The organism is Gluconobacter sp. Dm-62, assembly GCF_018256155.1.
Lineage (GTDB): Bacteria > Pseudomonadota > Alphaproteobacteria > Acetobacterales > Acetobacteraceae > Gluconobacter.
On the sequence record NZ_JAERLY010000001.1, the window covers coordinates 1 to 57,671 of the forward strand.

Annotated in this window: 42 protein-coding genes (1 of these 42 running past the window's edge); 18 read left to right on the plus strand and 24 right to left on the minus strand. The window is 57.9% G+C overall.

Annotated elements, in window-relative coordinates; genetic code table 11:
- From JK202_RS00005 to zigA, 13 genes are all read right to left on the minus strand, one after another.
- A partial coding sequence (locus JK202_RS00005) for a dihydroxyacetone kinase subunit DhaK (RefSeq protein WP_211556814.1) occupies positions 1-218 on the minus strand: 218 nt, incomplete at its 3' end.
- Between the two features lie 23 nt (positions 219-241).
- The gene (locus tag JK202_RS00010) at positions 242-1,264 is read right to left on the minus strand and encodes an ABC transporter permease (RefSeq protein ID WP_211556815.1); all 1,023 of its coding nucleotides are present in this window, start codon (positions 1,262-1,264) and stop codon (positions 242-244) included.
- A complete protein-coding gene (locus tag JK202_RS00015) occupies positions 1,254-2,759 on the minus strand; it encodes a sugar ABC transporter ATP-binding protein (protein ID WP_211556818.1) in 1,506 nt (501 codons plus the stop codon). Before JK202_RS00015 ends, JK202_RS00010 begins: the two co-directional genes overlap by 11 nt.
- A gap of 25 nt (positions 2,760-2,784) precedes the next feature.
- Complete coding sequence (locus JK202_RS00020) at positions 2,785-3,726, minus strand: substrate-binding domain-containing protein (protein WP_249199473.1); 942 nt, start codon at positions 3,724-3,726, stop codon at positions 2,785-2,787.
- Positions 3,727-3,780: 54 nt separating this feature from the next.
- A complete protein-coding gene (locus tag JK202_RS00025) occupies positions 3,781-4,263 on the minus strand; it encodes an RpiB/LacA/LacB family sugar-phosphate isomerase (RefSeq protein ID WP_211556819.1) in 483 nt (160 codons plus the stop codon).
- A gap of 81 nt (positions 4,264-4,344) precedes the next feature.
- Positions 4,345-5,172, minus strand: coding sequence for a triose-phosphate isomerase (locus JK202_RS00030; RefSeq protein ID WP_211556821.1), 828 nt, complete (start codon positions 5,170-5,172; stop codon positions 4,345-4,347).
- A 119-nt stretch (positions 5,173-5,291) separates the two neighbouring features.
- Positions 5,292-6,284, minus strand: a complete 993-nt coding sequence (locus JK202_RS00035) for a hypothetical protein (RefSeq protein WP_211556823.1) — start codon at positions 6,282-6,284, stop codon at positions 5,292-5,294.
- A gap of 3 nt (positions 6,285-6,287) precedes the next feature.
- Positions 6,288-7,997: a glycerol-3-phosphate dehydrogenase/oxidase gene (locus tag JK202_RS00040; RefSeq protein WP_211556825.1), complete on the minus strand. Its 1,710-nt coding sequence runs from the start codon at positions 7,995-7,997 to the stop codon at positions 6,288-6,290.
- On the minus strand, positions 7,994-9,598 hold the full coding sequence (locus JK202_RS00045) for an FGGY-family carbohydrate kinase (RefSeq protein WP_211556827.1): 1,605 nt from the start codon (positions 9,596-9,598) through the stop codon (positions 7,994-7,996). Before JK202_RS00045 ends, JK202_RS00040 begins: the two co-directional genes overlap by 4 nt.
- 334 nt (positions 9,599-9,932) lie before the next feature.
- Positions 9,933-11,360, minus strand: a complete 1,428-nt coding sequence (locus JK202_RS00050; protein ID WP_211557381.1) for a sugar porter family MFS transporter — start codon at positions 11,358-11,360, stop codon at positions 9,933-9,935.
- Between the two features lie 141 nt (positions 11,361-11,501).
- Entirely contained in the window at positions 11,502-12,359 is an 858-nt protein-coding gene (gene aroE / locus JK202_RS00055) for a shikimate dehydrogenase (protein WP_211556831.1), read from the minus strand.
- 88 nt (positions 12,360-12,447) lie between these two features.
- On the minus strand, positions 12,448-13,476 hold the full coding sequence (locus tag JK202_RS00060; protein ID WP_211556833.1) for a LacI family DNA-binding transcriptional regulator: 1,029 nt from the start codon (positions 13,474-13,476) through the stop codon (positions 12,448-12,450).
- A 100-nt stretch (positions 13,477-13,576) separates the two neighbouring features.
- Entirely contained in the window at positions 13,577-14,779 is a 1,203-nt protein-coding gene (zigA, locus tag JK202_RS00065) for a zinc metallochaperone GTPase ZigA (protein WP_211556836.1), read from the minus strand.
- A 377-nt stretch (positions 14,780-15,156) separates the two neighbouring features.
- On the opposite strand from zigA, the gene JK202_RS00070 reads away from it, so the two are divergent.
- The 7 genes from JK202_RS00070 to eat all read left to right on the plus strand — a co-directional run bounded on the left by JK202_RS00070 (position 15,157) and on the right by eat (position 25,739).
- Entirely contained in the window at positions 15,157-17,559 is a 2,403-nt protein-coding gene (locus tag JK202_RS00070) for a TonB-dependent receptor (RefSeq protein WP_211556838.1), read from the plus strand.
- A 38-nt stretch (positions 17,560-17,597) separates the two neighbouring features.
- Positions 17,598-19,682: a phosphocholine-specific phospholipase C gene (locus tag JK202_RS00075; protein WP_211556843.1), complete on the plus strand. Its 2,085-nt coding sequence runs from the start codon at positions 17,598-17,600 to the stop codon at positions 19,680-19,682.
- Positions 19,679-20,926 carry a haloacid dehalogenase-like hydrolase gene (locus tag JK202_RS00080; RefSeq protein ID WP_211556846.1) on the plus strand — a complete coding sequence of 416 codons (1,248 nt, stop codon included), beginning with the start codon at positions 19,679-19,681 and terminating at the stop codon, positions 20,924-20,926. The genes JK202_RS00075 and JK202_RS00080 overlap by 4 nt, the downstream gene beginning before the upstream one ends.
- 113 nt (positions 20,927-21,039) lie before the next feature.
- Positions 21,040-22,119, plus strand: coding sequence for an AraC family transcriptional regulator (locus JK202_RS00085; protein ID WP_211556848.1), 1,080 nt, complete (start codon positions 21,040-21,042; stop codon positions 22,117-22,119).
- Positions 22,120-22,225: 106 nt separating this feature from the next.
- Positions 22,226-23,602 carry an ethanolamine ammonia-lyase subunit EutB gene (locus JK202_RS00090; protein ID WP_211556850.1) on the plus strand — a complete coding sequence of 459 codons (1,377 nt, stop codon included), beginning with the start codon at positions 22,226-22,228 and terminating at the stop codon, positions 23,600-23,602.
- The gene (eutC, locus tag JK202_RS00095) at positions 23,599-24,357 is read left to right on the plus strand and encodes an ethanolamine ammonia-lyase subunit EutC (RefSeq protein WP_211556851.1); all 759 of its coding nucleotides are present in this window, start codon (positions 23,599-23,601) and stop codon (positions 24,355-24,357) included. The genes JK202_RS00090 and eutC overlap by 4 nt, the downstream gene beginning before the upstream one ends.
- Entirely contained in the window at positions 24,354-25,739 is a 1,386-nt protein-coding gene (gene eat / locus JK202_RS00100; protein ID WP_211556853.1) for an ethanolamine permease, read from the plus strand. The genes eutC and eat overlap by 4 nt, the downstream gene beginning before the upstream one ends.
- An 88-nt stretch (positions 25,740-25,827) precedes the next feature.
- Here eat and JK202_RS00105 read toward each other — a convergent pair whose 3' ends face one another.
- Genes JK202_RS00105 through JK202_RS00115 form a run of 3 tightly spaced genes read right to left on the minus strand, consistent with a single transcriptional unit; the run spans position 25,828 to position 28,441 of the window.
- Entirely contained in the window at positions 25,828-26,739 is a 912-nt protein-coding gene (locus JK202_RS00105) for a TauD/TfdA family dioxygenase (protein WP_211556855.1), read from the minus strand.
- Positions 26,740-26,789: 50 nt separating this feature from the next.
- The gene (locus tag JK202_RS00110; protein ID WP_211556857.1) at positions 26,790-27,638 is read right to left on the minus strand and encodes an ABC transporter permease; all 849 of its coding nucleotides are present in this window, start codon (positions 27,636-27,638) and stop codon (positions 26,790-26,792) included.
- A 2-nt stretch (positions 27,639-27,640) separates the two neighbouring features.
- Positions 27,641-28,441: an ABC transporter ATP-binding protein gene (locus JK202_RS00115; protein ID WP_211556859.1), complete on the minus strand. Its 801-nt coding sequence runs from the start codon at positions 28,439-28,441 to the stop codon at positions 27,641-27,643.
- Between the two features lie 118 nt (positions 28,442-28,559).
- Between JK202_RS00115 and JK202_RS00120 the strand changes: the two genes are divergently transcribed.
- On the plus strand, positions 28,560-29,606 hold the full coding sequence (locus JK202_RS00120) for an ABC transporter substrate-binding protein (protein ID WP_211556861.1): 1,047 nt from the start codon (positions 28,560-28,562) through the stop codon (positions 29,604-29,606).
- 31 nt (positions 29,607-29,637) lie between these two features.
- Here JK202_RS00120 and JK202_RS00125 read toward each other — a convergent pair whose 3' ends face one another.
- From JK202_RS00125 to JK202_RS00135, 3 genes are read right to left on the minus strand one after another with little or no spacing between them, the layout of a single operon-like run.
- Positions 29,638-31,059, minus strand: coding sequence for an arylsulfatase (locus tag JK202_RS00125; protein WP_249199474.1), 1,422 nt, complete (start codon positions 31,057-31,059; stop codon positions 29,638-29,640).
- A 29-nt stretch (positions 31,060-31,088) separates the two neighbouring features.
- Complete coding sequence (locus tag JK202_RS00130) at positions 31,089-33,437, minus strand: arylsulfatase (protein WP_211556866.1); 2,349 nt, start codon at positions 33,435-33,437, stop codon at positions 31,089-31,091.
- A 59-nt stretch (positions 33,438-33,496) separates the two neighbouring features.
- Complete coding sequence (locus JK202_RS00135) at positions 33,497-36,016, minus strand: TonB-dependent receptor (protein ID WP_211556867.1); 2,520 nt, start codon at positions 36,014-36,016, stop codon at positions 33,497-33,499.
- A gap of 225 nt (positions 36,017-36,241) precedes the next feature.
- Here JK202_RS00135 and JK202_RS00140 point away from each other — a divergent pair, with 225 nt between their 5' ends.
- The gene (locus tag JK202_RS00140) at positions 36,242-36,598 is read left to right on the plus strand and encodes a sulfatase-like hydrolase/transferase (protein ID WP_249199475.1); all 357 of its coding nucleotides are present in this window, start codon (positions 36,242-36,244) and stop codon (positions 36,596-36,598) included.
- 51 nt (positions 36,599-36,649) lie between these two features.
- Here JK202_RS00140 and JK202_RS00145 read toward each other — a convergent pair whose 3' ends face one another.
- A complete protein-coding gene (locus JK202_RS00145; RefSeq protein ID WP_211556868.1) occupies positions 36,650-38,089 on the minus strand; it encodes a sulfatase in 1,440 nt (479 codons plus the stop codon).
- A gap of 175 nt (positions 38,090-38,264) precedes the next feature.
- On the opposite strand from JK202_RS00145, the gene JK202_RS00150 reads away from it, so the two are divergent.
- Positions 38,265-39,629 (plus strand): aryl-sulfate sulfotransferase, encoded by a 1,365-nt coding sequence (locus JK202_RS00150; protein ID WP_211556870.1) that lies wholly within the window; start codon positions 38,265-38,267, stop codon positions 39,627-39,629.
- A 50-nt stretch (positions 39,630-39,679) separates the two neighbouring features.
- Here JK202_RS00150 and JK202_RS00155 read toward each other — a convergent pair whose 3' ends face one another.
- The 3 genes from JK202_RS00155 to JK202_RS00165 form a co-directional block, all read right to left on the minus strand.
- Positions 39,680-41,077 carry a sulfatase gene (locus tag JK202_RS00155; RefSeq protein WP_211556876.1) on the minus strand — a complete coding sequence of 466 codons (1,398 nt, stop codon included), beginning with the start codon at positions 41,075-41,077 and terminating at the stop codon, positions 39,680-39,682.
- A gap of 84 nt (positions 41,078-41,161) precedes the next feature.
- On the minus strand, positions 41,162-43,177 hold the full coding sequence (locus JK202_RS00160; RefSeq protein WP_211556880.1) for a sulfatase: 2,016 nt from the start codon (positions 43,175-43,177) through the stop codon (positions 41,162-41,164).
- 2 nt (positions 43,178-43,179) lie between these two features.
- A complete protein-coding gene (locus JK202_RS00165) occupies positions 43,180-44,184 on the minus strand; it encodes a formylglycine-generating enzyme family protein (RefSeq protein WP_211556882.1) in 1,005 nt (334 codons plus the stop codon).
- A 269-nt stretch (positions 44,185-44,453) separates the two neighbouring features.
- Here JK202_RS00165 and JK202_RS00170 point away from each other — a divergent pair, with 269 nt between their 5' ends.
- From JK202_RS00170 to JK202_RS00185, 4 genes are read left to right on the plus strand one after another with little or no spacing between them, the layout of a single operon-like run.
- Positions 44,454-45,482, plus strand: coding sequence for a sulfate ABC transporter substrate-binding protein (locus tag JK202_RS00170; protein ID WP_249199476.1), 1,029 nt, complete (start codon positions 44,454-44,456; stop codon positions 45,480-45,482).
- A gap of 17 nt (positions 45,483-45,499) precedes the next feature.
- Entirely contained in the window at positions 45,500-46,348 is an 849-nt protein-coding gene (cysT, locus tag JK202_RS00175) for a sulfate ABC transporter permease subunit CysT (RefSeq protein WP_408872122.1), read from the plus strand.
- Positions 46,345-47,163, plus strand: coding sequence for a sulfate ABC transporter permease (locus tag JK202_RS00180; protein ID WP_211556884.1), 819 nt, complete (start codon positions 46,345-46,347; stop codon positions 47,161-47,163). Before cysT ends, JK202_RS00180 begins: the two co-directional genes overlap by 4 nt.
- Entirely contained in the window at positions 47,160-48,194 is a 1,035-nt protein-coding gene (locus JK202_RS00185; protein WP_249199477.1) for a sulfate/molybdate ABC transporter ATP-binding protein, read from the plus strand. The genes JK202_RS00180 and JK202_RS00185 overlap by 4 nt, the downstream gene beginning before the upstream one ends.
- Positions 48,195-48,394: 200 nt before the next feature.
- Here the strand turns inward: JK202_RS00185 and JK202_RS00190 are convergent, their stop codons facing one another.
- The gene (locus JK202_RS00190) at positions 48,395-51,589 is read right to left on the minus strand and encodes a TonB-dependent receptor domain-containing protein (protein ID WP_349291809.1); all 3,195 of its coding nucleotides are present in this window, start codon (positions 51,587-51,589) and stop codon (positions 48,395-48,397) included.
- Between the two features lie 724 nt (positions 51,590-52,313).
- Here JK202_RS00190 and JK202_RS00195 point away from each other — a divergent pair.
- The 4 genes in view from JK202_RS00195 to JK202_RS00210 are tightly spaced (each overlapping or abutting the next) and all read left to right on the plus strand, a layout consistent with a single transcriptional unit that may run on beyond the window.
- On the plus strand, positions 52,314-53,561 hold the full coding sequence (locus JK202_RS00195; RefSeq protein WP_211556888.1) for a LysR family transcriptional regulator: 1,248 nt from the start codon (positions 52,314-52,316) through the stop codon (positions 53,559-53,561).
- Positions 53,558-54,856 (plus strand): MFS transporter, encoded by a 1,299-nt coding sequence (locus tag JK202_RS00200; protein WP_211556890.1) that lies wholly within the window; start codon positions 53,558-53,560, stop codon positions 54,854-54,856. Before JK202_RS00195 ends, JK202_RS00200 begins: the two co-directional genes overlap by 4 nt.
- Positions 54,853-57,246 (plus strand): TonB-dependent receptor, encoded by a 2,394-nt coding sequence (locus tag JK202_RS00205; RefSeq protein ID WP_211556896.1) that lies wholly within the window; start codon positions 54,853-54,855, stop codon positions 57,244-57,246. Before JK202_RS00200 ends, JK202_RS00205 begins: the two co-directional genes overlap by 4 nt.
- Positions 57,233-57,671, plus strand: partial view of an MFS transporter gene (locus tag JK202_RS00210; RefSeq protein ID WP_211556898.1) — the start only. 932 nt of this gene lie beyond the right edge of the window; 439 of the gene's 1,371 nt are visible here — the first part of the coding sequence; it begins with the start codon at positions 57,233-57,235; the stop codon falls past the right edge of the window. Before JK202_RS00205 ends, JK202_RS00210 begins: the two co-directional genes overlap by 14 nt.

The following is a 57,671-nucleotide window of genomic DNA, read 5'->3' on the forward strand; positions in this document are numbered from 1 at the left end:
GCCACCGCCGCGTCCCCGAACCCCGGCCCGACATAACCACCAAAGGCCGGATAATGCCCCGAGCCACCGCCCAGCACGACGGCAACCTTGCCACGACGGCCCGGCGTGGCCCGAAGCACGCCGCCACGCACATGCCGCACGAGATCGGGATGAAGAAGGCTGAACCCCCGCAGGGCGGACGCCGCGAAAGTCGATGCGTCACCGCAGATCTTGGTCATGGAACGTCTCCCTTTTTCAGATTTCAGACGGCATCACGGTTGAGGTAACGGCGGGCCAGCGCATCGAAGGAAATCGCCAGCACGACAATTCCTCCACTGACCACCGACTGCCAGTACGGCGAGATGCCAAACAGAACGATGATGTCTTCGATAATGCCGATGATAACGGCGCCCAGAACCGCACCAATCGGACTGCCAATGCCCCCCGTCGTCGCCACGCCACCAATAACGGCCGCGGCAATCGGCCCGAGCACCCAGGTGTCACCAATGGAAGGCTGGGCCGTGCCCAGACGCGCCACCATCAGAATACCCGCCAGCGCCGAAAGGAACCCGGCCAGCGCAAACGCCCCCATCCGGATCGCATTCACCCGGATCCCCAGCATCCGCGCCGCATCAGGATTGCTGCCAATGGCATAAATGTAACGCCCGACCGGCGTGCGCAGCATGACGAACGCCACAATCGCCAGACAGACCAGCAGCACCACGAACGGCACTGGCACGCCCATAACGAGGCCACGGCCAAGGAACGTGATGTCCCGCGGCACACCCGTAATCGCGACACCCTTGGTCGCCACCAGATTGGCGCCGCCATACACGCCCGCCATACCGATCGTCAGCACCAGCGAATGCAAACGAAGCTGCGTAATCAGCGCCCCGTTCAGCAACCCGCAACCCGCCCCCATCAACAGGCACAGCACCAGCGACAGCCAGGGATTCAGCCCGAGCTGCACCATCAGGATGCCGCCCACCACACCCGCAAGCCCGCCAATCGCGCCGACGGACAGATCAAGCTCGCCCAGGATCATCAGAACGGACTGCCCGATCGTCACCAGCCCGATAAAGGCCAGCGCACGGGCAATAATCATCATGTTGAACGTCGTCAGGAAGTGCGGCGACAACGCACAGGACGCGCCGAAAATAATGACGAGCGCCGCAATCACGCCCCCCAGCGGATTTCCCGCCAGACGGGAGACAAGCGCCTTGAGCGGCGGCAGCTTCGGCGGCTGTTGCGAAGGGGCTGCCGGAACAGTGGTTTCAAGCGACATGACGGGTCTCCGGGGCGCCGATGATCGCGCCGACAAGTGTGTTGACGTCAGTAGTGGCCTGATCGAACGCCCCCGTGATCCGGCCAGAATACATGGTGATGATCCGCGAAGCGCAACGCTGGAGCTCGGTCATTTCGGACGAGACGAGAATGATCCCCACGCCCTCTTCCGCGAGCTGCTGCATGATGCGGTAGATCTGGAACTTCGTGCCGATATCGATGCCCTTGGTCGGCTCGTCGAAAATCAGCACACGAGGCCGCCGCGCCATCGCCCGGCCAATAATCGCCTTCTGCTGGTTCCCGCCCGACAGATGCGCGATCTTCTTGCCCGCCGAAGACGTCCGCACATCGAACTGCCGGATCGTATCGGCCACGACCTCATTCTCACGCGCGGAGGAAATGATCCCCCCACGCTTCATGCGGTCCAGAACCGAAAGGCTGATATTCTCCCGCACACTCAGCAGCGGAAAAATCCCGTGATGCTTGCGCTCTTCGGACAGGTAAACCATCCCCAGAGCCACAGCCCGGTCGGTGCGGCCCTTCGGGATTTCCTCACCCTCAAGAAACGCATGCCCCCCCGTCGAGCGCAGATATCCAAAGATCGTCTGCATCAGCTCCGAGCGCCCGGCCCCCACAAGTCCCGCGAACCCGAGAATTTCCCCACGCCGCAGAACAAAGGACGCATCCGAGAACCCCGGCCCCGACATATCTTTAACGCTCAAGATAACGTCAGACTCAGACGCAACCACGCGCGGCTGGAACTTCTCCTCCAGCGAAACCGAACTGCCGGACATCAGCCGGATCAGATGCCCCTCCGTCATCTCCGCCATCGGATAGGTGCCCACGCTGCGACCATTGCGCAGCACCGTCACCGTATCTCCCAGCGCAAAAATCTCTTCCATCTTGTGCGACACGAACACGATCGCGCATCCCTCATCGCGCAGCCGGAAAATGATGCGGAACAGATGCTCCGTCTCTTTGGCCGTCAGCGAAGACGTCGGCTCATCAAGGATCAGCACCTTGAATTCCTCACGACACGCCGCCCGCGCAATCTGAAGGAGCTGCTGGTCCGGCACGCTGATCCGGTTCACAAGCTGCCCCGGCTTCGCATGAATGCCAAACCGCGCGATCAGCTCCGCGGCCGCCTTTTCCATCGCCCCGCGCGACACCGTCAGATGCCCGAACCCGGAACGGTTGAACGGCATGAACATGTTCTCGGCCACCGTCATCGGCCCGAACAGATTCAGCTCCTGCGGCACATACGCAACCTTCTCGAACAGCGTCCGGTCATGCAGCGCATCCTGCCCTTCAATCAGGACAGTCCCCTCATCCGGCACGACCAGCCCGGTCAGCGTCTTGATGAGCGTGGACTTGCCGGCGCCATTCTCCCCGGCGAGAATATGGATCTTCCCCGGCTCCAGCGTCAGATCAACATGATCCAGCGCCACCACACCGGGATAGGTCTTGCGGATGCCTTCAATCTGAAGAACTGTCATGACCGTTACTCCCTCTCCTGCCGCGTCAGAGGCTCTTGGCCGTCAGAAGGTCAATTCCGGTATCGATATATTTGGGCGTCTTCTGCCCCATCGCCCGCTGCCAGGCCGACACGACCGCCCAGTATCCCTGCATTTCCGGCCGGCTCGACGCAGAGGACTCAGCAACGCCCTCCTTGATGAGCTGGATCATGTCATTGAGGTTATCGAGCCCCACTTCCTTCACCTTGCCCGTCTTGCCGCTCTCACGGATCGCCTGCCCCACGCCCACCGGCCCGGACGCATCACACTCAACCCACCCGACCAGATCCGGATGTGCCTGCATGATGGCGGACGCCTGCTTCTGCGCGGTCTCGATGCTGTCATTATCCACACCGGTCGCCACGACCTTCATGTCCGGATATTTCGCAAAGACCTTCTTCTCGCATTCGGCCCGCAGCGTATGGTTCGGCGCCGTCGGCACCCCCATCATGATCGCCACTTCGCCCTTCCTGCCCACAAGGTTCGCCAGCCGCTCGGCCGCCATCGTCCCCTGCTCGCAGAAATCCGCACCCACGGCCGTGATGTCCATGCCTTCAGGCGGCAGGGAATCAAACACCGTCATGGGGATCTTCTCGTCCACGGCTTCGTCCATGGTCGCGCGATTGCCTTTCTCGTCCAGAAGATCGAGGATCAGCCCGTCAGGATGCGTCGCGATGGCGCGCTCGATAATGTCGTTCTGCGACGACACATCCGCCGTCTGCGGCGCACGGTATTCAATCTCAACCTTCCGCCCCGTCGTCTGCGTGATCATCGCCGCAGCCGCCTGCGCCCCGTTATTCGCCTTGTCGAACCACGGATGCACCGTCTTGGGAATCAGCACGAACCGCAAAGGTGCGCCGGTATCCGCAGCCTGGGCCTGACCCGCTGCCAGCGGCGCCAGAAAGGGCGCAGCCGTCAGCATTGCGGCAAAAGCAAATGCCGTTTTCATAAGTGTCTTCTTTCAAAGAACCAGCCGGATCAGCTCCGGACGGAAAGTTTTACTTCAGCAACTTGCGCCGACAGGACTCTGCTGGCGGTATTTCTTTCCCAGCGCATCAATGCCCGCGACATTCTTCGCCGACGCACTGCGCGGATCAAACGTGCAGGCCAGCCAGGCCTCCACAATGGATTTCGCAACCTCCGGCCCAATGACCCGCGATCCCATCGTGATGATATGCGCATTATTCGACAGCGCCGCCCGCTCCGCGGAATACGTATCGTGGGTGAGCGCCGCCCGGATGCCGGGAATTTTATTGGCGGAAATGCACACGCCAATCCCCGTCCCACAGCACAGAATGCCCCGGTCGAACTCCCCATGCAGAACCGCCAGCGCCACGCGCTCACTCAGTTCGGAATACAGCTCGCCCCGCTCGTGCTCGGGATGGGACATGTCAACGACGACATGCCGCCCCAGTGTCGAGAGATGCTGAACCAGAAGCCGCGCCAGACCTTCCCCGGCACTGTCTCCACCAATCGCAATACGCATGACCGTTCTCCGTTTCCATAACGTTCAGTCAAACTGTTCCGACATCGGAACAGGCTACGTGACACCCTCTCCGGGTCGCCCTCAGGCCGCGGCCTTGCGGGACACCAGGCCACCCACGCTGTCCACCAGCTTCATGAAATCCGCAGGATCCCAGGCGGCCCGCCCGACAAACACACCATCCACATCCGGCAACGCGACGTAATCACGGATATTCGCCTGCGAAACACTGCCGCCATAAAGCAGCGGTATGCGCACACCACCCTCACCCGCCAGCTCCCGCACCACACCCCGCAGCCGGGTATGAATGCCGGAAACAAACCCCGCCTCGGCCGGACGCCCCGCCGATCCGATGGCCCAGACCGGCTCATACGCAATCAGCACCTGCCCCAGATCCTTCTGGGACACGCCATGCAGCGCAATTTTCACCTGCCGCGCCAGCGTCTCCTGCGAAACACCAAACTCGAATTCATCAGACGTATCCCCAATGCAGATCAGCGGACGCAGACCATGCCGCAGCGCCGCATGAACCTTCCTGTTCACCGTCCAGTCCGTCTCGCCAAAATACTGCCGGCGCTCCGAATGCCCGATCTCCACAATGGAGGCCCCACATTCCGCAATCATCGGTGCGGAAACCTCCCCGGTCCAGGCGCCGCTGTCCTCCCAGTGCATGTTCTGCGCACCCACCAGAAGCGCACCGTCCTCCAGCACCGAGCACACATCCCGCAGGGACGTGAACGGCGGAATCACAAACGACCGCACCCCCTCAGGCGGCTGAAAAGCCTCAAGCGCCCGCGCCGCAGCAATCGCCTCGGCCGGCCCCTTGTTCATCTTCCAGCTCGTCCCGATCCAGACGCTCTTCTGATCCACAACCGCCCTCCCGAAAGACTGCCCAACTGGCTGAATGCTCATGCCACTTCTCCCAACCCCTGACACCCGAATCACTTTAGCGCTAAACCATAACATATTTAATGTTATTAAAGACAATAATAACGATATGAACCGAAGGTTCCAAACCCCTCACACAAACGTCACGCCGCCCGCTCCAACAGGACAGTTTCCGTCACCACACTGTCCACCTCCACCCCCCGCCCGGCGATCAGACCGCGCTTGCCCATTTTCTCGTGATAGAGATGGGTCGCTTCCATGGGCGACAGGGCGCCATCCGTGACGCTGCGCATGGCTTCAATCAGCAGGACAGGGTCATCCGCATCCACGATTTTGCGACCGAACAGGGCAGCGCGGGCGCCACAGCACTGGGCCTGATGGAGGAGTTCCAGACAGTCGCGGGTCGTGCCGCTCCCGCCCCCCATGATGCCGACGATTACCGACGGGTCGAACTCGCAGAGCTCCGTCAGTGCTTCCGCGCCATTAAACGGAACCTTGAGGAAAACCGGCCGCTCTGCGCGTCTCAGTCCTGCCAGACAACGGACGATCATGTCGTTGAGGAAGAAGCCGTGATCCGCGCGGGAAATCCGTCCTTCATTAGGATTGAAAACTTCCAGAAAATACGAAAAACGCCGCTCTGCCGCTTCTTCGCGAAAGCGGGCGAATTCCTCAAGCGCGAAGCTGTCCTGTTCGGCATCCCCATTGAACGTCATGGAATACAGACCGAGGTTGGTCTGTGCTTTCCTCAGGGAGGCCGAACGGAAAGGAACAGATTTCTGCGTCTGGTAGCTGCCTCCGCGGCCCCGCCACAGATCGGTCGTGTCATTGGCGCGGATTGCTGACTGGATGCGTGTGCCGGCAAAGGCATCGTCCTCAATCAGAGTTTCCAGGATCGAAGCCGAAGTCAGCATAATGTCCACGATATCCTGATCGAGGATCGTTTTGATCACATCCACATAGTCACGCCGGGTCCGAAAGCGGGATCGGCCCTCATGCAGCGGGGACGGATGACGATGCAGGCCTGTGGCGCTGATCCCGGCCGCCATGTCGGAATCCTTGGCATCCGCAAGGATGAAATCGGTCCGGCTGTCCTGACCGGAGACCATGCGGGCAATCTTTTCTTCATAACGGTTCATGGCTTATGCCCTCAGGGCTGTGTGTGAAAATGATGCGGCGGGCAGTTCACCCTTCAGCTGGTGACGCTCCTGCCCCTCCTTCCAGGTCAGCAGGCACTGCTCTTCCGTCTCCTGCGCACTCCAGCTGAGCGCTTCCCCGACAATGCTTCCGGCTTCGCGCACGACGTCCGGCGTCAGAAGGCCACTCAGGGCAATCGGTGTGCGGCGGAACAGAACGTCCGACAGCGTCCGCACCAGCTCATCGGTGGCGATGAATGCCAGTTCGCGACGCGTGTAGGAGGGCAGGCTGCGCAGTGGCGCATCCGGCTCTTCCTGACAGAAAACCGCAAATGCCCGTGCACGGGAGCCATAGCGTTCCAGCAGCAGAGCCGCACGGGTTCTTGGCAGACCATGCGTGACAAAAAACTCGTCCAGATAGGCGGAATATCGTTCAGGCGCAGGATAATCGCGTCCGCCGCCGATAGGAAATTCCTTTGTGGACAGGTGCCTTTGCACATTCAGCATATCCAGCACCCTGTCTGCCGTTTCTTCAGCAAGGCCCCGGAACGTCGTCCATTTCCCACCGACCAGCGACAGGAGCGGTATGCCGTCCAGATCGTCTTCCTGGATGATATGATCGCGACTGATGGCGCCCGGATCAGCCGCGTCGGTTGCAGGAAGGGGCCGCACGCCGCTGTAGCGGTAAATCACATCTTCCGTGCCGAACCGGAATCCCGGAAACAGGCCGCCGAGCATCCGCAGCATGTAATCCTGTTCTTCATCCGTGCAGACGGCACTGTCAGGATCTTCAATCCGCAGATCCGTCGAGCCCACGAGCACATGATTATAAAACGGGTAGGCCAGGCAGATGCGTCCATCCGGTGTTCCGAAATACATCATGCGGCCACGCAGTTCCCGCAAAAGCCCTTCATGGCGCAGTAGAAGATGGCTGCCCTTTGTCCCGCCGATATAGCGGGTCGGGCGGCCCAGAACGGTGTTGATCCGGTCGATCCATGCGCCCCCGGCGTTGACGACGATCCGCGGGCGGACATGGCGCGTCTCGCCGCTTCGTTCATCCCGAAGGGCCAGAACGCCATCCTTAAAGGACAGCGGCACCGTATAGGTCGAGACTGCGCAATCCGTCCCGACATCAAGCCCATCGCGCGCGCATTCATAACCGAGGCGCTCGGGCTGGGTGATGGCGGCATCGTAATACTGTGCCGTTGCCATCACATCCGCCGCCATATGCGGCCACTCCTCCCGTGTCCTGCGTTTCAGGAACAGGCTGTGACGGGGCATCACACGGGCACGCCGCCCGAGGAAATCGTATATCTGGAGACCGGCCTCCAGAACGAGTGCGCCCCGATCGGTCATTTTGCCACCCAGCCCCAGAAACTTCCGGAAAGAGGGTATAATTCCCCCGAACCAGGAGCGGATCGGCAGGACGGTCGGAAGCGGCTTCACCACATGGGGCGCATTGCGCAGCAGCAGGTTCCGCTCCAGCGTGGACTGCGCCACAAGCCGGAATTCGCCGGTTTCAAGATATTTGATGCCACCATGGATCAGACGCGATGGTGCGGATGATGCGCCGGAGCAGAAGTCGTTTCGGTCCACCAGAAGAACGCGCAGGCCCTGCAGGGTCAGTTCCCGGAAGAGGCCTGCCCCGTTAATCCCGGCCCCGATGATTGCGACATCAAACGTGGCATTTTGCGGTATTGCATTAAGCCCCTTCATGGCCGGGCCTCCTGTGGCAGGAAACCGACTGCCGCATAATTCAGAACGGGGCCTGCCTCCACAGGGACAGGGGCTGTGACGGGTTCTGCCTGTACTGCGCCGCCATCATAAAGATCCGACCAGAAGGGGCGCATGGCCTGGGTCAGAGCAACATAGCGCCGGTAGATCCCTTCGTAGACATGCCGTCGCTCAGTCTGGGGCCGATATGTCTGCATCGGGATGGTCTGGGCGGACACGGCTTCTTCCAGATCGGCATATCGACCGATGGCGACACTGGCGGTCAGGGCCGCACCAAGCGCGCCAGCTTCCCGGACTTCAGGGATCTCTACATCTGCACCCAGAATATCGGCAAACATCTGTGCAATCACCGGCTGTCCGCTGCCCCCGCCCGACACGCCAATCCTGCGGACTGGCCCTGTCTGACGCAGGGCATCGACATGTTCGCGATGATTGAAGATCGTGCCTTCCACCATCGCCTGAAACAGATCTGCCCGATCATGCCAGGACTGCACGCCGAACAGGGAAGCGCTGGCTGGCACTTCATAGGGCGAGCCGAACAGGAACGGATGATACAGCGGAACCTGATGACGTCCGCCCGGCTTTAAGAGGCGGCTTTCCATTTCCGCCGAAAGCTGCCGGGCCGCATCCTGTTCTTCAGGGCGCAGCAGCTTTGCCAGCCATTCGAGATTGCTGGACGATGCTGGGGAAATGGCCATGCAGTTCCAAAGACCGCGACGGTATCCGGCGCGACAGGCCCAGCCTTCCCCGACGACCGGCCGATCCCGGAACACCTCATTGATCGAAAATGTTCCGGCCGTAATGGAAAGATCATCGGCCTGGGTATATCCCATCCCGACTGCCGCAGCCGTGACGTCATGCAGCCCAACCGAAACAGGCGTTCCAGCTTTCAGGCCCGTCAGGGCAGCGGCCTCAGGCGTCAGGGCACCACCGCTTTCGCAGGACAGGCGCATTTCCGGCAATGCCTTGCGGATTTCCTGCAATCCCAGGATTTCCAACAGATCATCGCTGTAGTCCTGTGTCTGTAAATCCGTGAACGACGTGCTGGCTTCTGTCAGATCCGTGGCGATCTCACCCGTCAGACAGTATCGGATCCAGTCCTTCGCAAAAATAACGGAGCCGATTGCGGCATAACGATCCGGCTCATTATCCCGTATCCAGGCAAGGAGCGTATTGGCCGAATAGGTATAAGGACGCTGTCCTGCCACAGGCAGAACCAGATCGGACAGACCAGTGCGGTGCCACTGCTCATGTAGCGCCGTTGCGCGGCTGTCGAGGGACATAATTCCCCGGCCCAGCGGCTTACTTGATCGGTCAAGTAGAAAAACGCCGTCCCCGTGTGCCGTCAGGCCAACTGCAGCGATGGCAGACCCATCAAGCCCGGCATCTGCCAGCGCATCCTGCACGGAAGCGGTCACAGCCTCCCAAGCCTCGTACATATCTCGCTCAACATGGTGCGGGCGGTCCATATGCTGTGCCACCCGGCGACGTCCCGTTCCCATAATCGCGCCGGTTGGCGAGAACACGACAGCTTTTGTCGTCGTGGAACCGCTATCGATTCCAATGGTGAAATCCTGGCGCATTGAACACCCTCCAGACAGCGTGACCGATTATCGAGCGATAGGAATGATGGGTACTCATAACATCATTCATGATATTTAAAACACATATACCTGTGACTTATCACGAATAAATGTGACATATCATGTGATCGTCTCGAACGCTTATCTGCTGTCGAGAGGTGCTTGTGACGCTATTTTCTGATTTGATCGCGAGGATAGCTGACATGGTGCGGCTGTATGCCCGGATGGATTACTGCACAAAGCCGCGGGAGAGGCGATATTTTCGCATCGTGATGTGTCCGCCCGGCGCTACCTGACACGACCCGAGTTCAAACGCGACGCTGTCCCATACAATTTACCGCTTGTGTGTTCCGAAGAAGTTTCCCTGGTGCAAGCGCGTCTCGATTTCTTCCAGCGTCGTCCCAGCAGTTTCCGGCACGAACGCCCAGACGAAAACAAATGCCAGAACATTGACCAGGCCAAACAGCCAGAAGGTTCCGGTCGATCCCAGCGCGTTGACCAACGTGAGCGTGACCAGAGAAACAAGGGTATCGGAAAGCCAGACGGTGGCACTGGCCAGGCCCATTGCCTTGCTGCGTATTTCCAGTGGAAAGACTTCCGAAGCGATCAGCCAGACCGCCACTGAAAGCGAACCGAAATTAAAAAAGATATATCCAAGAAGAGCGGCGACCATAGCGGCCATGCGCATGCCCGCAATTGGCGCATTACTGAGAAAGATGCTGCCCAGAACGAACAATGACAATGCTGCAAAAGGCAGCATGACAAGCAACATCCTGCGGCGACCAACCCGATCGATCAGAGCGATCCCCATACCCGTTGTAATCGTCGAGGTGATCCCGACACCCACCGATGTCAGCAATGCGGCAGAATGACCGAGGCCTGTCTTCGCGAGAATAATGGGGGCGTAGTAAACAATCACATTTGGCCCGGAAAGCTGCGATAGGGCAGCAACCCCCAAAGCGGCAATGAGAGCTGGGCGCACCCATCTCTGCCGGAGTGCTTTCCACCCGCTTTCCTCAACCGTTTCGTCGTTTGTCGCCAGCAGATCGTTCAGTTCGCGATGAACGGGCTCATGATGCCCTCGCAGGCGATAAAGGATCGAGATTGCCCGCCTTTCCTGTTGATGATGGAGAAGCCAGCGCGGACTTTCCGGAAGGAAAAACATCCCGACTGCCAGGAGAACTGCCGGAATGACACCGAGCATGAACATCATTCGCCAGCAGTCACGTGGCCCAGCCAGTTCGTATCCGACGAAAAAAGCCAGTAGCAACCCGAGGGAGAACACCATCTGAAACAGCGAAACAAGGCCGCCCCGCCGCTCCGCCGGTGCCAGTTCCGCGACATAGACAGGTACAATTTGTGTCGTGGCCCCAATGGCACATCCAAGGAACAGCCGCGCAACAATGAGCGTCCCCTGATTTGGCGCCAGACCGCAGCCTATTGAGCCCGCGATGAACACAAGCGCAGCGAATATGACTGCCGGCCGACGCCCATATCGATCGGAAACCGGCCCACTCAGCAGGGCTCCGGCCACGGCTCCTAGATTGAGCGCAGCTGCAATCCACTCCTGACCAGCCGTCGAGAGGGAAAAGCTCCGCGTTACATAGATCAGTGCTGAAGCAATGATGCCCGTATCATATCCAAACAGAAGCCCGCCGATCGCAGCGACAGCGGCCGCCATCGCAACATATCGCTTTGCTTCCTTTCGACGATCTTCAAGATGAGAGAACTCCGGCAGCAGTTCCGACACGCGCGATTGCATATGCTCCCGACGTTGCGTGCGCTTCTGAGATCCATGGAGGGTAGCGGACATGAGGCGTCTCCTTCTGGCCTGGCCCAGGCCCGGCAGACATTCCGTATCTGGTTCAGACCTGGGCAGTAGTGCCGTTTCCGGTGTGCTTGCTCAGTCGGTGACGCCGAAAATATCTTCCAGAGTCCGCTTCATGATGTCCGCAGAAAGTTTGCGTTCAAACCACAACTCCGCCCCTATGATGCCCTGATTTACCAGCATGCCGAGACCGTCGAGCGTTGTGCAGCCACGCGATTTGGCCTCCCTCAGAAGTCTGGTCATCGGGGGATTAGGAATGACGTCAGCGATGATCATTTTTTCGGTCAGTGACTGAAGTGCGATGGGCGGGAGCGCCTCTTTTTCTCCAAATCCGATCGAAGTGGCATTGATGACAATGTCCACGCCCTCAGGCACATGGAGGTCAGCCTCCCAGCCAACAGCTTCTGCCGCGCAGTCTGTATTCTTGCGGAGCAAATCCGCAATGGCCTCCGCCTTTTCCAGCTTCCGATTGGCGATCATTATGCTCTTTGCACCCGCAAGGCCCAGTTCCACGGCGATCGCACGCGCTGCCCCCCCGGCACCAAGCAGCAGAACCTTCTGGCCCGCAGGGTCCGTTGCTTGTTTGAGGGATGCAAGGAATCCCTTGCCATCCGTATTATCTCCAATGAGCCGGCCATCGCGGATACTGACGCAGTTCACCGCGCCTATAATCTTTGCAGATTGCGCGATCTCATTCAGATGCTCCATGACGGCCACCTTATGAGGCAACGAACAGTTGAAGCCGACCCACTCCATGGCCACAGCGCCTCTAACGGCTTCTTTCAGATTATCGGCGCTGACATCGCAATTGATATAACGGGCATCAATGCCATCGTGGGCATAGGCAGCCTCCATCATGGCCACGGTTGGATTGTCGGCACATGGGCTGGAGAAAGAGCCCGTCAAAATGGCGCGGAAATTTCTGTTTGTCATGATATCGCTCCTGAAGGATTGTTAGCCCGGTTTTGTTGCATAGCTATGCAAAGCATCTCCATGACGAATGGTTGCCATCAATTCCGACTTATCTGGAAACGGGAGCTTTTCGCATTGTGCTGCCGCGCACGAGAAGTTCTGCATCGATCATTCGTTTTTGCGAAATCGCGACGTCCGGAGATGAGAGAACTTCTGTCAGAATCTCAATCGCGACTTCAGCAAATGCTCCAAGATTTTGGCTGAACGTTGTGAGTTGGTAGGCCTGCCAGGCCCCTTGCGGAATATTATCATATCCAATCACCACCACATCTTCCGGACAGGACAGAATTCCGTGATCACGGAAGGCATCCAATGCGCCACATGCCATGAGATCATTGCTGCAGAAGAGGCCATCCGGTCGATGCCCCTGCCTGAGATACTCACGAACAGCGGTGAAGCCGCTTTCGTAAGTGTCATCGCCTTGCAGTTCAGTAACGCTTTTCCCGGTGCCATTATCGGTGGCAAGCGCTCCAAGAAAGCCCCGGCGGCGCTCTCGTGACGCCGCATTCCGGACCGGTCCCCCCAGCCAGACAGGACGCACGACACCACATTCCTGCATGATGCGAGCCGCCCGAAAGCCGGATGCGCTGTTATTCGACCGGATCGTGGAAATACCTGGACCGACAATGCGGGAATTGAAACAGATTGCCGGGATATTGAGTTCGCTCAGGCAACGGGCTGCCTCAGGGGTGCCCACGGCCAGCGCAGTAATGATTGCATCCACGCGATAGCTGGCCAACTGATCCAAAGCAGCATCAAGGATCAAGGCATCATCGACGTGCACCAGCATAATCTGGAAACCGGCAGCACGCAGAGATACAGTGAGGCATTCAAGGGCGAAAGCATAAAACGGGTTCGACAGCCCACCAACGACCACGCCGATCATACCTGAACGGCCAGACAGCATGATTGCCGGAATACGGTTAGGGCGATAGTTCAGCGCCGCGGCAGCCTCAAAAACCTTGGCACGCGTTACCGGGGAAATACTGGCATTCGAAGAAAAGGCACGGGATACGGCCGACTGTGAGACGCCCGCATGCCGCGCCACATCGATAGATGTGATAATTCGCCTGCTCATGATCAGCGGATCATAGTCCGTTGATGACCGCCTTGCCATGCCTGGGGCTCGGAAGTTTTCCTGAACTCAAAAACAGTGAACGCCGACTGACGTCACTTCATTATGCCCATTGAGGAAAAGGGTCAGCGAGATGATCGTAATGCCATGGCATGAAAATATCAGTCTGTGTATCGGGGACAAGACAGCTGTCCAGCGCGATCCGGATTTCTGCTTCATCCATTCCCGCACCAATGAACACCAGTTCCTGCCGGCGGTCGCCATAGACGTCGTCCCAGTATCCGGCGAGCGTTGCCTTCCAGCTCTCATCGTCCGGCCAGTCTTGATGGGGCACGCTCGCCCACCAGCGGCCCGCGGCCTGATGGCGCGCCAGTGCACCTGCGATGCTCAGGTCTCCAACCCAGTCCGGCCGGGTTGCAAGCCAGAAATACCCTTTAACCCGTACAACCCCGTGCCATGACCGTTCAATAAAATCGGAAAAGGCCTGCGGATTGAAAGGCCGACGCGCACGGTAAACAAAGCTGGAAATGCCGTATTCTTCCGTTTCAGGACGGTGTTCTGCATGCCCGTACAATTCCTTGAACCACAAGGGATGCTGGTGCGCACGCTCGAAATCAAAACGTCCTGTATTCAGAACCTGATCCAGGGGAACCGTGCTCTGGCTGGTCTCGATCAGTGCCGCATCAGCATTCAGCGAGCGGATGATAAGGCGCGCGGCTTCTGCCTGCTGAGGCGAGGCCGTATCTGTCTTGTTAAGGACGATGACATCCGCAAATTCGATCTGATCGACAAAAAGATCAACAAGCGCACGCTCATCGTCATCTCCCGCGACCTCGCCACGGTCGCGCAGAAAATCGGTTGAACCATAGTCTTTCAGCAGGTTCACGGCATCCACGACGGTCACCATTGTATCAAGCCGGGCCACATCGCTCAGACTGCGCCCCTCCTCATCACGGAACTCGAAAGTGGCCGCGACAGGAAGAGGCTCGGCGATGCCCGTTGATTCAATCAGGAGATAATCAAAACGGTTTTCCTGAGCCAGACGGGTCACTTCTGTCAGCAGATCGTCCCTGAGTGTGCAGCAGATGCACCCGTTGGTCATTTCGACCAGCTTTTCGTCCGTTCGCGACAGGTCGCTGCCACCGTTGCGGATCAGTTCTGCGTCGATATTCACGTCACTCATGTCATTGACGATGACGGCGACTTTCAGACCGGCACGATTGTTCAGAACGTGATTGAGGAGCGTCGTCTTTCCAGCCCCCAGAAAGCCGGAAAGTACGGTAACGGGCAATCGGACATCCGGCATGCAGGCAGCTCCTTGACGGAAGGAAAAGTTTCCAGCTCCTCATATATGTTATGTTATAACGTATCAACAGAAAGCTGCGCGTTTGTATTCCTGTCTGGTCGCGATCATGTCATCCGCCAGATATGCGAAGAGAAATCACCCTCGCCTCAGCGGCAGTATGGCGGAGCGGAGACAACAGCTTCTGTCATGTCGGTTCCGAAAAGACGTCGCTTTCTCCAAACGCGGTCCTCCCCTGTCATCCCGACATTCCCGCCTGTCAAGAAAGTGTGTCGTTCCGTCAAGACCACGTGTCGAAAGGTTTGGTAGAGAAAAATATAACACATTCGTATCGACATGAGGGGCGCCTCTGCCTGCTCTTACGAGGAGACGATCATATCATGCAGATCCGGTATCGCCCCCGTCTCGTCATTGCTGTTTCCATTTTAAGCTTTGGCGCTCAGGCGGCAGCAATGCCGCGTCATCCCGTGAAACGGCCTGACAAATCGAAGCATGTCACAACGTCTCCTGCCAGACATGCGGTTGTCATCAAGTCTGCCAGTGAGGCCATCTCCGTGACAGGCGTCCATCGCTCGCATGGCGCACAGGAGGTCGTAAGCGCCAAGTCCATCCAGGAAGAAACGCCCGGCACCAGTGTTCTCAAGGTTCTTGGAAAACTGCCTGGCATCATGCTGCAATCGGCAGATTCTCAGGGCGTGGACATCTGGTCACAGATGTTTTTCATGCATGGCTTCCTGCAGAACCAGATCGGCATGACCCTTGATGGCATTCCGCTTGGTGATCAGCAGTATCATTCATTCAACGGTCTGAATATCATCAACGCCATTGCTTCCGAAAACATCGGACACATGGTGATCTCCCAGGGAGCTGGTGCGGAATCAATCGCCAGTACGTCCAACCTTGGTGGTTCCATCGAATATTTCTCCAGCGATCCGAAGCATAAGGCGGGCGGCCAGATTGCCCAGACCTTCGGGTCCAGCATGAACATGCACACCTTCATCCGTTTCGATACCGGAGACCTGAACAAGACCGGCACCCGGATGTATGCGTCCTACATGCGCAATGATCTCGACAAATGGAAAGGTGGTGGCAACCAGTTCATGCAGCAGGTCAATGCCAAAATCGTACAGCCGGTTGGGCAGGACAGTCAGATTTCCGCCATTTTCGACTGGGGCGACCTTGATCAGTACCAGTACCAGGACCTGTCGTTCGACATGCTGAACAACTATGGCTCCAGTCTGGACAATTTCATTGGCACACCCAATGCCTATGCGAAGGCCTACAAGCTGGCTCTGGCGGCCAACAACAAGCCGGGCGGCGCCCTTCCAGCCGGATACAGCAAGCTCTCCGATCCGTATGATGCCTCCTACTATGATGGCGGCACGGTCGAACGCGATTATCTGGGCGGTCTGAACATGGATTTTGCCCTAACCTCGCGTCTGCGCTGGAAATCCACGGTCTATGCTCAGGGGCAGTATGGACGCGGTACCTGGGCCAGTCCCTATCCGTGGTATTCAAATGGTCTGATGCCGAATGGTTCGCCACTCTTTGACCAGATTACCGTCGAACATGCCCAGCGTGGTGGCTTCACGTCCGCCCTGCATTACGAGATTGCCCATAACGATCTGAGTGCCGGTGTCTGGTACGAACACTACCATGTGGCCGTCGGGCGTAACGCCTATGAAGAACCGGTCCTGGGAGAAGGCACGCCGATCAACTCGATGGGATCACTGCCTGACCCGACAGCCCGCCTCTGGGGCGACAGTTTCTCGTCCAACAGTTTCACGGCTTTTGTTCAGGACACTTATCATGTCCTGCCAAATGTAAACCTGCATTTCGGCTTCAAGTCCCTCTGGCAGTCCGTGACCGGCGATCAGACAGCCAATATTCCAGCCTATACTGGCACGGATGCCCTCGCCAGCGGCACTGTGACCACCGCCCGCGCTTTCCTGCCACATATCAGCGGGGACTGGCATTTTCTCAAAAACCACGAACTGTTCTTCGATGTCGCCGAGAATGTGAAGTCCTATCCAATTGCCGGCTACAAGGGCGGGGCCTCGCCGTTCGCAATGACCCAGAGCGCCTACGACCAGACCATGGGCGCCGGAAAAATGAAGCCCGAAACCAACTGGAACTTCGCCGTCGGCTATCGTTACGTGGACCGTCTGCTGAATGCGAGCCTGTACGCTTACCACACCAACTTCCACAACCGCCTGCAGCAGATCACCAGCGGCCCGATCACCAACCCATACTCCGCTGTCATGAACGTAGGCGGCGTTACGATGAATGGTGTGGACGCAGCCCTGGTCATTACTCCCATCAAGGGACTGTCACTGTCGAATTCCATCAGCTGGAATCATGCAACCTACGATCAGAATGTCACCAGCGGCGGCACGACATATGCCATTGCGGGGCAGCAGATCGTCAATTATCCGCGGTTCATGTACAAGGCGAGCCTGTCCTACGCCTGGCGTGATGTCAGCGCCCATATCGACACGATGTACATGGGGCAGCGCAACTATACCTATACCGGCGACCTGAGCATCCCCTCCTACTGGCTGACCAGCGCAGGCGCGCAGTACCATCTGCGCAATCTGGGCCAGTACAACAGACACCTCAAGTCCTTTCAGGACCTCACATTCAGCTTCAATGTTTATAACCTGACGAATACGACCTATATTGCCACCGCCGGGGAGAACGGCAATTCCATGTCGGGGGATGACCAGTCCTTCCTGATCGGTGCACCGCGACAGTATTTCGGCTCCGTCGCCGTAACTTTCTGAGCATCGCCGGATCACAGGTACAGAACAGGGGAGCGTACATGCCAAAGATCAGCCCGGGCCGACGGTTTTTCCTGAAAGCCGGAGCTGCCGCGACCGGCATGGCGCTTCTGCCCGACAACATCCGCAAGGCTCTCGCCATCCCGGCCAACCGGACCACTGGCACGATCCGCGATGTCGAGCATGTTGTCCTGCTCATGCAGGAAAACCGCTCTTTCGATCATTACTTTGGCTGCCTCGGAGGCGTGCGGGGTTATGGTGACCCCCGTGCCCTCCGTTTGCCAGACGGGAACTCCGTCTTTTCCCAGCCGGATGAACAGGGCCACCAGGTCCTGCCTTTCCGGCTGAACACGGTTCATACATCCTCTGCCTGCCTCGCCAGTCTTGATCACAGCTGGAAAGGGTCACAGACCGTCTGGAACGAGTGGAATGTCTGGGTCCCCCATAAAACCGTCATGACCATGGGGCACTTCACCCGCGAAGACATCCCCTATTATTATGCGCTCGCTGAAGCCTTCACCATCTGCGACGCCTATCACGCCTCCATTTTCGGGCCGACCAATCCAAACCGGCTGTATTTCTTCACAGGTACGAGCGGTCTGGCAGTCGGCAATACCGGCCAGCAGGTCACGGTCAATGTTGATGATGGCAACCCTTCAGCCGACAGCACACACGACAATCCTGCCTTCAGACCCTTTGACTGGAAAACCTATCCCGAATGCCTGCAGGCTGCAGGCGTTTCATGGCGGGTCTATCAGGAATACGACAACTTCACTGATAACCCTCTTCAGTCCTACGCGACTTTTCGGCAGGTCCCCGAGCAGAGCTGGCAGCACCAGCGTGCCCGCAGGATCGTCCCCGGGTCTAATGCCCATAACAGCGCGACCTCTGAAGGACGGTTTCTGGTCGAAGCCTTCGAGAAAGACGTCGCCTCGGGAAACCTGCCACAGGTCTCATGGATCGTCCCTTCGCAGGCCATGTCGGAACATCCTGACGCACCACCGGGCTACGGCGAGAGTCTGATTTCGCGCCTGATGGACGTGTTTGTCCGACACCCGGATGTGTGGGCAAAAACCGTCTTCATTCTGAATTATGATGAAAATGACGGCTTTTTCGACCACATGCCCGCGCCTGTCCCTCCCCTGACCCCCAATGACCCAACACAGGGTTATTGTTCTGTGTCTCTGGAAGGTGAAGCCCTTGGGAACGTTCCTGTCGGGCTGGGGCCGCGCGTCCCAGCCATTGTCATTTCCCCCTGGACGAAAGGCGGCTGGGTCAACTCCCAGCTTTTCGACCATACATCCGTATTGCGGTTCCTGGAGGCACGCTTTGGTGTCCCTGCCCCGAACATCACCCCATGGCGCAGAACTGTTTGTGGTGATCTGACAAGCGTTTTCGACTTTACCGCCAGTGACCCGGACTGGACCATTACCCTCCCAGATACGGAGCATTATCTGGCTGAAACACGAGCCTCCTGCCGCCTGCCTCCACCGGTGATTCCACAACCCCAAGCCATGCCAAAGCAGGAGATCACCCAGCGCCCTGCCCGCCCACTCCCCTATGCCCTGAATGCGGATCTACTTCACGACGGTAACGGGCAGATTATCCTCCGTCTCGCCAATACCGGAGCGCAGGGTGCTGTCTTCCAGCTTCAGCAAACAGGCTTCCCCATGCGGCACTATACCCTCGCTGCGGGCCAGACCCATGAGATCCAAGTAGGGTTGCGGGACGGTCAGACGATGAATCTTCATGGGCCGGACGGCTTCCATCGCATGTTTTCCGGCGCCCACATGCCGCAGGCCATGCTTGAGACAGATATCTCCCAGGGAGAGGTCACGCTGACGCTCGAAAATACGGCGTCCGGAACGCGACATTTTTCCATCATCTCATCCTACGCACCTCACGATATCCGGACGGTGTCCCTGCTGCCACGACAGAGCGCGCATGTTCCCTGGAACATTGTTTCCAGCGACCATTGGTATGATCTCATCGTGACAGAAACACCGGCAGAACACGTCAGCGCATCCACGAAGACTACCCGTCAGAATACGCTCCGCTTTGCCGGGCATCTTCAGACCGGTCGGGCAAGCCGAACCGATCCTCTGATGGGCGGACACAGCGCATGAGTATGCCCAGTCGCAGACACTTTCTGGCTGGCACGGCAGCCCTCCTTGGAACCTGCACCGCGACCGGCGTTTCGCGCGCGGATGATACGGTTCTGTCTCCATTGAAATGGGCTCCCCGTAATCATCGCCTCCTGTCGGAACTGATCTCCGCTCAGCCAGTTCATGCGCGCCCCTATGCTGTTTTCGACTGGGACAACACGTGCATTTTCGGCGATTGTGAGGAAGCACTCCTGCAATACATGCTCGAAACTTTCAGTTTTGCGCTGCCACCAGACCAGTTTCATCGCGTGATCCTGCAAGATGTTCCAGAAGGCTCCCTTGGGCCGGATTTTCTTAATCTGGACGGTCAGGCAGTGCGCTTTGCACATCTCGCGGACGATATGACACGCGATTATGCTGAACTCTGGTCCCGATACGGAGGCTGGTCTGCAGAACGGCCTGATATTCCCGCCGCTACTCCGGCCCTGGCAGCACTGCGGACGCGGCTTTTGTTCAGCTATACCGCGATTGATGCTGTGGCTGGACCAAAAGTCGCACTGTACTGGATCATCCGTCTTCTGGGCGGTCTGACAGAGGCCGACATTGCCAGACTGGCGGGGCACGCAAACCGCTGGGCTCTTGGGCGCGATATCGGAGAGACTAGATATGTCACGCCATCAGAGCGTGCCGGAAAATCCGGTCTTCTTCGCCATACGGTCCGACATGGATTACGTCTGACACCGGAAATTGCAGACCTGCAGGCTGCGCTCCGTCATGCCGGAATTGATGTTTTTGTGTGTTCCGCCTCACTCGAAACAGTCGTGCGCGTTTTCGCCACTGACCCTGAATTCGGCTACGGCCTTCCCCCACAGAATATTTTTGGAATTCGCATGGATGCGTCCGCAGGAAAGCTCGGAACACATCCTGCACCAGACTGGCCGCTCACTTATGGTCCCGGAAAAGTTGAGACAATACGCCGCAGACTTGTTCGTGAAAGAGGACATGGCCCGCTGCTCGTCTGCGGAGACAGTGGCGGCGACACCGCCATGCAGACTGCCTTTCCCGACACACGCCTCTCTCTGATCGTAAACCGGCTGTCTGTCGGCGAAGAAGGAAGGCTCAGCCAGCAGGCAGCAGAAGAGATAAGCACGATCTCGCCTCGCATGATCCTTCAGGGCCGGGACGAAAATACAGGCGAATGGCGACCTTCCGAGCAAACCATAGCCTTTGGCACCCGGACGCCCAGGCTTCTGGCACACTCCTGAAACGCATGCCTGCTTGACAAAACTCGTTTCGGAACGAGATTTATATCCAGCACGCATCAAATCGTGGCAACATGGAGTGACTGCGGGACGCCCTGTCCCGATTGTGAGGGGAGATGACCCTGTTCTCTGCACGCTTTCCGATCAACGGCTATCTGCCTCCGCCTTCCCAGAATGGCGAACAGACCGGAAGCGTGCTGGCTGCGGCCCTGACGGGCGCGAGCTCTTTCATCCGTCAGCTGGGTTGCGATCCGGACATTATCGCCCGATCAGTCGGCCTGCAGGTTGCTGACGAACAGCCCCCCACATTGGCTTTGCGGCTTGAAGACTACTGCAACCTGTTTGAAGAGGTCGCCCGACAATCAGGCCGCTATGACAGCGGGCTGATCTACGGCCAGCAGTTCCAGCCCGACCAGCTCGGGCTGATCGGTTACATTGCCCTTACCTCGGCCACACTGGAAGCCGCGCTCGTCAATCTGGTTGAACTATTTCCCTACCACCAGCGCGCCACCCAGACACGCCTTGTCCGGATGCCTGGCGGTTTTCGTATCGAATATCGCATTACCGATCCCCTCATCTCTCACCGGGCGCAAGACGCAGAACTGACGATGGGCATGTTCTGCAATGTTTTTCGTCGTGCCCTCGGAAACAGCTGGCGCCCTGATGCCGTGTGGTTTGAGCATACCCGTCAGGCCAGCACGGCTGATTACGCAGCCGCATTCGATGCGCCCGTCTTTTTTCAGCGCGACACCACAGCACTGCTGTTTTCCGATGCCGGTCTCGATGTCCGCATGCCGGCAGCGAATACAGGGCTGCTCGCCGTATTGCGCGAGAGCCTGACACGCCTGGATCATTCCGCAAGCCTTGCTGCAGATCGCCGTGATGACCTTCTGCTGCAGGTCAGACGGGAAGTTCATGACATGTTGCCGCAGGGCATCGTGAAATTACCCGTTCTGGCAGAAAAGCTGGGCGTCCCCAGATGGACGCTTCAGCGCCGCCTGGACTCGGTAGGCGTGACTTATACTGAACTCGTGGATGAGACCCGTCGCAACATGGCGCAGTCCTATCTGCAACAGCGTGGCATGCCTATCGGCGAGATCGCTTATCTGCTCGGCTATTCCGAAGTCAGTGCTTTCAGCCGCGCCTTTCGCAAGTGGTATGGCGTCTCCCCGCAGGCATTTCGCAAGGGGAAATGATAGTGCAGGATGTCAATCAATTGTGTCTGCCAGACGGTTGAATTGCTTCCGTCCATGCTAGGGTCGCTTTCTAGGCAGATCTGGATTGTGGCAGGACAACAGCGTTTTGGTTCATCGCATTTCCCTTTCAGGCGAAACATTTGTCTTCCAGAACCTGAAGGATATCATGGCCTGTGCCTCTCCCCTGCGCTCGGGAGACGAACTGGCAGGCATAGCTGCAACGGATCCCGTCAGACGTGTTGCAGCCCGGGAGGTTCTTGCTGATCTTCCGCTCCGTCACTTTCTGGCGGAAACCCTCATTCCCTACGAAACTGACGAGGTCAGCCGCCTCATCATAGACAGCCATGATGCCACTGCCTTCGCGCCGGTTTCGCATATGACCGTCGGTCAGTTCCGGGACTGGCTGCTGAGCTATGAGGCCGATGCCGAAAGCCTCGGGGCGCTTGCACCCGGCCTTACTCCGGAAATGGTCGCAGCCGTCAGCAAGCTGATGCGCAATCAGGACCTGATTTCGGTCGGCCGGAAAATGCGGGTCGTAACCGCATTCCGTAACACACAGGGCCTCCCCGGCCGTCTGGGATCACGCCTCCAACCCAACCACCCGACAGATGACGCCGACGGCATCTCCGCAGCACTGCTCGACGGCCTGCTCCTTGGCGCCGGAGATGCGGTTCTGGGGATCAATCCGGCCTCGGACCATATCGGTAAAGGAATGGATATTCTGTGGCGTTTCGACGATATCCGGCAACGCTATGACATGCCCGTGCAGAGCTGCCTGCTGACGCATGTCACCAATACCATCAGCATGATCGAAAAAGGCGCACCGGTCGATCTGGTCTTCCAGTCTATCGCAGGTTCCGAGCAGGCCAACAGCGGCTTTGGAATTTCTCTGGCCACTCTGTCCGAAGCCTGGCTGGCGACCCGTGAGCTGAACCGTGGAACCGTTGGCACAAACGCCATGTATTTCGAGACTGGCCAGGGGGCTGCGCTGTCCTCCAATGCCCATCACGGTGTGGACCAGCAGACCATGGAAGTCCGGGCCTATGCCGTCGCCCGCGCCTATCCCCCGCTTCTGGTCAATACAGTCGTGGGTTTCATCGGTCCCGAATATCTCTATGACGGCAAGCAGATCATCCGTGCGGGGCTGGAAGATCATTTCTGCGGCAAGCTCATGGGACTGCCGATGGGGTGCGACGTCTGCTACACCAACCACGCCGAGGCCGATCAGGATGACATGGACAACCTGATGATGCTGCTCACGGCTGCCGGCGTAAATTTCCTGATTGCAGTGCCCGGCGGCGATGATGTCATGCTCAGCTATCAGAGCCTGTCCTATCATGACATCCTGACGCTGCGTTCGGTTTTCGATGTCCGTCCGGCCCCGGAATTCGAGTCCTGGCTCGAACGGATGTCCCTTGCAGACAGGGGACGTCTGCGTATGAACCAGCCTTACGCCCTCCCTGGGTTCAGGACGGGCCCATGACGTCTCCCGTTCAGGATCCTTGGGGCTCGCTTCGTCAGTACACGCGCGCCCGGATTGGCCTTCCAAGAACGGGCGACAGCATCGCGGGCTCCGAAGTCCGTGCCCTTCAGGCAGCACATGCCAGTGCCCGGCGCGCGGTCCACGCTTCGCTCGATCCGGCCAGGCTGAACCTTGAATGTCCCGCCATCGAGGTCCGAAGTCAGGCAACAGACCGCTCCGAGTTCGTACGCAGGCCTGATTTTGGGCGCAGGCTGGATACACCATCCATCACACGGCTGAAGCACGCGGCTCAGGACGGCCCCTGGGACCTTGCTCTTGTCGCAGCCGACGGTCTTTCAGCCTTTGCCGTGGAACGACAGGCCATCCCGCTTCAAAGTGCCATCCATACCGCACTTGACCAGACCTGGCGCATGTCTCCGCTGATCATTGCCCATAATGCCCGCGTGGCTCTGGGAGACGAGATTGGCGAACTGCTCGGTGCGACATGCGTCGTCATGATGATCGGAGAGCGGCCCGGTCTGAGTGTATCGGACAGTCTGAGCCTCTACATGACCTGGAATCCAAAAGTCGGCCGTCAGGACTCCGAGCGCAACTGCATCTCCAACATCCATGCCCACGGCCTTTCCATCGGGGAAGCCTGCCACAAGCTCTGCTGGCTTCTGGACGCAGCCCGCCGACTGGGACGAACCGGCGTTTCTCTCAAGGATGAAAGTACGGACATGAAGATCCTGCCCCAGCAGAAGAGCATCCCATGACAGAACGCTCCAAACCGCAGCTTTCCCACAGCCTTGGCCCCGTGCAGCTCTGGGCGATTGCTGTAGGGCTCGTCATTTCCGGGGAATATTTCGGCTGGAGCTATGGTTGGGCCAGCGCTGGCACGCTGGGCTTTCTCATCGCAACCATCTTTGTTGCCCTGATGTATCTGGCCCTGATCTTTTCCTACACTGAACTGACCACTGCCATGCCGAAGGCGGGGGGACCATTCGTCTATGTCAGTGCGGCGTTCGGGCGCAGAGCGGGCCTCATCGCGGGATATGCCTCAGCCGCCGAATTCATCTTCGCGCCCCCTGCCATCGCACTGGCCATCGGATCGTATCTGCATGTGCAATTCCCGGCCCTCCCCCCAAAAGCCGGTGCCGTCGTGGCATATCTGCTTTTCATGGGCGTCAATATCGCCGGGATACAGGTTGCAGCCAGCTTTGAACTGATCGTCACAATCGCCGCCATCGTGGAGCTTCTGGTCTTCATGGGTGTCGTCTGGCCCGGATTTTCCTGGCACCGTTTCGTGATGCATGGCTGGGGTGGGAGCGACCATCTTTCCTGGGCCGTTCCCGGAGGCATTGCAGCGTCCATTCCCTTCGCCATCTGGTTCTTTCTGGCTATCGAAGGGGTCGCCCTGACCGCCGAAGAGGCACGCTCCCCCAGACGTACCCTGCCCATCGCCTATACGGCCGCCATCCTCACCCTTGTCGGGCTCTCATTCGGCGTCATGATCCTCGCCGGTGGGGTTGGGGACTGGAGAGAACTTTCCAACCTGAACGATCCTCTGCCTCTGGCAATGAAAACCGTCGTCGGCCCCCATAGCCCCTATCTTCACATGCTCGTCTGGCTCGGCCTGTTCGGTCTGGTGGCGTCACTGCATGCCATCATCATGGGGTGTGCGCGCCAGATTGCCGCACTTGCACAGGGCGGCGGACTGCCCCGCTGGATGGGGCTTGTCTCCCCACGCTTTCATACGCCCTATGCCGGGGTGCTGGTCTGCGGCACGATCGGCATCCTTGCCATTTTCAGCGATGATATCCTGTCTTTCGGTGGAGAAAGCCTGACGGCGTCCATCGTCACGATTTCTGTCTTTGGCGCTCTCACCATGTACATCATGACCATGGCGAGCCTTTTCAGACTTCGCAAAATCGCCCCCGATATGCCACGCTTCTGGCATGCGCCGGGATACCCGGTCGTTCCCGCTTACGCCCTCATGAGCGCAACACTCTGTCTTGGCGTCATCAGCTTCCAGAAACCCCTGCTTCTGGGATTTTACGTGGTCATCATCGCCCTGATGACAGGGGGAAGTTTCCTGTCTGACAATCGCACAAAGAGATCGCAAAAAGACGTGCCAGTTTTCGATCCCAACACGTAACAGACGATCCCGGCACTTTCAGGGATGAATTTAAATATTCTGTTCAGACCTGAATACACTTGTCCGAACAGAATATTTTCTCTTTTTTTCAGGATACGAGGCGTTCCTGACTGCGGCGACCATCGACTCCCACAGGGACGTCCCCCTTTACGGTACTGCGACGCAGGAGACGTGGCTCGTCCCGGGCGTAATCGTTGACCGCACGATGCTGGGTTGCCTGGTTATCCCAGATCGCCACATCCCCCGGCTGCCAGGACCAGCGCACCGAGTTGTCGACTGACACGATATGCTCCTGGAACAGTTCCAGAATGCGCTGGCTATCGCGCGTCGTAATACCGACGAAGTTTTTCACGAAATGCCCCAGAAGCAGGGTGCGCTCTTTAGTGACCGGATGGATACGCACCACCGGGTGCTCTGTCTCGTAGCGGGTTCTGGTGAAGACACCTCTATATTCAAGAGCTTCCTTGGACACATCCACCCGATGACCGGCATAATCATAAACATTCGTATGAACGGCCCAGAGCGTATCAGCAAAAACCTTGAGTGGTTCCGGAAGACGTTCATAGGCAAGCGTCGTATTGGCCCAGACCGTATCACCGCCCACCGGTGGAATAATGACGCCACGAAGAACGGAAACCTTGGGATAATCCGGAACGAAGGTGACATCCGTATGCCAGCTGTCGGCCCGACTTCCCTTGGTGCTGTCGATGGACATGACCGCTGCCGTTCCGTCGGAGGCAGGAACAGTCGGATGGGGCACCAGCTCGCCAAACAGGGCCGCGAACCGCTCCTGCTCCGCATCCGTCAGTTGATTTTGCCCCCTGAAGAAAATGACCTTGTATTGGTGGAGCGCATTTTCGATCTGCGAAAATGTTGCGCGGTCAAGATCCCCCGTAAGCCTGACACCGCTGATCTCTGCACCGAGCGCGCCTGCAACAGGACGGATCTGCAAGGTTGTGCTGTCAGGAAGACTGCTTGTTTTTGTGATGACTTCAGACATTCTCGTTTTCCTTCAGTTCAAAGAAAAAAGCATCGGCCAGCGCAGGAAGCCTAAGGAGCCTTCCAGCGCAGAAGCCGCTTTTCGACAGAGACAAGGACAGAGTTGGTAAGACTGCCGATAACCGACAGCACGAGGATGGCCGCGTACATTCCGGGAATATCAAAATCGAGCTCGGAGGCGTTGATCAGATAGCCCAGCCCGGCACGCGAGCCGACCATTTCCGCGGCGACAAGCACCAGCAGCGCGGCAGCCGCTGCAAGTCGCACGCCGGTAAACACAGAGGGAATTGCACCCGGAAGAACGATTTTCCGGAAGAGGTCAAAGCGGTTGAGCCCCATGGAACGCCCCGCCTTGATCCAGAGCGGGTCCACACCACGCAAGCCGGTGATTGTTCCCAGAAGGATTGGCCAGACGGCAGCATAGAAGACCATGATGATCTTCGAGCTCTCCCCGATCCCCAGCAACAGCGTAAACACTGGCAACAGCGCCAGAGCGGACGTATTGCGGAACAGTTCCAGCACCGGATCAAATACCTGATGCAGGCGCGGTGAAACCCCCAGAAGCAGCCCGAGAGGGACGCCGACCACAATTGCCAGCGCAAGCCCCGGAATGGCCCGGAGAAGACTGGCCAAAACATGGACACCAAGCTGTCCAGACGCAAACCCTGTCCAGACGGCCTGGAGAACTTTGGAGAGCGGCGGTAAAAAGAGCGGATCAACCAGCCCTGCCCGTGGCGCGATTTCCCACAGGGCTGCAAGCAGAACAAGAGCAATGCTCTTGCGAAAAGCGCTCACGCTCCATCTGGCGATATGGCGCAGCGAGAGCGTCACAGGCCGCGTTTCGACAGGTGGCGAAACCGCGAAATCCATGATGGCACCGGAGGTTTTCTGCAGCGCCACTGTCAGGCCCGACCCGCACCGTGGGAAAGCAGACTGCGGACATAGTGCCGCAGATGCCCGTACTGCGGATGCGCCCGGACGTCATCGATGCTGGCGTCCGCGGGAAAGGGAAGAGTCACGACATCCACGATGCGTCCCGGCCCCGCCGCCATGACCACCACTTTCTGTCCGAGTGAGAGGGCTTCGTCGATATCGTGAGTGATGAAAATGATGGTTGCGGATGTCCGCTTCCACAGTCGCCGCAATTCCGTCTGAAGGGTTTCGCGGGTCTGTGCATCAAGCGCACCGAAGGGCTCGTCCATCAGAAGGACTTCAGGCTCCACTGACAGGCTGCGTGCGATTGCAACACGCTGGTTCATGCCGCCAGACAACTGGTGGGGATACCGGTCCGCCGCATGTTCCAGCCCCACAAGATCGAGAAAGTGCCGGGCACGTTTATGCCGCTCTCCCCGCGGTACACCCGCTGCGGCAAGTGCGAAGACAATGTTTTCCAGAGCGCTTTTCCACGGCAGGAGGGCATAATTCTGAAAAACGACACTTCGCTCAGGACCCGGCTTCGTAACCGGTCGCCCATCCAGAAGAACACGTCCCGCCGTCGGATCCGTTAAACCGGCCGCCAGATCCAGAAGTGTGGATTTACCGCAGCCACTTGGCCCTACAAGGACGACGAACTCTCCCGCGGCGATATCAAATTCGATATCGCCCAGGATCGGCTCACCAGCCCGCGGGCTGGACACGAAGGCCTTGGAGAGATGATCGAAACGAAGTTTCGGGGCTGATCCCGTTTCGTGGAGTTCTGGCATGGAACAATACCACCGTTCGGATAGGTTATTTCTATTAACTTGCTACATTTATTAGTAGGATAATATAAAAACATATCAGTCAAGTGATTCTGAAAAACAGGGACTCCGTGAAGTGAATATGAATTTGCGTCCGTCACAGGGGGCCACACGGCGTTCCTTTCTGAAGAATACAGCCCTTTGCGCGGCAACCGCCTTCGCTGCCCGCCCCTTTGCCAAAGCGGCCGGGACGTTACCCGGAGAAACCCTGCGCTATCAGGGATGGGCGGGTGTCGTGCTGTTTCCGGAACTTGCGGATGATCTCGGGCTTCTTGCCCCACTGAAGCTTCAGTGGGTGGGCAACACCACCAGTGGCCCACAGGATCTTCAGGCAACGGTCACGAACAACACTGATTTCGCAGGGGCATTTAACGGTTCCATCATGAAAATGATTGGAGCGGGCGCTCCTGTCCGGGCGGTTCTCGCCTATGCGGGTTCGGATGCACGCAGTTGCATGGGCATTTTCGTGCGCGGATCATCCGTCATCAGAACCGCGCGGGACCTGATCGGGAAGGTCATTGGCGTTAACACTCTGCGTGCGCAGGGAGAATGTTTCGTCGATCAGTATCTGCGGCAGAACGGTCTGACGGATGACGAGATCAGACAGGTCGTCCTGGTTGGAATTTCATCGGTTGTTGCCGAAACGGCTTTGCGGCATGGCACGCTTGATGCGGCGGTGCTGCCAACATTTTTCCGTGATGCTGCTCTGGCACATGGCGGATTGCGCGAACTGACGACGGATTATGAGTTTTATGGCGCAACGAATATGGACAGCGTCATTCTTCGCAACGACATGCTTCAGAATGCGCCCGATCTGGCACAGCATTTCGTCGCGGCCACAGCCCAGGCCATTGCGTGGGCCCAGAATACCCCGCAGGCGGACGTCATTGCCCGATATGTTTCCATCATCAGAAAACGAGGCCGTGATGAAGGTGTCTTTCCAGCCCGTCACTGGCGCTCGACAGCGGTTGTCACAAAGGGAGGTGTGATCCGGCCCAGAGATTATACCCAGTTCCAGCCCTGGTATGCCTGGCGCAGAGACGCGCATACAGCGTCCCTTGCGCCTGAAAGCATCTATACCAACCGCTTCAATCCTTTTGCGACCGAAGCGCCTCTTGAAAAAGGATAGCGTGTTGCTCCCTGCTTCTACGCCCGACCGCTCAAAGAGCGATCGGGTATTCGCGCGAAGGTTTGTGGGCCGCCGCCATTTGTGCCGAAAGTCTGCTGACGACGTCAGGGTATTTCGCCGCAACATCGCGTTTTTCGCCCGGATCTGCTGCCAGATCGTACAATTCCAGACGGGATGAGCCGACAGGGCGTACGATTTTCCATTGCCCCTGACGTGCGGCCTGCCAGAAAGACGGTTCATAGGTTTCCCAGTAAAGCAGCCGCTCCGGCAGAGCATTGCTTCCCAGAAGAACGGGTGTCAGATCATGCCCATCCGTGTCTGGCGGACTGTCTTTACCTGCAAGCCCCGCAGCGGTCGGCAGAAAATCCGGATGATAAACGGGCGTCTCATCCTTCACTCCGGCCGCAATGTGACCGGGCCAGCGGGCAATGAGCGGAACACGGATGCCGCCTTCATAAAGCTCGCGTTTATACCCCCGCAAAGGTCCGTGGGAGTTGAAAAACGTCACGACCTCTGTCTGTTGCGAAGTCGGCTCGGATCGTGGGCCATGGTCGGACGAGAGAAACACGATCGTGTCCTCGTCCAGTCCAAGCTCTCCCAGGGTCCGCAGAATACTGCCAACTCCTGCATCCAGAAACTCGATCATCGCTGCGTAGGTTTTCTCTGATGCCCCCCACGTCTCTCCGGCATAGTCACCTTCGGCCGGCGTGACGTACGGACTATGCGGCGCGTTGTAGGCCACCGTCAGGAAAAAGGGCTTCTGACGATGTCGCCTGATGAAGTCGCAGCTCTGGTCCGTCACGATATCCGTTTCGTAAACCGCGCGCCCTCCTCCGGCATTTCCCGGAACGTCCAGCAGAGTGGTGCCGTCATACCATTTCTCCGGAAAATACCCCTGGGTCTTTTCCGTCTGCGTCAGCCAGCCATGAAACTCGTCAAACCCGTGTCGGGTCGGGATCGCATCCGGATCATATCCATCCAGATGCCACTTCCCCACCAGACCCGTTTCATATCCCTGCCCCTTGAGTACCGATGCGACTGTCGGCTCCTGATCGGCCAGGTTAGCCCTTCGGATCTTTTCCTTACCCTTGAAGCCGACAACGCCACCGGCAAGCGCAAAATTGTCGCGGATGGAGGCATGGCCCATATGGCGCCCGGTCATGAGTGCACACCGGGACGGAGAGCAGATGGGTGCCCCCCCATAGGCCTGTGTGAACTGCATGCCCTGAGCCGCCATCCGGTCGATATTGGGCGTCCGGATTTTCGTCTGTCCGTAACAGCCCAGATCATACACCCCCAGATCATCCGCGATAATGTAGATGATATTGGGCAAGCGGGGTGTTGCCTTGGAGGCAGCATACGCCATCTTCCCCGACATCCCCATAACTGCCGTGCCCGCCAGGAGCGCCCGGCGGCTGACACTGTTCTCACTGGAATTGACCTGATGGGACAAGATGCGTGTCCTCCTGGAGAAAACAGGCTTCATTGATTGGTCAATCCCGGCGTGGTGAGCGTGACCTTATCGATATGCCCCGTAAATGCTGCCGGAACGGTGTAGGCCGGACTAACGGCAGAGCCCAGATCCCGACCGATATCGAGTGTCTCCTTCGATGACAGGGCGATATTGCTGAAATGCGCCTGCCCCGCCGGAGCCCCGTCAACTGAGAGGGTGACTGCTGCGGGCACAGGTTTTCCGCCTACCCAGCGACGGATCATCTCCGCTGCAGCATCTGTTTTGCCGGTTTTACGCTCCTGTTCGGGCGTAACCGTCACGACGATATGCCGTTGCCCGACCGCCAGCGGCGCAGACGTCACGATCTGGCCTGTACGCACGCCATGTGCGTTCACTTCATAAACAAGGCGTCCGTTCGAGACGTAGAGCGCAACGCCGCCATACCGTCCGCCCTCAGCGAAAATAACCCCCTGTGCGCCACCGGCCGGAATATTGATGTCCGCACTCAGCGTGTAAGGATCGTTCCCCAGATCAGGCGCAAACCTCGTGCTGACGCGGTCCACACCGGAGCGATACGTAAAAACCGTCTGGCCGGTTGCCGTCCCCAGCGGATACGCATCTATTCCGGGCCGGATCGGATCTGCGTGATTGCGGATGGCTTCCTTCTGGAACAGAGCCTGAAGCTCTTTCAGTTTTTCAGGATATTTCGCAGCCAGATCATGCGCCTGACTGTAATCATCGCTCAGCCGGTAAAGCTCCCACGGATGCGTCCTGGGCTGCACGCCTCGGGCAAGATAGACCCGGTTGTCACCAACCTCCCAGGTCTCCTGCGCCAGTTGTCCGGCCCACCAGCCATCGGAATAGATCCCCAGATTTCCGCTCGTCGTGAAATACTGAACTCTGTGCCGGGAGGGCGCATCAGGATGATCGAACGTATAGAGCAGACTTCTGCCTTCGAGCGGGATCTGTTCAATCCCCGCCGTGCGCGATGGAGGGGTGATGCCAGCGGCTTCGTAAAGCGTTGGGGCGATATCGTTCAGATGCCCGAACTGCCCTCTCAGACCATTGGCATCATGGATGCGTGCGGGCCATGAGATCACCAGCGGATCCGTTGTCCCTCCCAGATGGGCGGCGTCCTGTTTCGTGCCCTGAAAAGGAGAGGTCAGCGCCCAGGCCCAGGCGGCGGCGTAGTGATTGAAATAAAGCTCACTTCCCAGCGCACCGCTGTCAGCAAGACGTGTCCTGACGTCCGGTGTGCTGCCGTCAGGGTTCTTGACGTCTTTGCCCAGAAAGCCGCCTTCGGCACTCCCGCCATTATCCCCGAAGACTTCAAGAACGAGCGTATTGTCAGCAATACCCTCGTCCCGAAGTGTTGCCAGAAGCCGCCCGACTTCCTGATCCGTTTCTTCCGCAAAAGCCGCATACACCTCCGCCTGATGCGCAAGAAGCTTCTTTTCGTCAGGCGACAGGCTATCCCACGCAGGCAGTGTGGAAGGCCGTGGCGTCAGTTCCGCATTTGCGGGGATGACACCGAGCGCCTTCTGCCGATCAAAGCTCTGCTGTCGGATGACGTCCCAGCCCTGATCGAACTTTCCTTTGTATTTCGCAATCCATGCCTTTGGAACATGATGCGGCTCATGCGTGGCACCCGTCGCGTAATAGAGGAAGAATGGCTTGTCGTGGGCTACGGCATCATGCTGGTGCATCCAGCGGATTGCTTCGTTGGTGATGTCTGTCGTGAAATAATACCCCTGCTCCGGCGTGGACGATGGCTCTACAGGCGTCTGATCCCGGTAAAGGCGGGGGTAATACTGGTTATCCGCCGCGGCAAGGAAGCCGTAGAAATGCTCGAACCCCCACCGACCGGTCGGCCACAGGTCAAACGGGCCCGCGGCGCTGATCTGCCAGTAAGGTGTGTTGTGCCATTTCCCGAACGCGGCAGTATTATACCCGTGTTCCTTGAGAACTTCAGCAATCGGCGTCACGTTTGTTGGCAGAACGGTATTATATCCCGGATGCTTTGATGCAGCTTCCTCGATATTGCCGAACCCGACCTGCCGGTCATTATATCCCGTGAGCAGCGACGCCCGGGACGGTGAGCACAGGGCATTCACATGGAAATTGTTATATCTGAGCCCGGTACCCGCCAGACGCGTAAGATCCGGCGTTGAAATCGGGCCGCCAAAAACATTTGTCGCGCCAAATCCGACATCATCAATCAGGATCACCACGATATTGGGTGCATTTTTGGGCGCCTGCGGCAATTGCGGCCAGCCCTGCGTTCCCTCGGGCGGCTCCGCAGCCCGGACACTCTGCTGAGCGGCCCCGAACAGAAGCGTGCTGCCAAGAAGAAGGCCCAGATATGTGCGTATTTTCATGACATGTTTCCCATGGCCGTTCCCTGGGTTATGGGAACGGCAGCAGTCGTCCTGCGGGTTCAGTAATTGACGCGCGCAATAAAGCCGAAATTGCGGGGCTGCGTGACATAGGCATACCAACTGCCATTGCCGGAAGCCGCACTTCCCTGCGAGATCTGCGTCACACGTCGCTCGTCCGTCGCATTATTGATAAATCCGGAAAGCTCCCAGCGGCCCTGATGGTCACGCAGCCCGAAGTTCAGGTTCAGCGTTCCGTAAGCCGGCACCCAGCCATAAGCGGAGTTGTTGCTGGAGGTGTTCATGCGCGTATTGTAATTATAGCTCCCGCCAGCATAGGCATCGAGGCGACGGGAAAAGACTTTTCCGATCCCGTGCGAATACTGCACCGCAGCGGATAGGGCCCATCTCGGAACAAACGGGATCTGGGTGTGCGCCAGACTATAAGCGCCCGTCCATGCCACTTCCGGCGGGGCGCTTGTGGAATATTGCAGGAACTGTGCATCGTTATAAGACGCTGAAAGAGACGTCACGAGATTGACGATTGGGCTGTAATGGATATCCATTTCCGCACCACGGACGCGGACTTTTGGCGCACTGCTCAGATAGGACACCAGCGCGCCCTGATATTCGCGGACGGCCGTTACCTGATAATTGTGATCGTTGGTCTGATACAGCGCGCCACTGACCAGAAGACGATTTTGCAGGAACTGCGCTTTCGCCCCGACCTCGAACGCATCGTCCGTCTCTTTCCCGACATTCGGAGATACCGCTCCCTGAGAGAGCTGGTTTGCCGAAAATGATACCAGGTTAAGACCACCGGATTTTCCGCCGCGCCCATAACGGCCATAGATCATGGCGTTATCCGTCAGATGGTATTTCGCAACAAACTGTCCGGTTACGAAACCATTATCGAGATGCGCGCCATATCCCGTATTGGTCCCGTACAGGGCCCAGATTTTCTGCGCCGTCGCCAGAGAAGTTACGGCGGAATTATAACTCCCCGGTGTTACCTGCCACTGGGAGTAACTTCCCGTTTTTGTATCGTAATTATATCTGACCCCTGTCACGAAATCGAGTTTCCGGGTGACGTGCCAGGTCCCGTCCGCATACAGGCCATAATAATTGGTCGTCGGCTGTCCATAGCTGCGGACGTCATAATCGTTCAGGACATTGGATGCCTGTGCTGTGGAAACACCGGCGACAGGCGAACTTCCCGTTCCGTAGCCGTACCAGGCTCCGGCATCCGGCCCATAGCGGGTATCACCGTAAACGCGGTTTTCCTGCCACATGTAGAAGGCGCCCACACGGTAATCGAGCAAATGTCCCCAGTTACTGGAAAAACGGAGCTCCTGTGTGAACTGGTTCTGGTCGACCTTCGCGTTGGAGTTCACGATGGCATTGGCCGGGCCCAGGTCTCCATCATTATGGGGCGCCCAGTCCCACCACCGGAAAGCCGTGATGGAGGACAGCGTGAAATTGGAATGATGCCAGTCTACATGGCCCGAAAGTCCCATGTCTTCCTGTTCAGCATCGGAAAGGGAGCTTCGATTGATGGTATAGGGCGCATTGGATGGTGAGGTTGGAGCATAGCCGGCCCATCCCAGACGCTGTGCAAGCGTTCCCGCGACAGCGCTGCCATCCGTCTTGGTTGCGACGACCTTGTAAAGGCCGCCCGAGCAGCAGTTTTCACGCAGATGGGCGTAATCCCCCGTCAGCCGAATGCTCAGTTCGTCCGTGGGATGATACAGGACCTGAGCCCGGAAAGAGCGGCTTGTCTGCCCGTTAACATCCCCTCCACCCGCAAGGTTCTTGACCCAGCCGCTATTCCCATAACCCAGCGCACTCAGGCGAATGGCAAGCTTGTCTTTGATAAGCGGCGTCGTAACGCCAAGGCTCCAGCGGTTGTAATCATAATTGCCGACCCCCGCTTCCCCATAGACATGACGTGTATGCAGATCCGGTGCTGCTGTCGTGAGCTGAATGGCGCCGGCCGTAGACGTCATGCCCCCTTCCGTCCCGGCAGGCCCACGCAGAACGGTAATGCCGTTCAGGTCGACCAGATCACTGAGCGCGGTAGCCGGGCGTGACCGGTACACGCCATCAACATACACGGACACACCGCCCTCGATCCCATCGGTCGGGGCTGTCCCGGCGGCACCGAGGCCACGGATATTGATGGTTGTATTGCGTGGATTGGAAATGTTGAGCTGAACCGTAGGGAGCAGACGCGCGGCCTGAGGCAGAGCCGTAATATGCTCAGCTTTCAGTTCCTGGGCGCTGATCCGCGTCGCCGCCTGCGGGACATTCTGAAGATCGCGTGTTTCCCTGTCGATCGTCTGGGCCGCACGCTGTGCCTGCGACGCGACCACATGGATTTCCTCGGAATGTGAAGCCGGCGCCTTTCCGGATTTCACGGCCGGATGAGCGGCCAGAACTGATTTGACCGGACGATGTCTGCGCGCAGCATGCGTGGCAGTACTGCTGTCATTGGGATGAGGCGCCTGTGCCTGTGCACTTTCCCATCCTGTTACATCAACCACGGCCGCGATGGCGGTGAGCAGGACATATTTTTTCTTCATAGCCAGAACGCTCCCGGAGCCGCTTTAACACTTATTTTTATAGTTGTTATATCCAAAAACGATATATACTCGTTATAACTTAGTCCATACACCCGCTTGCGATTCGGTGAACATTTATAGTTACTATTTTAGGTAGTTTTATAGGCATCTTGGCGGCTTCGATCACAGCGATGAACGCAGAACAGAATCTCAACCTTACTCACCCGCTGTCAGGAAAGTTTGGCAATGCAGCGACGTGATCTTCTGCTTGCTCTTGGAGGGGTGTCTGCCATGCCTCTTTCTTCAGGCCGTTCACTGGCAGAGCCCTTCTTCAGGAAGACGCCCCGACCCAATATTCTGGTCTTTTTCTCGGACGACCACGCACGCTGGCTTCAGCAGGCTTATGGCAATTCCGAAGTCAGGACGCCCAACATGCAACGCCTTGCACAGCGGGGCGTGCGCATGACCAATGCTTTCACGACCAGTCCGGTTTGCTCCCCGGCCCGAAGCAGGCTGAACCTGGAATCCCAGCCCCTTGCAACCACCGAAAGTCCCTGGCTGCTGGCTCTGAAAAAACCGTCCCCAGCACAGCCTCCCCCTTAAGTTGCCAGGGGGAGGCGTGTTTGCAGCCCGGGTTACCAGACCTGCTGGCCGTCAGTCGTCCGATTTCGGGACACCGTAATGATCCGCGAAATGCGGACCGTCCGCTCCCCAGCTATAGCTTCCCTTGGGGAAGGGCAGCATGGTTGCATTCCACGCGGCCCATTCTTTCTTCAGTCTCGCAAACAGTTCCGGCTTGCGGTCTTTCAGATTGGCCCTCTCACGCGGATCACTGACGACATCAAAGAGAAATTCATTGTCTCCGATTTTCAGATATTTGTAGTCGCCATCCAGATGCGCATGCTGGTCGTGAATTTTATAACGCCAGAACAGCGATCGGGACTGACGCTTTGATGGATCAAGCACGAAAGGCAAAAGACTTGTCCCATCGGATGGGAATGTGGCGTCCGGCGTCGCTCCCGCAGCGGCCAGAAAACTCGGCAGCCAGTCCATTGTGATAAGGGTCTGATCGCTTTCGGACCCAGCCGTCACCCGTGCCGGCCATCTCAGAACCGCCGGCACCCTCAGGCCACCTTCGAGAAGTTCTCCTTTCATACCCGTAAAAGGCCAGATGTCGGAAAAGCGTTCACCCCCATTATCGCTGGTAAACACGACGATCGTATTTTCCGTCAGATGATGGCTGTCGAGCGCCGCAAGTACACGCCCGATCTGGTCATCCATAGCCCTGACCATGCGACCATAGGTTTTCTGCGTTCCGCCATCATAATCAAAGATCTTGCCCTTCAGGCGCTTTGACTCGGCTTCATCCTCCGGCCCTTCCCAGGGCCAGTGCGGTGCATTGAAATGCAGACTGAGGAAGAACGGTGCTGCCCGCCCGGCAAAACTGTCGACCAGACGGACAGCCTCGTCCCCCAGAAGCCGCGTGAGATAACCATGATCGTGGATCAGATGATCATCCCGATAGAACTGATCCTCGCCGGGCTTGCCCTGATGGGTGAAATAATCGGCGGCTCCACCCGAAATCCCGTAGAAATGGTCATATCCACTTTTCAGCGGCCCGAATTCCGGTGGATTTCCAAGATGCCACTTCCCGACCAGAGCCGTTTCGTACCCTGCCCTGTGAAGCTGTTCAGGCAGGGTCGGCAGACCCGGCGGGAGGCCGACTTTGCCGCTGGAAGACGCAATCGGTTCTTCAAGACCACAGGCAATCCGGTCCTGATAACGCCCGGTAATCAGTGCCGTGCGGGTCGCGGAGCAAACCGCAGAATTCGCGTAAGCCCGTGTCAGCTTGATGCCTTCATGAGCGATGCGATCAATGGACGGAGTGGTAAAACCCGGTGTCCCGAAGCAGCTCACATCTGCATATCCGAGATCATCTGCCAGAATAAAAATGATGTTTGGTGCCTTGCCACTCTCAGCAGGCCGGCTCGTGGAGCGGGCCATTGCCCGCGATCCCAGCCCTGTTATTCCTCCAAGACCAATCCCTGCGACGGTGGAAAGGAAGGCGCGACGCCTCTGGACAAATCGGGTCATCTGCGAGCTTTCGATTTATATAAATAACAATTATTTTGTGTGGTATATATTATCAACCATGAAATAGGATGTAAATTCGTAAATCCCATTATTGATGGTTGAAAATCTACCCAAAAGAGGTTTCAGTTCGAAACCCCGGACGGGGCTTCCAAACGCAGAATGCAAGGTAAGTGATATGGCTTCGTTCCGATTCAGGCTTTCCACCTTCACTGCGGGAACAATGGCTTTATGCGCCGGTATCGCGCTCCACCCGGATCCGGCGAAAGCAGTCCCAAGCGTGGTCCCGACCGGTGTAACCCGCTACGATCCCGCAAAGGCCTACAACAGCTTTCTTCTGTTTTCCGGCAGCGATAATCACACGTATCTCATTGACATGAACGGCCACGAAGTCCGGCAATGGGCTCAGTCCGGCTTCCCTGCCAAATACATCGATCCTGCGTTGGTACAGGGCCAGAAAGGCGTGATCGGCCTTCAGCTTTCGGAAATCCGCGGAGACGGAACCCACAAGATCCCCGGAGCCACGGCCGGCTTCCGCAACAGGACTTTCGGCTATGTGGACTGGTCAGACAGAACACTCTGGGAATGGGGGCTTCAGTCACCCGAAGGCAATGCCCGTCAGCACCATGACTGGGCTCGCCTGCCCGATGGCGGTACGCTCCTGCTGGCGAACCAGAACCGCTCTATCCCCGGCGGGGCAAAGCCGGTTCTTGACGACGTAATTTACGATATCGCGCCGGATGGCAACATCCGCTGGACCTGGAAAGCGGGCGACCACCTTCAGGAATTCGGATTTACCGGCAGCCAGCTTCAACTGGTGCTTCATGCCGAAAATCCCGATTACCTGCATATCAACAACATGCAGCTTGTGGGTGACAATCACTGGTACCGCGCGGGCGACAGGCGCTTTGCGCCCGACAACATCATGATTGACTCACGGGAGGCGAACTTCATCGCAATTCTGGACCGCCATACCGGCAAGGTTGTCTGGCGTCTGGGACCCAACCTTCCCCAGCGTCGCCGGAGCGAACCCGCCGTTCCTTTCCCGGTAGACCAGTTCGTCGGCCAGCACGACGCCCATCTGATCCCGGAAGGGCTGCCCGGCGCAGGGAACCTGATCGTCTTCGACAATCAGGGCGAAGCAGGCTATCCGGCACGGCCGCTTCAGGTCGCCAACGGTTCCAGAATTCTGGAAATCAATCCCGTAACGGCGCAGGTCGTCTGGCAGTACACGGGCGAGAATTCGGGCGGGCCGCCTTGGTCCTTCTACAGCAGCTTCATCAGCTCCGTAGACCGACTGCCCAATGGCAACACCCTGATCGACGAAGGCATGAACGGCCGCTTTTTTCAGGTCACCCCCACGGGCGAAATCGTTTGGGAATATGTCTCACCCTATACCGGCGAAACGCCCGGCACATCCCCAGACAGGCCGACCCGTTCCAACTGGGTTTATCGTATTCAGCCGGTTCCGTATGACTGGACTCCCTCAGGCGTGACTCATACCGAAACAGCCGTTGTTCCGGCTTTTGCCAAAGAGAAATAGCACGCACAACGCTCCGGCCTTTCAGGTCATGAGAGGCCGGAGCTTCTTTCTCAAGCCGGTACGGTCGGCTCCTTTGGAGACTGACCATCAACCGGATTTACGACCGCCCCTGCCGGAACCGCCACAGGCCCGTTGAGAAGCGGGTCCTGCGTTTCCTGCATCCAGCGCCTCAAGCGCTTTCGCATGTCTCCCAGCACCTCATGATACCGGGGATCGGCCCGCAGATTACAGTGCTCCGTAGGATCGAACGTCAGATCATACAGCGCTTCCTCAGGCAAAATCTGATCCCGCCACCCGGCGCTGACCCAGACGGATTTACTTGGACTGTCATCACAGTTCGGCAGGACAGGCAGCCGACGGTCTCCAAACCTGCGGATATATTTCCAACGACGGGTCCGCACCGCACGCATCGGCTCATACGCCGCGTGATACGTCATCTCGGCAAAAACGGCATCCCGGACCTCGTCTTGCCCGCCCCGCAAGACAGGCAGGAATGACCGCCCCGTCAGCCAGGACGGATGGGGGATGCCCAGATAATCATAGACCGTCGGAAAGACATCAATCTGGGAAACCATTACGTCCGACTGATGCCCCGCAGCCAGACCGGGCCCACGCATGATAAGCGCCGTTCCGATCCCGTCATCCGTCAGATTGCATTTCATGCGCGGGAACGCGACACCGTGATCCGTTACGAAAATGACCAGCGTGTTCTGGTCATAACCATTTCGGGACAGTGCCCGCAGAACATGCCCCACGCCCGCATCCAGTTGTCGTGCGCTGGCTCCGAAAGCCGCAAAATCGTGCCGGATCTCCGGTGTATCAGGAAGAGGCCGGGGAATATCGCGGACACGATCCAGATCTGCCTGCGTTGGATCAGGGTATTCACGGTGTGTCTCGAAAAATCCGACGTCCAGAAAGAACGGCTGCTTTGGTCGGCTGTCCAGAAAGCGCTCGGCAATAGGCGCGACAATTGCCGCTTCGGCACGCCATTTCCCGTTTTCGTCGCGGTAGCCGAGATTTCTATCATATCCCAGCGTATCCGGGTCAGCGGCGACATGCTGCATCCCTGTCAGCACGGCCTGATATCCGAATTTCTGCAGATCCCGGAAAAGGAGCTGTCGCGGATCGTTCAGGCTGAAACCACGATGTGCCAGCCCGATCATCCCTGAGCGATGTGGGGACTGTCCGGTCAGAAGAGCCGCACGGCTGGGTGAACAGACCGGCGCCGCACTGAAAGCCTGCCGGAACAGCACGCCACTTCGGGCCAGAGCCGCTATTTCCGGTGTGGAGACAGCGCTGTCATAAGGCTCAAGGGACCGCCCACTGTCATGGGAGTGAATATAGAGAATATTCGTCCACCGGCGCGCGGCAAAAGCTTGCCCATACCCCGTCGCCGCGAAGGCTCCTCCGCCCGCAGCAAGGAAGCTGCGACGTTTGACCTGTACCATTCTGGTCCTCCGGATCTCCCGGCCCGGAGCGGGGCCGCACGCCCTTCAGGCGCAAAGAAAGTTGAAATACTGTGCCCCAGATGCCTAGATCTGCGGATCGCCGATCTTGCCGCCCATGGCAGCCACCAGCATCTTTCCCGCCGGACTCTGCATGGCGCTGGCGTCAAAATCCGATGGCTGTTTCAGGCGCGGCGTATAGGTTCCATCCAGTTTTTCGCTGAGATAACGCGCAGCCGCACGCACCGCGAAGAGACCCAGAACGCCCTGCACATCGGGCGGCGCAACACGAGCCGTCAGAGCAGTCTGAATCGCCGTTTTCATATCCGGCGAGCGTGCATTTTTTCCATAGGTCGCAGCCAGGACAGCGGCCAGAGACGCATCCGGGTTGGCCTTCTGCGCAATCGTGTCTGCCACCCATCCAAGCGCCTGTGCTGCATGACTGCCATTCAACAGGATTTCGCCCTGCACCGCCCTGATAACAGCCGAATTCTCTTTCCCGAAGGCCACCGCCACGTCATGGATCGTCCGGGCATCCAGCGGGGTCTGGACTGCCAGAATCCCCGTAGCGGCCCAGTAACGCAGGACCTCGTTTTTATCCTGAAGAGACGCTCTGAACGCTGGAAGATTGGCTGCCTGACGCTGGATCACCTTCGCGCCCAGCGCCAGAAGCGCGGGCAACGGATACACACCGGGCTGTCGGCTTTCCTGATACCCGGACTGTGGCAGCCCTTCGGCAATGAACGCATTGTCGTGGATCGCAATCATCTGCGCATCAAGAGTGCCGCGCAGTTGCTGTAATGCACTCTGATGCGCGGGATCGTTCACGAGGTTGCTGATCTGGTGTGGATCAGCCTCGATGTCGTAAAGCTCCTCACCCGGCTTGTCCTGCCAGAACGCGGCCTGAGTGGAATTCAGCCGCCCCGCCAGCCACTCCTCTTCCCAGGACTGGTAGCCACGCCCTTTCCACTCATACGCATTATGCTGCCCGTAGATACGGTGCGGCATGTAATTGCGGATATAGCGATAGCGATCGTTGCGCACCGTCCGCATCAGGTCCAGCCGTTCGTCCATCCGGTTGCGTCCGCTGAAGACATGATCGCGCGGCGGCGCTATTTGTTGCCCCAGAAACGGCTGCCCCTGCATATGCGGCGGAATGGGCGCTCCTGCCAGCGCCAGTGTCGTCGGCGCCATGTCGATCAGACTGACCAGATCCGGACTGGGCCGTCCGGCGTCCCGATGGGCAAGATACTGGAACTCTTCTGGAAAACGCACGATCAGGGGAACATGCAGGCCGCCTTCATAGCAGTACCGCTTGGTTCTGGGCTGCACACCACCATGGTCGGCAAAGAACATGACGATCGTGTCCTGCGCCAGATTGTCCTGATGCAGTTCGTCCAGAATATGGGCAACAGCCTTGTCCTGCCGGTTCACCATGTCGATATTGCGCGCAATCGAATCCCTGATGTCAGGCGTATCCGGCAGGTAAGGCGGAATACTGACCCGCGCAGGATCGGTCGCGGTTGCCCCCGTCTCGAACAGATGGGATTCATGCGTGATCAGATAGTTATAAACCGCGAAAAAGGGTTTCCCCTGCGGCCGGTTGCGCCAGTGCGCCGTCACTGAACACTCATCCCAGATGACTTTGGGATCAAGATCGCAGTTGTAGTCGGTAAAGACGTTGTTGGTGCAGTAATACCCTGCATCACGCATCTGCTCGGGCAGACTCTGGAACGTGCCCGCAACGCGCGCCACGGCCCGCATATTCTCCGCAGGGCCGCAGCTCTGCGGGTACAGACCCGTCACCAGCGAAAAACGTGATGGGGAGCAGACCGGTGCGGTGGCGTAAGCGTTCTCGAAACGGATCCCCTCCCGCGCCAGGGCATCAATCGTCGGCGTGACCGCCAGAGAATTTCCGTAACATCCCAGAAGTGACGCATGAATATCGTGGCATACGATCCAGATGATATTCGGCTTTCGAACCGATTGGGCGGCGGCCGCTGAGGGAAGTGCCTTTGCCGCCCCTGCCGAAAACGCCGCACTGGCCCCTGCTGTCGCGGCGAGAACACGACGACGACTGACTGTCCTCAACGGGCGGTCCATCCTCATGCTTCCGTCACGGCCGCAGAGACACATCTGAAACCGATATGGCCAAGAGAACTGTCAGGTGTCGTATGGGTCCGGGCAGAGTTACGATACCGGTTGCAATAAGAGTGATGGCACATATGTGAGCCGCCCCGGATCACCCGGTCGGTTCCTTCTGGCGGCCCGGCGGGATTATGGCGCGTCAGAGCGTTCTCGGCCTGATGCCAGACGGGGCTCCAGAAATCGGAGCACCATTCCCACGTATTCCCCACCATGTTGTAAAGGCCGTACCCGTTGGGCGGAAATGCCGTGACGGGCGCTGTCGTCACATAGCCGTCTTCCTTGGTATTTTCTTCAGGGAAACGGCCCTGCCAGATGTTGCACTGATGCTCGCCATCAGGAAGAAGCTCGTTCCCCCAGGGATACCGGAAATTCTCCATCCGTCCGCGTGCCGCAATTTCCCATTCCGCTTCCGTCGGAAGGCGCTTGCCCACCCATGCTGCATAGGCCGCAGCATCATGCCACGACACATGCACGACGGGATGATCCTGCCGGGACGAGATGTGAGAGCCCGGTCCCTCCGGATGCCGCCATTGCGCGCCCCGGACAGGCAGCCACCAAGGCGTCTGCGGGACCGATCCGCGAAGACGGCGTTTTTTGCCCGTCGCCGTGGCCACGCCTTCAAAAACGAACGACCAGCCTTCGGTTTCAGCCTCCGTGACATAGCCCGTAGCCGCGACAAAGGCTGCGAACTTCTGGTTCGTCACGGCATATTTGTCGATCCAGAAGGCATCCACCTCAACAGACCTGACCGGCCCTTCTCCATCCGAAATGTGAATTTCGGAATCGTCCGCCCCAACCCGGTAAGCTCCGGCTCCGATCAGCGCCATGTCCTCGTAACCGGGAGCACGCACGGCAAGATTATCCTGAAGAACAGGAGCACAGGCCACACGCGGATTCGATCGTACGGCCTGAGGAACGCAGCACGCTTTTTTCCTGTGGTCGGGAGCGGAACCAAGAGCCATTGAACTGTTCCTGATAGTTTTATGATTTAAAAACCCTATACCATCGTTATTATAATCACAAATCCTGGCTCGACCACAATTTCCAACGCAGAAAAGAATGAGTTTTTTACCAGAAAACCGGGACATCCTGACCCAGGATCAAGAATCCTGCGCAGGTCTGCTTGACGAAAAAAACCGAATCTATAATCAGTTTTGATAGTTGTTTTTATTAACAACTAATATTTTTAGTTATATTGAACCATTCTTCATACTCCCAAAGGCTCGTGGTCATGAAAAACGTGTCGTCCCGCCGTTACGTCCTCAAAGGCACACTGGTTTTGGGAGCAGCCCTCATCGCAGGATCGGGCCTCTCTTCCGCGCGTGCAGCAGATTACAGGCTGCTGAACGTGTCCTACGATCCAACCCGCGAACTCTATGGCGACATCAATCGTGCCTTCCCGGCTTTCTGGTCGAAAACCCACGCCGGAGACAGCATCGTCGTCACCTCGTCTCATGGTGGCTCCGGCGCGCAGGCACGCTCGGTTCTCGAAGGCGCACCGGCCGACATCGTCACACTGGGCCTCGCATACGATATCGATATTCTTGCCCAGAACGGCCTTCTGGCCGCGAACTGGCAGACACGTCTGCCCCACAATTCGACGCCCTATACCAGCACGATCGTGTTTCTGGTGCGGAAGGGCAATCCGAAGAGCATTCACGACTGGCCGGATCTCATCCGCGATGGTGTCCAGGTCGTCACACCCAATCCCAAAACATCCGGCGGGGCACGCTGGAATTATCTGGCGGCCTGGGGCTGGGCACTTCGTCAGCCAGGGGGTAGCGAGCAAAGCGCAACAGCCTATCTCAAGGCCCTGTTTGCCCATGTTCCCGTCCTCGATACCGGCGCGCGCGGCGCCACCAACAGCTTCGTCCAGCGCGGTCTGGGCGATGTGCTGATCGCATGGGAAGATGAAGCCCTTCTGGCATCGCGCGATCTGGGACCGGACAAATTCGACATCGTCGTCCCGCCCCTCACCATTCTCGCCGAACCTCCCGTCGCAACCGTGGACCGCAATATCCAGGAACACGGAACGGAAGCCATCTCCCGCGCCTATCTGGAATTCCTGTTCTCCCCTGAAGGACAGCGGATCGGCGCCAAACATTATTTCCGCCCCGTGGACCCGACCATCCAGGCGGAAACTGCCTCGGTCTTTCCGAAAACCACCACATTCGACGTCGCCAGTCTTGGCGGCTGGACACGTCTTCAGAAGGCGCATTTCTCGGATGGCGGCATTTTCGATCAGATCTACAGCCACTGACTGTGAAACCGCTGACCGTGACAGTCCTGCGGCCCACCCGGCGCCATACCCTGCCGGGATTTTCCCTGTCGCTGGGGCTGACACTGCTCTGGACCGGACTGATTGTCGTTCTTCCACTCACGGCGCTGCTTTTCCGGCCATGGCATAACGGCGCGGGCACGATGATCCATGCGCTGTACGACGCCCGCATGCACGCCGCTCTCCGGGTCAGCTTCACATGCGCCCTGCTGGCCGTTCTCATCGATCTGCCCATCGGGCTACTGCTGGCCTGGACCCTCGTCCGCTACCGTCCGCCCGGCCATCGCGTGGTGGACGCGATGATCGATCTTCCGTTCGCCATTCCCACGGCTGTTACAGGTATCGCTCTGGCGACCCTTTACGGGCCCAACGGCTGGATCGGCTCCATTTCAAGCCAGTGGGGCCTGAAGCTTGCTTTCAGTCCCGCCGGGATTGTCATTGCGCTGACCTTCATCGGGCTGCCCTTCATCGTACGCTCCATCGAGCCCGTCCTGCGTAGCTTTCCCAAAGACGTCGAAGAAGCTGCCTTCCTGCTGGGCGCCTCAGGATGGCAGCGCTTCCGCCTCATCCTGCTCCCCACACTTGCGCCCGCCTTGCTGAGTGGCGTAGGCCTCGCCTTTGCGCGCGGCGTCGGAGAATACGGCTCCGTGATCTTCATTGCCGGCAACCAGCCCTTCCATAGCGAGGTCGCTCCCTTGCTGATCGTCATGCGGCTTCAGGAATTCAACTATGACGGCGCAACCTCGATCGCCCTGATCCTGCTCGTCATCGCCCTGCTCTGCCTTGTCGCAGTCAGCCGTCTTCGGCGCTCCGTATCCTCGGGACTGGTCCGTGAGGACGGCGCATGAACGACCAGCCTTCGAAGACGATCTCCATTCTCCTGACCCTTCTCAGCTACGGTGCGGTCGTCCTCCTGATCGTCCTGCCCGTTGTCCTGATCCTTCACGAAGCCCTGCGTCAGGGCGTTCATGCAGCTCTTGAAACGCTGAAAGACCCGGAAGCCCGTTCCGCCATCCGGCTGACGGTCTATGTCACGGCACTGGTGACCGTCATCAACACGGCGGGCGGGATCGCCGCGGCCTGGACACTGACGAAATACGATTTCCGCGGGTCCCGCTTTCTGGTCAGCCTGATCGAACTTCCCATCAGCGTTTCCCCCGTCATCGCAGGCCTCATCTGGCTTCTGCTTTTCGGCCGACAGGGGTGGTGGGGCACCTGGCTGGCTCATCACGGCGTCCATATCGCCTTCGCCGTTCCCGGTATTGTTCTCGCAACGCTCTTCGTGACCTTCCCCTACGTGACCCGCACTCTCATGCCCTATATGGAACAGCAGGGCCGGGCCACCGAGGAGGCTGCCTTCCTGCTTGGCGCAGGCTTCTGGAGAACCCTGATCCGCGTCACACTACCAGACGCAGGCTGGGCCCTTCTTTCAGGAATTCTTCTCACAACCGCCCGCGCCATGGGCGAATTCGGAGCAGTCGCCGTTATTTCCGGACATATCCCGGGCGTCACCGAGACAATGCCGCTCCATATTGAGACCCTTTATAACGGTTATCAGTCCGTAGCAGCCTTCGCGATGGCAGCCCTTCTTGTTCTTTTCGCTATGACAACGGTCCTGATCCGTATGTTTCTCGAGCGTTCTTTCAGAAAACAGCACCTATGAGCATTACCCTTAAAGACTTCACGCAATACGCGCCCCGGTCCTCGCGCAAGCTGCTCGATGATATTGCCCTGACCGTCGAAGACCGTTCGTTCGTTGCCCTGGTCGGACCATCCGGAGCCGGGAAAACCACCCTGCTCAGAGCCATTGCAGGCCTTTCCTCCCATTCAGAAGGTACGCTTCTGATCGACGGCATCCCCATCCACGATCGCCCCGTACAGGACCGGGGCATCGGGTTTGTCTTTCAGAACTATGCCCTGTTCCGGCACATGACCGTGGCCCGTAATATTGCGTTCGGCCTTGATGTCCTGCCACGCTCGCGGCGACCCGATCCTGCGTCCATCCAGCACCGCGTTACCGAACTTCTGGATCTCATCCAGCTTCCCCATCTTGCAAAAGCCTATCCGGACCAGCTTTCCGGCGGCCAGAGACAGCGCGTGGCCCTCGCCCGTGCACTGGCAACCGGCCCCAGACTTCTCCTGCTGGATGAACCTTTCGGTGCCCTGGACCCTCTGGTCCGCCGTGATATCCGCCGCTGGCTCCGCGACCTGCACGAGCGGATGAATCTGACAACCATTCTGGTTACCCATGACCATGAAGAAGCCATGGATGTCGCAGACACTCTGGTTGTGATGCAGGAAGGCCGCATCGTTCAAGCTGCCGACAGCGCGACCCTGAACGCGACACCCGCAACGCCCTTCGTCATGGAGTTCCTTGGCGAAACACTCAAATTCCCGGGGATCCTCAAAGCAGGCCGGTTCATCCCGGACAATCAGGACGTTGCTCCGTTTCCTTTTGAGGGCATTGACGGTCGCGCCACCGTGCTTATTCGTCCCCATAAGGTTGCTCTTGTCGCTTTGACTGGAAACGCATCAGTGGAAAGACGCCCTGACTCTCCTAACGGTCTTTTCCGTTATCGCGTCCTCACAAATTCCGGGGATTTCGAAGTAACCAGCCCAACACAGCTCTCTTCAGAAGAACTTCAGAATGTGCATATCCAAATAAGTCGTGGAAAAGTCTTTTATGAGCCCTGAGGCACATAAACAGGTACAGCGATTAAATTAAGATGGAAGGCAGCCCACGAGAACAAGGGCCTGAGCTGCTCTCGTGCCGACGCTGCGTAAATCCTGCCCCGGCACATGGCGCTTTTGTTTTATTAAAGTCGTCCAAGGCGGGAATTGTATGTAAGAGACGCGGCCCTATGCAGTTGCATGGGGCCGCGGCAGCAAGCTTATCAGAAATGAACGCCAGCCTGTAACTGGAACGCACGGCCAAGGATCACATCATAGTACCGGGCCAACCCAACCGTTCCGACATCTTTGGGCAGGGCATTAAACACGTTGTTCATCATGAAGTTAACATTGAAGTTCTTCGTGATTTTATAGCCGATCGTCGTATTGAAGTAGAAAAAGTCCTGCCTGCTGTTATCTGTTTCTGCGTATTCACCTGCAGTCACGTTAAATTTGGACGGACCGTAGTAAATTGTCTGCCACTGGACGAACAGCGGACCACGGATATAATTAAGGTTAGCCGTAAAAGAATCTTTCGGGGAGCTGGTGCTTCCCACTTCAGGATAAGTCGTCCCCAGGAAAGTCTGAGTATTCTTGACGTAATGGTTGTAATTTACGCCGAGGTCGAGGGCACCCCAATTCTCAAACCGCTTTCCAAAGCGCCGAAGAGGAAGATAATACTTCAACGATCCTTCAAGCGCCTGCATGTGCTGGTTCGCGATGTTCACGAACCCTTCCTCATACCCTGTGACCTGATGCGTGCTTGGATCGCGAGTGAACATTTCGCAATACGCATTGGGGAATGATTTGGAATCGTAACAGGCGCTCATGATGTCGCTGATCCCCAGATCCATGATCTCGTTGCTGATTTTGACGTCAACAAACGATGCATCGAGCTGAAGCCCCGGCACAAAATGCGGCACAAAATGGAACGATCCCGTATAGCTGTGAGAAACCTCGTTCTTCAGGCGGGAGTTTCCACCGTCCGATCCATAAATACCGTAATTGACGATATCTGAAACGAAGCCGGACGGAATGCCCTGTTTTGCACAGTTTGCCGCACGAATGGCCGGGTTTGGACCCGATGCAATGTCTTCTGCCGCGCAGGGATCGCTGGCCATGTTGTTCACGCGGCTCTTGGGAGAGAACAGCTCGGTGACTGAAGGGTTTCGGACTGACTGAGCGTAATTTCCGCTAAATCCAAAGTCTCTCGTAGGCCACCAGCTACCACCAAACATGTACGTCCAGTAGCTGCCTGTCATGCTGTTATAGATATATCGCCCATTCGCCGTTGCCGAAATGTTGTATGCTCCCGGAACATGCATCGCGGGAGAGACAATGGGAACATCCAGTTCTCCAAAGGCTTCATGCGTTCCATAAGCGCCATAGGTATTCGGAACGGGGATCTCATCGCCATACTGGCGAACGCTACCGTCAGCCAGGTTTTCACCATTCAGGATGGAGCCTGCATTGAAGTCATAGGACTCCCGACGGTGCTCATAGCCCAGATCCCAGCGAATATCACCGGCAGGCAGTCTGGCGATCGTGCTGTGCATTTCTGCCTGAATGTCGAACTGGGTGTTCTTGTTCTTGGGATTGACCACGGATGTAATGTAATTGAGTGCCGCAGGGGTTTCCTGGCCACGCCCAAACACGTTCAGTGGTGCACAGGTTTCACTACGGGTCTTGGCCGTCGAGTTGGTATAGCCGGGCGCGCAGCCAATCGTTCCATCAGGCAATGTCACAGCGTCCAGAGCGTTGATAAGGTTGTTCGTATCAACCATCAGGGTCTGGGTATCGCTCAGATATGCGCTGTATTCACCCTTCACACTCCAGTCAAAGTGTCGGCCCACAGCGTTAAAATCACCATTAAGTCCGCCCTGGAAACGATACATCTGGTTGGTGGTTGTAAATGCACCTTCGCCAAAATCCTGATTGGCACGCGTCAGATAGAACGTATCTGTTGGCTGTCCGGAGGCTTTCAGCGCATTCACGATCGTTGAACGCTCTGACGACGTCAGGAACGGATTTGACGTGCTTAGAACCAGATTTCCGTTAACGTAACTTTCCGGACTTGCATCGAAGTTGGCCCTTGTTAGCGGAGAACCTTCAAAGGTCGCAGAATAATAGAGCCCCTGATTAACAGAGCTTTTGGCTTGCCCCCTCTGATACCACCCCTGCCACGTAGCATGTAAATGATCGGTAAAATCATAATGCCCCAAAGTCGTCAGGTTCAGGGATTGCTGCGGTGTATATAGCTGGTCGTAATCTTCGAAAGACAGACCATTACCGCCGGCAGTATAGTAATTGCTGCGCGTAACCGTGCCGGTTAGAGGTACGAGAGATTTTCCGTCCTGGCTGAACTGCAACACACCTCCGCCTGCTGCTGCGATACCACCGGATGCGACACCGAAGGTAGAGGGATTGAGGTTTCCGTTGACCAGCGGAATACCCGTTGCGCTAAGCTGACTGAAACGCTCATTCCGGGTCAGAACATAGTAGTATGGAGAGTCGCTTGTCTTTGCCGGCCAGAGATATGTCTCTGCACCACTTCCGATAGTATTCCGGCGATCATTGTAAACAAGGCCGTCAGCATTTCGATATTCGACATCGAATACGATTCCACCCTTGTCGTGATCAAAGCTGGTTCCGTATTTCAGGTAGATTTTTTCTTTTCCACCATCCAGATGCTGCGTCCAGTCACCCTGGGCATTGAAGTCCACGCCCTTGAAATGATCATCAAGCTGGTAGTTAACGACGCCCGCCACAGCATCGGCACCATATGCTGCACCGGCACCACCGTATCGCGTATCAACTTTCTTCACGAGGGATGTAGGAATGGTGCCGACATCGACCTGCGAACCACTCCCCGCACCATAGAGCGATGCCGTAGCACCGCCGACCATGCGCATCCCGTCGACGAGCGTCAAAGTCCGCTGGTCTCCCAGGGCAAGCAACCCGCTGAATGTCTGTCCTGCACCCCATGATCCCTGACCACCAATCGGGCTGTTGGATGGTACCGAAAATGCCGGATTTTCGCGCAGCAGAGCCAGTCCAAGGTTGGAATAGCCACGAGCCCGCAACTGGGTTGCGTCCAGCGTTGTCCCTGCGGTTACATCGCTGAGGCGGGTCTGCGAAAGCCGGGTGCCCGTAACAGTAATTTCTTCGCTATGCAGAGCGGAAGCAGAAGACGATGCCTGAGAGAGTGTGGCGGATTTCTGAACTGCGACCTGCGGCTGCGTAGCCGGCGATGATGCCGTTGCAGCCGTTACCGTATGAGAATCGGTAACTTTTCGTACTGTTTTCTTCTTATGCTTTGAAGATTTCACCGTTCCATGACGCGGGGAGTCAGAACTCGCGGCGGATGCACCATCAATGTTCCAGCCAGAGACCGTCATTGCAGCCCCAATCAACAGCACCGCTCTTAATCTCGGCTTGGATGGAAGGCCCGTACACATGTCCATAAACTCCCTAGTGCGCCACGGTGGCCGCAGGCAATGTTTTTGCCGCAGGAACGATTCCACCCCGCTTTATTACGATCTCATTTCGAGTTTCCTTTTGTCTATTTCCAAAACGTTCAGACAAATTAACCTACGGTATGTATCCATTGAAACGCACTTCAGAAGCGCTGCTCTTCAAAATCGAAAACTCGGTGAAACCGGGTTGGATAGATGAAGCGATCATTCGGTTTTCGTATCGGCTGCCGTCGATACAAGGCAGCTATGGAAGCCGGACTGATTGTCGAGAAACCAAGCATTTGAGTGTTACAGCACCAGTGCGCAGCTCTGACTTTCAACAGGCACAAAATCTGTTTCAGACTGCGCAGCAACGGAATTGAGATCCTCCTCCGGCAGGAGGGTCCTGCATTCGCAGGGTCTCTCAAAGCTCCTCAGACAAGAGACAAAAAATACGAACGGGCTGAAGATACCGTTTGATGTCTTCGATCCAGCCTCCGTGGCGTTACGTCCACTTGGTTTCCCATAGGCATGAGGGGTAATGCTTTGTTCTGCACAAGATATGCATGAACGCATTTTTTTATTGCAGGCCCGTGATGACAGTGTTCTCATACAATCTGGTTAGTTAATTTATATATTAAACTATTATATGTGGTTTAATATTGGTGTTTTGTGAGGCCCGTTAGCAATGGAACTTCCTGCGCTCACATACTTTGTGGCTCTGATCGATGCCGGCTCTCCGGCAAAGGCCGCTGAGGCATTGGGCGTCAGTTCCTCAACCATCAACCACGCGGTCCAGAGCCTCGAACAGTCGATGGAATTTCCCCTTCTCCTGCGCACCCCCAAACGCCGGCACCCTGAGGCCATCCCAACTGCATGCGGACAAAGCCTGTATCGGTCAGCCGTATCACTTCTGCGTTGGGGCGCAGAGATCGTCTCTTTCCCACAAGACGCACCAGTGAGGTCGCAAAGCCTGTTACCGCTCTCTGACCTCCAGTTGCTTCTGCAAAGCGGGCTGACCCTTCGCATGATCGGGTATTTTCTGACGGTCTGCGAGGTTGGGAGCGTCGCAAAAGCAGCCCGCAGGCTCTCCCTGTCACAGCCTACCCTGTCACGCCAGATTCAGAAGCTGGAGAAGATCCTGAACCGTGAACTGTTGATACGCTCCCCTTTTGGGGTACGGCTCACACCCGGAGCCGAAGCGCTGATGGAAGGATGTCAACGCGCGGATCAGACCTATCGCAGCATCATGCGGGATGAAAATTTCAGCTATTTCCGCCAGTTCCGAACGTTGCGCCTTGCGTCCATGATGCCTTCAAGCAGCGATAGTTCCCTTACGCTGACACTGGCGAGGCTCGTGCGCCTGTGGCGTGAACGCCGCTATCAGCCCACCCTGACCGTTTCCACACTCGCAGCACCCACGATGGTTGAAGGCCTTCTGGGGGACACCTACGACGTTGGTCTCACCGATCTTCTGGATATCCCTCCCAACCTTGATCACATGGATCTGGAGACATCCGATCTGCATCTGGTTTTCAGCCGTGAACATGTCCCCTCAGGGGCAACGCTGGCCACACTGATCGAGGGAAACACACTGGCCATCCCGGCGTTTGGCACCGGGCTGCGACGGCTGACAGACCAGTTCCTTGAACATACAGGAGTAGCGCCCCAGTCCCTGTTCGAAACCCAGTCGATTTCCCTCATGCTGCGGCTGGTCATTGACGGAACATGCTGCGCCATCATGCCTGCCGGATCCTTCCGGCAGCAAGATGTGGACTCCCTGCCCCTTCCCCCGCGCTATCGCATGACCACCCGCCTGATCTGGAAAAAAGCGCACTCCAATCCAGCCAGCATTGAACGCCTTAAAGCATGCCTGCTGGAAAACAGGCGTCGCATGGGACCGGAAGCCGGCCGGTTCCGGAAATCCGCAGCATGACCCTGATCGCTGCGGCTCCCGGCTGGCGACGGCGGCTGACTGTCTCCCTGCTCGTGATGGCAGGCTGCATCAGCTATATCGACCGCGCAGCACTCTCCATTGGCAACACCGCCATCATGTCCAGCATGCACATGTCCTATACTGGCATGGGGTGGCTGCTGTCCGTTTTCGCCTGGGCCTATCTTGTCAGCCAGATCCCCGCCGGGCTCCTGGCGGATCGTCTGGGTGGACGGATGCTGCTCGGGGCCGGTCTGTGCCTGTGGTCCTGCGCCCAGATCGGCTTCGGCCTCATGCAGGGCGTGGCAGGACTGTTCGTGTGCCGGATTCTGCTCGGGATGGGTGAATCTCCTCTTTTCCTGGCGGGAACACGCGTGCTCGTACGCTGGTTTCCACCGGCTGAGCGAGGGACAGTCATCGGGCTTTTCAATGGCTCGGCAGCCCTCGGACCGGCTCTGGCGCCACCGCTGCTTCTGGCGATCATGGCATTTCAGGGATGGCGCGGCATGTCCGTCAGCATCGGCATGCTCAGCCTGCTGATCGGGCTGGTCTGGGTGCTCTATTACCGCGACCCCACAGGGCCTGAATCCACTCCGTCCCAGCCGCCGTCCGTTCTGCGCGATGATCTGGGATATCTTCTGCGCCAACGCTCCAGCTGGGTCGTGACCGCCGGTTTTGCCGGCATTATCTACCTGACCTGGCTGTATGCGACCTGGCTGCCGGCATGGCTCCAGTCCGCCTATCATCTTACCGCCACGCAGGCTGGCCTGCTCTCGGCGCTTCCTCAGATCTGCGGCTTTGCCGGCAACCTTACGGGCGGACTGCTTTCCGACCGGCTGATGTCACGGGGAATGGGAAGACTGGAAGCCTGCCGTCGTCCCGTCGTTCTCTCAATGATCGTGGCGGCGGTCATGACCGGGCTGACTGCACTCAATACCGGTCTGACCATCTCGATGTTCTTCATGGCAACCGCCCTGTTTGCGGGAGGGGTGGCCATGAGCGCGGGCTGGACGCTTGGGACCGTCATCGCCGCAGAGCATCGCATTGCGACGCTTGAGGCGATCCAGAATACCGGCGGCTCGCTTGGCGGCGCGCTGGCCCCTGTCATTACCGGCATCATGGTGGATCACTTCGGATCCTTTGCCCCTTCGATGCTTGTTGCCTGCGGTGTCGGGCTCACCTGCGCTGCCATCTACCAGTTCGGACTTCGTGAAACGGATGCATCGGACAGCCGCGCTCCGCTTCCAGAGTCCCCTTTCTCCCTGCCGGATCCGGCAAACCGAGGAACGATCAAATGATCACGCGACAGGCTCTCACGCTTTCGACCGTCCTGAGTGGCGTGGCAATGGTCCCCGCACTTTTTCTGGGACTGCTTTCCAACCCGGCCCGGGCAGCCGACACACTGGACAAAGCGACAAACGCACCACCCCGGGCGCTACATACCGCCCCTGCTCCGAAACCTGCGCGGAAGGCACCGGCGAAAACGGAACCCCGCATTCTCGGACACGACGAGGCGATTACCGTCTTCGGCCATGGCTCTACCCGCCAGATGACCAGCATTACGCGCACCATGATGCAGCAGAGTGCACCGGGAACGTCCCCGCTCAAAGTCCTGAGCCAGTTGCCCGGCGTCGTCTATCAGTCCTCCGATCCGTTCGGAGCGTATGAGTATTCCAGCCAGATTTTCATGCGCGGCTTCAGCCAGTCCCAGCTTGGCTTTACGCTTGATGACATTCCGCTGGGCGACCAGCAGTTCAACAACTACAACGGCCTGAGCGTCACGCGCTCAATCATCTCCGATGACGTCGGCGGTGTGGACGTCTCGCAGGGTGCTGGCGCGATTGATGTCGCCTCCACCAGCAATCTGGGCGGCGCGATCCAGATCCATTCCATCGATCCCGATCACAAGCGCGGCGGCACGGTCAGCCAGACCTTTGGCAGCAATTCAACGATGCGCACCTATGTGCGGCTGGACAGCGGGGACCTCAACAAGTCCGGAACGCGCTTTTATGTGGCCTATGCCCGCACGAACATGAACCTGTGGAAGGGCGGCGGCTATGATCATTCCGATCAGGTAAATGCCAAAATCGTCCAGCCGCTGGCACGGGGATCATCCATCAAGGCCTTCTTCGACTGGAGCTCGACGCAGCAGTTCGACTACCAGGACATGACCATGAATTACCTGCATACGGTCGGTCCGAACCTTGCGAACTACTATCCGGATTATACGGCGGCTTATCAGGCAGCGCAGGGGATCTATCGCCCGGCGCTTCAGAAAACGAATGATCCCTATGACGCAGCCTATTATGCCGGCACGGCCAACCGCGTCGATTATCTGGGCGGCCTGACGCTGGACGAGAACTTTACAGACCGGCTGAACTGGAAAACCACGCTCTATGGTCATGCCGATACCGGCTACAGCACCTGGACCACGCCTTACATGCCGTCTCCGAACGGCGCACCACTCTCACAGCGTATCCAGACGCCGGAGATCGCGCGTGGCGGGTTCCAGACTGCGCTGAGCTACAAGATCGCGCGCCATACGATCAACGCCGGTGTCTGGTACGAATACGGGAACTTCAATGAAAGCCGCTATTTCACCGAGGCCCCGGTTCTGGGACAGGGCACGCTGGGCAATCCCACGACGGGCTTCCCGACCAGCAAGGTCTTCGCGCAGCCCTGGCAGGAGGCCTTCTCGACCAACACGTTCGTGTTCCATCTTCAGGACACCTACCGGATCACGAAAAACCTGACGGTCAATGCGGGCTTCAAGTCCATGATCGTCAATGCCGGAAACAGCGTCCCAACACAGAGCCTCGCCATCAACGGCACGCAGATCGCACAGGGACGGCTTGAAGTCTCCAATGCGTTCCTGCCGCAGGTTTCAGCCAACTGGCGCTTCCTGCCGCATCATGAACTGTTCTTCGACGTCTCGCACAACATGCGCTCCTTTCCGGAAGACGGATACGGCACCAATGTCTCCGCAACGCCCTGGACGTCGTCGCAGAGCGCTTTCCAGAGCACGAAGAACACGCTGCGGCCCGAGACCGACTGGGTCTATGAAGGCGGCTACCGTTACACGACGCCGTTCCTGAGTGCTCTGGCCTCACTGTACCGGATCAACTTCTCCAACCGTCTTCAGTTGATCAACAGCCAGTCGGGGATCAATCCCGTCACGGCAGTCGAGAACGTGGGCGGGGTGACGACAAATGGTGCGGAAGCCAGCGTCACAATCCGGCCGCTCGACGGGCTGTCGATCTACAATTCGTTCTCCTATGCCCATTCCACCTACGATCAGGATGTCACGACCGCATCCGGCGTACAGGCGACGCGCGGCAAGCTCGTGCCGAATTATCCGCAGTTCATGTACAAGGGAAACATCACCTACCGCATCGGCGGCTTCGAGGTGCATGTCGATGGCTCTTACCTGTCCAGCCGACAGCTGACCTATACGAACGACCTGCACGTCCCGGGCTATTTTCTCGCGAACTTCGGGGCGCGCTACAATTTCGGCAATATCAGCGTTCTCAAAGGGCTGACGGCAAGCCTGAACATCTACAACCTTGCCAACAAGACCTATGTTTCAACGACCAACGAGCTTGGCAACAATTTCGTCAATACCGGCTACAACTACTTCCTGATGGGCGCGCCGCGTCAGTTCTTCGGAACCGTCAGTGCCCATTTCTGAGAGTAGGACTGCGTCCTCGCGCAGGCGGCTGATTGCAGCGGCCTGCGTGGGCAATCTTCTGGAATGGTATGATTTCGCGGTTTATGCGCTGTTTGCGCGCTACATCGCCGCTTCCATCTTCCACAGTGCCGACAGTTTTTCCCAGTTGGCGCAGAGTTTGCTGGTCTTCGGGCTCGGCGCCGTCGTGCGCCCGCTCGGCGCCATTCTGATCGGACGTTTCGCAGACCGGAACGGACGCGGAGCCGCACTGACGGTCACCTGCCTTCTGATGGGGATCGGGACGCTCATGATCGTCTGCGATCCGCCTTATGAAACAGGGGGACGGCTATCCATCGTTATCATCTGCGTAGCGCGCGTGCTTCAGGGATTGTCAGCAGGAGGCGAGATTGGCGGTGCCGCAGCCTTCCTGACGGAGCAGGCGTCAG

Excerpts from the sequence above, each read along its gene's own strand:
- JK202_RS00010 (WP_211556815.1), bottom strand. The coding sequence starts at position 1,264 with ATGTCGCTTGAAACCACTGTTCCGGCAGCCCCTTCGCAACAGCCGCCG.
- JK202_RS00015 (WP_211556818.1), bottom strand. The coding sequence starts at position 2,759 with ATGACAGTTCTTCAGATTGAAGGCATCCGCAAGACCTATCCCGGTGTG.
- JK202_RS00020 (WP_249199473.1), bottom strand. The coding sequence starts at position 3,726 with ATGAAAACGGCATTTGCTTTTGCCGCAATGCTGACGGCTGCGCCCTTT.
- JK202_RS00025 (WP_211556819.1), bottom strand. The coding sequence starts at position 4,263 with ATGCGTATTGCGATTGGTGGAGACAGTGCCGGGGAAGGTCTGGCGCGG.
- JK202_RS00030 (WP_211556821.1), bottom strand. The coding sequence starts at position 5,172 with ATGAGCATTCAGCCAGTTGGGCAGTCTTTCGGGAGGGCGGTTGTGGAT.
- JK202_RS00035 (WP_211556823.1), bottom strand. The coding sequence starts at position 6,284 with ATGAACCGTTATGAAGAAAAGATTGCCCGCATGGTCTCCGGTCAGGAC.
- JK202_RS00040 (WP_211556825.1), bottom strand. The coding sequence starts at position 7,997 with ATGAAGGGGCTTAATGCAATACCGCAAAATGCCACGTTTGATGTCGCA.
- JK202_RS00045 (WP_211556827.1), bottom strand. The coding sequence starts at position 9,598 with ATGCGCCAGGATTTCACCATTGGAATCGATAGCGGTTCCACGACGACA.
- JK202_RS00050 (WP_211557381.1), bottom strand. The coding sequence starts at position 11,360 with ATGCAATCGCGCGTGTCGGAACTGCTGCCGGAGTTCTCTCATCTTGAA.
- aroE (WP_211556831.1), bottom strand. The coding sequence starts at position 12,359 with ATGACAAACAGAAATTTCCGCGCCATTTTGACGGGCTCTTTCTCCAGC.
- JK202_RS00060 (WP_211556833.1), bottom strand. The coding sequence starts at position 13,476 with ATGAGCAGGCGAATTATCACATCTATCGATGTGGCGCGGCATGCGGGC.
- zigA (WP_211556836.1), bottom strand. The coding sequence starts at position 14,779 with ATGCCGGATGTCCGATTGCCCGTTACCGTACTTTCCGGCTTTCTGGGG.
- JK202_RS00070 (WP_211556838.1), top strand. The coding sequence starts at position 15,157 with ATGCAGATCCGGTATCGCCCCCGTCTCGTCATTGCTGTTTCCATTTTA.
- JK202_RS00075 (WP_211556843.1), top strand. The coding sequence starts at position 17,598 with ATGCCAAAGATCAGCCCGGGCCGACGGTTTTTCCTGAAAGCCGGAGCT.
- JK202_RS00080 (WP_211556846.1), top strand. The coding sequence starts at position 19,679 with ATGAGTATGCCCAGTCGCAGACACTTTCTGGCTGGCACGGCAGCCCTC.
- JK202_RS00085 (WP_211556848.1), top strand. The coding sequence starts at position 21,040 with ATGACCCTGTTCTCTGCACGCTTTCCGATCAACGGCTATCTGCCTCCG.
- eutC (WP_211556851.1), top strand. The coding sequence starts at position 23,599 with ATGACGTCTCCCGTTCAGGATCCTTGGGGCTCGCTTCGTCAGTACACG.
- eat (WP_211556853.1), top strand. The coding sequence starts at position 24,354 with ATGACAGAACGCTCCAAACCGCAGCTTTCCCACAGCCTTGGCCCCGTG.
- JK202_RS00105 (WP_211556855.1), bottom strand. The coding sequence starts at position 26,739 with ATGTCTGAAGTCATCACAAAAACAAGCAGTCTTCCTGACAGCACAACC.
- JK202_RS00115 (WP_211556859.1), bottom strand. The coding sequence starts at position 28,441 with ATGCCAGAACTCCACGAAACGGGATCAGCCCCGAAACTTCGTTTCGAT.
- JK202_RS00120 (WP_211556861.1), top strand. The coding sequence starts at position 28,560 with ATGAATTTGCGTCCGTCACAGGGGGCCACACGGCGTTCCTTTCTGAAG.
- JK202_RS00130 (WP_211556866.1), bottom strand. The coding sequence starts at position 33,437 with ATGAAAATACGCACATATCTGGGCCTTCTTCTTGGCAGCACGCTTCTG.
- JK202_RS00135 (WP_211556867.1), bottom strand. The coding sequence starts at position 36,016 with ATGAAGAAAAAATATGTCCTGCTCACCGCCATCGCGGCCGTGGTTGAT.
- JK202_RS00140 (WP_249199475.1), top strand. The coding sequence starts at position 36,242 with ATGCAGCGACGTGATCTTCTGCTTGCTCTTGGAGGGGTGTCTGCCATG.
- JK202_RS00145 (WP_211556868.1), bottom strand. The coding sequence starts at position 38,089 with ATGACCCGATTTGTCCAGAGGCGTCGCGCCTTCCTTTCCACCGTCGCA.
- JK202_RS00150 (WP_211556870.1), top strand. The coding sequence starts at position 38,265 with ATGGCTTCGTTCCGATTCAGGCTTTCCACCTTCACTGCGGGAACAATG.
- JK202_RS00155 (WP_211556876.1), bottom strand. The coding sequence starts at position 41,077 with ATGGTACAGGTCAAACGTCGCAGCTTCCTTGCTGCGGGCGGAGGAGCC.
- JK202_RS00160 (WP_211556880.1), bottom strand. The coding sequence starts at position 43,177 with ATGGACCGCCCGTTGAGGACAGTCAGTCGTCGTCGTGTTCTCGCCGCG.
- JK202_RS00165 (WP_211556882.1), bottom strand. The coding sequence starts at position 44,184 with ATGGCTCTTGGTTCCGCTCCCGACCACAGGAAAAAAGCGTGCTGCGTT.
- JK202_RS00170 (WP_249199476.1), top strand. The coding sequence starts at position 44,454 with ATGAAAAACGTGTCGTCCCGCCGTTACGTCCTCAAAGGCACACTGGTT.
- JK202_RS00180 (WP_211556884.1), top strand. The coding sequence starts at position 46,345 with ATGAACGACCAGCCTTCGAAGACGATCTCCATTCTCCTGACCCTTCTC.
- JK202_RS00185 (WP_249199477.1), top strand. The coding sequence starts at position 47,160 with ATGAGCATTACCCTTAAAGACTTCACGCAATACGCGCCCCGGTCCTCG.
- JK202_RS00195 (WP_211556888.1), top strand. The coding sequence starts at position 52,314 with ATGGAACTTCCTGCGCTCACATACTTTGTGGCTCTGATCGATGCCGGC.
- JK202_RS00200 (WP_211556890.1), top strand. The coding sequence starts at position 53,558 with ATGACCCTGATCGCTGCGGCTCCCGGCTGGCGACGGCGGCTGACTGTC.
- JK202_RS00205 (WP_211556896.1), top strand. The coding sequence starts at position 54,853 with ATGATCACGCGACAGGCTCTCACGCTTTCGACCGTCCTGAGTGGCGTG.